At 39.0% G+C, this 46,872-nt stretch carries 42 protein-coding genes, 20 tRNA genes, 1 rRNA gene and 1 riboswitch (1 of these 64 running past the window's edge); of the genes, 44 read left to right on the top strand and 19 right to left on the bottom strand.

What is annotated here, in order from left to right; translation table 11 throughout:
* Positions 1-567 precede the first annotated feature (567 nt).
* From ADM90_RS20305 to nadB, 4 genes are all read right to left on the bottom strand, one after another.
* Positions 568-984: a VOC family protein gene (locus ADM90_RS20305; RefSeq protein ID WP_053996692.1), complete on the bottom strand. Its 417-nt coding sequence runs from the start codon at positions 982-984 to the stop codon at positions 568-570.
* Between the two features lie 134 nt (positions 985-1,118).
* Positions 1,119-2,222 (bottom strand): quinolinate synthase NadA, encoded by a 1,104-nt coding sequence (nadA, locus tag ADM90_RS20300; RefSeq protein WP_053996691.1) that lies wholly within the window; start codon positions 2,220-2,222, stop codon positions 1,119-1,121.
* Positions 2,209-3,069 (bottom strand): carboxylating nicotinate-nucleotide diphosphorylase, encoded by an 861-nt coding sequence (gene nadC, locus ADM90_RS20295; RefSeq protein ID WP_053996690.1) that lies wholly within the window; start codon positions 3,067-3,069, stop codon positions 2,209-2,211. The genes nadA and nadC overlap by 14 nt, the downstream gene beginning before the upstream one ends.
* The gene (gene nadB / locus ADM90_RS20290; protein ID WP_053996689.1) at positions 3,026-4,612 is read right to left on the bottom strand and encodes an L-aspartate oxidase; all 1,587 of its coding nucleotides are present in this window, start codon (positions 4,610-4,612) and stop codon (positions 3,026-3,028) included. Before nadB ends, nadC begins: the two co-directional genes overlap by 44 nt.
* 91 nt (positions 4,613-4,703) lie before the next feature.
* Between nadB and ADM90_RS20285 the strand changes: the two genes are divergently transcribed.
* From ADM90_RS20285 to ADM90_RS20175, 23 genes are all read left to right on the top strand, one after another.
* Positions 4,704-5,783, top strand: coding sequence for a cysteine desulfurase family protein (locus ADM90_RS20285; protein ID WP_235473733.1), 1,080 nt, complete (start codon positions 4,704-4,706; stop codon positions 5,781-5,783).
* 763 nt (positions 5,784-6,546) lie between these two features.
* The gene (locus ADM90_RS20280) at positions 6,547-7,674 is read left to right on the top strand and encodes an IS4 family transposase (RefSeq protein WP_053996687.1); all 1,128 of its coding nucleotides are present in this window, start codon (positions 6,547-6,549) and stop codon (positions 7,672-7,674) included.
* Positions 7,675-7,909: 235 nt separating this feature from the next.
* Positions 7,910-8,025: ribosomal RNA gene (rrf, locus tag ADM90_RS20275) — 5S ribosomal RNA — on the top strand.
* A 10-nt stretch (positions 8,026-8,035) separates the two neighbouring features.
* Positions 8,036-8,111 (top strand) — tRNA-Val (locus tag ADM90_RS20270).
* A gap of 3 nt (positions 8,112-8,114) precedes the next feature.
* A tRNA-Thr gene (locus ADM90_RS20265) sits at positions 8,115-8,190 on the top strand.
* A gap of 6 nt (positions 8,191-8,196) precedes the next feature.
* Positions 8,197-8,272 (top strand) — tRNA-Lys (locus ADM90_RS20260).
* Positions 8,273-8,289: 17 nt separating this feature from the next.
* Positions 8,290-8,374, top strand: a tRNA-Leu gene (locus ADM90_RS20255).
* A gap of 36 nt (positions 8,375-8,410) precedes the next feature.
* A tRNA-Gly gene (locus tag ADM90_RS20250) sits at positions 8,411-8,485 on the top strand.
* Between the two features lie 5 nt (positions 8,486-8,490).
* Positions 8,491-8,579, top strand: a tRNA-Leu gene (locus tag ADM90_RS20245).
* An 8-nt stretch (positions 8,580-8,587) separates the two neighbouring features.
* Positions 8,588-8,664 (top strand) — tRNA-Arg (locus ADM90_RS20240).
* Positions 8,665-8,673: 9 nt separating this feature from the next.
* Positions 8,674-8,750, top strand: a tRNA-Pro gene (locus ADM90_RS20235).
* 15 nt (positions 8,751-8,765) lie between these two features.
* Positions 8,766-8,841: transfer RNA gene (locus ADM90_RS20230), tRNA-Ala, on the top strand.
* 28 nt (positions 8,842-8,869) lie between these two features.
* Positions 8,870-8,943, top strand: a tRNA-Met gene (locus ADM90_RS20225).
* Between the two features lie 7 nt (positions 8,944-8,950).
* Positions 8,951-9,027: transfer RNA gene (locus tag ADM90_RS20220), tRNA-Ile, on the top strand.
* Positions 9,028-9,042: 15 nt separating this feature from the next.
* Positions 9,043-9,135 (top strand) — tRNA-Ser (locus ADM90_RS20215).
* Positions 9,136-9,188: 53 nt separating this feature from the next.
* Positions 9,189-9,263 (top strand) — tRNA-Met (locus tag ADM90_RS20210).
* A 110-nt stretch (positions 9,264-9,373) separates the two neighbouring features.
* A tRNA-Asp gene (locus ADM90_RS20205) sits at positions 9,374-9,449 on the top strand.
* A gap of 42 nt (positions 9,450-9,491) precedes the next feature.
* Positions 9,492-9,567: transfer RNA gene (locus ADM90_RS20200), tRNA-Phe, on the top strand.
* Positions 9,568-9,572: 5 nt separating this feature from the next.
* Positions 9,573-9,646: transfer RNA gene (locus ADM90_RS20195), tRNA-Gly, on the top strand.
* Between the two features lies 1 nt (position 9,647).
* Positions 9,648-9,724, top strand: a tRNA-Ile gene (locus tag ADM90_RS20190).
* Between the two features lie 4 nt (positions 9,725-9,728).
* Positions 9,729-9,805, top strand: a tRNA-Asn gene (locus ADM90_RS20185).
* A 9-nt stretch (positions 9,806-9,814) separates the two neighbouring features.
* A tRNA-Ser gene (locus tag ADM90_RS20180) sits at positions 9,815-9,905 on the top strand.
* Positions 9,906-9,907: 2 nt separating this feature from the next.
* Positions 9,908-9,979 (top strand) — tRNA-Glu (locus tag ADM90_RS20175).
* A gap of 678 nt (positions 9,980-10,657) precedes the next feature.
* Here ADM90_RS20175 and ADM90_RS20170 read toward each other — a convergent pair.
* The 3 genes from ADM90_RS20170 to ADM90_RS25245 all read right to left on the bottom strand — a co-directional run bounded on the left by ADM90_RS20170 (position 10,658) and on the right by ADM90_RS25245 (position 12,685).
* Positions 10,658-11,176, bottom strand: a complete 519-nt coding sequence (locus tag ADM90_RS20170; protein WP_053996686.1) for a class I SAM-dependent methyltransferase — start codon at positions 11,174-11,176, stop codon at positions 10,658-10,660.
* Positions 11,177-11,770: 594 nt separating this feature from the next.
* Entirely contained in the window at positions 11,771-12,346 is a 576-nt protein-coding gene (locus tag ADM90_RS25250; RefSeq protein ID WP_235473705.1) for a TcaA NTF2-like domain-containing protein, read from the bottom strand.
* Positions 12,347-12,385: 39 nt separating this feature from the next.
* Positions 12,386-12,685: a trypsin-like peptidase domain-containing protein gene (locus ADM90_RS25245; RefSeq protein WP_235473731.1), complete on the bottom strand. Its 300-nt coding sequence runs from the start codon at positions 12,683-12,685 to the stop codon at positions 12,386-12,388.
* A gap of 574 nt (positions 12,686-13,259) precedes the next feature.
* On the opposite strand from ADM90_RS25245, the gene ADM90_RS20160 reads away from it, so the two are divergent.
* The 3 genes from ADM90_RS20160 to ADM90_RS20150 all read left to right on the top strand — a co-directional run bounded on the left by ADM90_RS20160 (position 13,260) and on the right by ADM90_RS20150 (position 15,520).
* Positions 13,260-14,021 carry a MerR family transcriptional regulator gene (locus ADM90_RS20160; protein WP_053996685.1) on the top strand — a complete coding sequence of 254 codons (762 nt, stop codon included), beginning with the start codon at positions 13,260-13,262 and terminating at the stop codon, positions 14,019-14,021.
* Positions 14,022-14,096: 75 nt separating this feature from the next.
* On the top strand, positions 14,097-14,546 hold the full coding sequence (locus tag ADM90_RS20155) for a TraR/DksA C4-type zinc finger protein (protein WP_053996684.1): 450 nt from the start codon (positions 14,097-14,099) through the stop codon (positions 14,544-14,546).
* A gap of 47 nt (positions 14,547-14,593) precedes the next feature.
* The gene (locus ADM90_RS20150) at positions 14,594-15,520 is read left to right on the top strand and encodes a dipeptidase (protein ID WP_053996683.1); all 927 of its coding nucleotides are present in this window, start codon (positions 14,594-14,596) and stop codon (positions 15,518-15,520) included.
* 14 nt (positions 15,521-15,534) lie between these two features.
* On the opposite strand, the gene ADM90_RS20145 is transcribed toward ADM90_RS20150, so the two are convergent.
* Entirely contained in the window at positions 15,535-16,455 is a 921-nt protein-coding gene (locus ADM90_RS20145; protein ID WP_053996682.1) for a 1,4-dihydroxy-2-naphthoate polyprenyltransferase, read from the bottom strand.
* A 226-nt stretch (positions 16,456-16,681) separates the two neighbouring features.
* On the opposite strand from ADM90_RS20145, the gene ADM90_RS20140 reads away from it, so the two are divergent.
* The 6 genes from ADM90_RS20140 to ADM90_RS20115 all read left to right on the top strand — a co-directional run bounded on the left by ADM90_RS20140 (position 16,682) and on the right by ADM90_RS20115 (position 24,352).
* Entirely contained in the window at positions 16,682-18,067 is a 1,386-nt protein-coding gene (locus ADM90_RS20140; RefSeq protein WP_053996681.1) for an isochorismate synthase, read from the top strand.
* Complete coding sequence (gene menD, locus ADM90_RS20135) at positions 18,060-19,775, top strand: 2-succinyl-5-enolpyruvyl-6-hydroxy-3-cyclohexene-1-carboxylic-acid synthase (RefSeq protein WP_053996680.1); 1,716 nt, start codon at positions 18,060-18,062, stop codon at positions 19,773-19,775. Before ADM90_RS20140 ends, menD begins: the two co-directional genes overlap by 8 nt.
* The gene (menH, locus tag ADM90_RS20130; RefSeq protein ID WP_053996679.1) at positions 19,772-20,572 is read left to right on the top strand and encodes a 2-succinyl-6-hydroxy-2,4-cyclohexadiene-1-carboxylate synthase; all 801 of its coding nucleotides are present in this window, start codon (positions 19,772-19,774) and stop codon (positions 20,570-20,572) included. Before menD ends, menH begins: the two co-directional genes overlap by 4 nt.
* A 46-nt stretch (positions 20,573-20,618) precedes the next feature.
* Complete coding sequence (gene menB / locus ADM90_RS20125) at positions 20,619-21,437, top strand: 1,4-dihydroxy-2-naphthoyl-CoA synthase (protein ID WP_053996678.1); 819 nt, start codon at positions 20,619-20,621, stop codon at positions 21,435-21,437.
* A 218-nt stretch (positions 21,438-21,655) separates the two neighbouring features.
* Positions 21,656-23,080, top strand: a complete 1,425-nt coding sequence (locus tag ADM90_RS20120; protein ID WP_053996677.1) for an o-succinylbenzoate--CoA ligase — start codon at positions 21,656-21,658, stop codon at positions 23,078-23,080.
* A 135-nt stretch (positions 23,081-23,215) separates the two neighbouring features.
* A complete protein-coding gene (locus ADM90_RS20115) occupies positions 23,216-24,352 on the top strand; it encodes a transglutaminase domain-containing protein (RefSeq protein WP_053996676.1) in 1,137 nt (378 codons plus the stop codon).
* Here ADM90_RS20115 and ADM90_RS20110 read toward each other — a convergent pair.
* The 5 genes from ADM90_RS20110 to ADM90_RS20100 form a co-directional block, all read right to left on the bottom strand.
* Positions 24,349-25,392 (bottom strand): metal ABC transporter solute-binding protein, Zn/Mn family, encoded by a 1,044-nt coding sequence (locus ADM90_RS20110; protein ID WP_053996675.1) that lies wholly within the window; start codon positions 25,390-25,392, stop codon positions 24,349-24,351. The genes ADM90_RS20115 and ADM90_RS20110 overlap by 4 nt on opposite strands.
* 108 nt (positions 25,393-25,500) lie before the next feature.
* Positions 25,501-25,734 (bottom strand): membrane protein insertion efficiency factor YidD, encoded by a 234-nt coding sequence (gene yidD / locus ADM90_RS20105; protein ID WP_053996674.1) that lies wholly within the window; start codon positions 25,732-25,734, stop codon positions 25,501-25,503.
* Positions 25,731-25,877, bottom strand: a complete 147-nt coding sequence (locus ADM90_RS24750; RefSeq protein WP_162838614.1) for a hypothetical protein — start codon at positions 25,875-25,877, stop codon at positions 25,731-25,733. Before ADM90_RS24750 ends, yidD begins: the two co-directional genes overlap by 4 nt.
* Positions 25,878-25,904: 27 nt before the next feature.
* Positions 25,905-26,051, bottom strand: coding sequence for a YtzI protein (ytzI, locus tag ADM90_RS24375; protein ID WP_152928054.1), 147 nt, complete (start codon positions 26,049-26,051; stop codon positions 25,905-25,907).
* Positions 26,052-26,490: 439 nt separating this feature from the next.
* Complete coding sequence (locus ADM90_RS20100; protein ID WP_053996673.1) at positions 26,491-27,048, bottom strand: hypothetical protein; 558 nt, start codon at positions 27,046-27,048, stop codon at positions 26,491-26,493.
* A 1,010-nt stretch (positions 27,049-28,058) separates the two neighbouring features.
* On the opposite strand from ADM90_RS20100, the gene ADM90_RS20095 reads away from it, so the two are divergent.
* The gene (locus ADM90_RS20095) at positions 28,059-28,376 is read left to right on the top strand and encodes a hypothetical protein (protein ID WP_053996672.1); all 318 of its coding nucleotides are present in this window, start codon (positions 28,059-28,061) and stop codon (positions 28,374-28,376) included.
* Positions 28,377-28,418: 42 nt separating this feature from the next.
* On the opposite strand, the gene ADM90_RS20090 is transcribed toward ADM90_RS20095, so the two are convergent.
* The 4 genes from ADM90_RS20090 to ADM90_RS20075 all read right to left on the bottom strand — a co-directional run bounded on the left by ADM90_RS20090 (position 28,419) and on the right by ADM90_RS20075 (position 32,977).
* Positions 28,419-29,090, bottom strand: coding sequence for an AroM family protein (locus tag ADM90_RS20090; protein ID WP_053996671.1), 672 nt, complete (start codon positions 29,088-29,090; stop codon positions 28,419-28,421).
* A gap of 6 nt (positions 29,091-29,096) precedes the next feature.
* Positions 29,097-30,239: an amidohydrolase gene (locus ADM90_RS20085; protein ID WP_053996670.1), complete on the bottom strand. Its 1,143-nt coding sequence runs from the start codon at positions 30,237-30,239 to the stop codon at positions 29,097-29,099.
* The gene (locus ADM90_RS20080; protein WP_053996669.1) at positions 30,236-31,306 is read right to left on the bottom strand and encodes an amidohydrolase family protein; all 1,071 of its coding nucleotides are present in this window, start codon (positions 31,304-31,306) and stop codon (positions 30,236-30,238) included. Before ADM90_RS20080 ends, ADM90_RS20085 begins: the two co-directional genes overlap by 4 nt.
* A gap of 63 nt (positions 31,307-31,369) precedes the next feature.
* The gene (locus tag ADM90_RS20075; protein WP_053996668.1) at positions 31,370-32,977 is read right to left on the bottom strand and encodes an ABC transporter substrate-binding protein; all 1,608 of its coding nucleotides are present in this window, start codon (positions 32,975-32,977) and stop codon (positions 31,370-31,372) included.
* 217 nt (positions 32,978-33,194) lie between these two features.
* Between ADM90_RS20075 and ADM90_RS20070 the strand changes: the two genes are divergently transcribed.
* The 10 genes from ADM90_RS20070 (at position 33,195) to ADM90_RS20025 (ending at position 42,593) form a co-directional block, all read left to right on the top strand.
* On the top strand, positions 33,195-34,157 hold the full coding sequence (locus ADM90_RS20070) for an ABC transporter permease (RefSeq protein WP_053996667.1): 963 nt from the start codon (positions 33,195-33,197) through the stop codon (positions 34,155-34,157).
* Positions 34,158-34,159: 2 nt separating this feature from the next.
* Complete coding sequence (locus ADM90_RS20065) at positions 34,160-35,026, top strand: ABC transporter permease (protein ID WP_053996666.1); 867 nt, start codon at positions 34,160-34,162, stop codon at positions 35,024-35,026.
* A 17-nt stretch (positions 35,027-35,043) separates the two neighbouring features.
* Positions 35,044-36,066 carry an ABC transporter ATP-binding protein gene (locus tag ADM90_RS20060; protein WP_053996665.1) on the top strand — a complete coding sequence of 341 codons (1,023 nt, stop codon included), beginning with the start codon at positions 35,044-35,046 and terminating at the stop codon, positions 36,064-36,066.
* Entirely contained in the window at positions 36,050-37,057 is a 1,008-nt protein-coding gene (locus ADM90_RS20055) for an ABC transporter ATP-binding protein (protein ID WP_053996664.1), read from the top strand. Before ADM90_RS20060 ends, ADM90_RS20055 begins: the two co-directional genes overlap by 17 nt.
* A 35-nt stretch (positions 37,058-37,092) precedes the next feature.
* Entirely contained in the window at positions 37,093-38,046 is a 954-nt protein-coding gene (locus tag ADM90_RS20050; RefSeq protein WP_053996663.1) for a DUF1177 domain-containing protein, read from the top strand.
* Positions 38,039-39,307, top strand: a complete 1,269-nt coding sequence (locus ADM90_RS20045; RefSeq protein WP_053996662.1) for a M20 family metallopeptidase — start codon at positions 38,039-38,041, stop codon at positions 39,305-39,307. The genes ADM90_RS20050 and ADM90_RS20045 overlap by 8 nt, the downstream gene beginning before the upstream one ends.
* 133 nt (positions 39,308-39,440) lie before the next feature.
* A complete protein-coding gene (locus ADM90_RS20040) occupies positions 39,441-40,202 on the top strand; it encodes an IclR family transcriptional regulator (protein ID WP_053996661.1) in 762 nt (253 codons plus the stop codon).
* A gap of 11 nt (positions 40,203-40,213) precedes the next feature.
* Positions 40,214-41,137, top strand: a complete 924-nt coding sequence (locus ADM90_RS20035; protein ID WP_053996660.1) for an aminopeptidase — start codon at positions 40,214-40,216, stop codon at positions 41,135-41,137.
* A gap of 228 nt (positions 41,138-41,365) precedes the next feature.
* Positions 41,366-41,833 (top strand): NUDIX domain-containing protein, encoded by a 468-nt coding sequence (locus ADM90_RS20030; RefSeq protein ID WP_053996741.1) that lies wholly within the window; start codon positions 41,366-41,368, stop codon positions 41,831-41,833.
* Entirely contained in the window at positions 41,817-42,593 is a 777-nt protein-coding gene (locus tag ADM90_RS20025) for an alpha/beta hydrolase family protein (protein WP_053996659.1), read from the top strand. The genes ADM90_RS20030 and ADM90_RS20025 overlap by 17 nt, the downstream gene beginning before the upstream one ends.
* A 64-nt stretch (positions 42,594-42,657) precedes the next feature.
* On the opposite strand, the gene pckA is transcribed toward ADM90_RS20025, so the two are convergent.
* Positions 42,658-44,244, bottom strand: a complete 1,587-nt coding sequence (gene pckA / locus ADM90_RS20020) for a phosphoenolpyruvate carboxykinase (ATP) (protein WP_053996658.1) — start codon at positions 44,242-44,244, stop codon at positions 42,658-42,660.
* A 444-nt stretch (positions 44,245-44,688) separates the two neighbouring features.
* Positions 44,689-44,807: riboswitch (SAM riboswitch) on the top strand.
* Positions 44,808-45,065: 258 nt separating this feature from the next.
* On the opposite strand from pckA, the gene metK reads away from it, so the two are divergent.
* Entirely contained in the window at positions 45,066-46,262 is a 1,197-nt protein-coding gene (gene metK / locus ADM90_RS20015; RefSeq protein ID WP_053996657.1) for a methionine adenosyltransferase, read from the top strand.
* A gap of 189 nt (positions 46,263-46,451) precedes the next feature.
* Here metK and ADM90_RS20010 read toward each other — a convergent pair whose 3' ends face one another.
* Positions 46,452-46,872, bottom strand: the 3' portion of a protein-coding gene (locus ADM90_RS20010; RefSeq protein ID WP_053996656.1) for a gamma carbonic anhydrase. The gene runs 92 nt beyond the window's last position; the window shows 421 of its 513 coding nt (coding positions 93-513); its start codon lies beyond the right edge, outside the window — the gene reads right to left on this strand; its stop codon occupies positions 46,452-46,454.

Below are 46,872 nucleotides of genomic sequence, written 5' to 3'. Positions count from 1 at the left end.
TGATCAATCGCTGGATAGGTTAGCATGACCAAACTAGTGAGGTTCTATCATGAGCGATCGATGAGTATAAAGGCGATGCAAGTAAGTATTCGCTCAACAGTGTAAATACGCGAGCTGATCCATAATTACCGAATGATAAAAAGTTATGGAGATCAGCATAAGGCAGATGTTAAACTAGTAACCATGGGGTAGGAAGCCAAATTTTAAAATAACTGTTTATCAAGCGCTAGATTGAACTATCATTGCAACAGATTGCGTTCATTTTCGTTGTTCTATCTATTGGGCAATGGATGAAGCGCGCTGACAAATATAATCCCACAAAATAGAAATGTATACGTCATGTATTATGTAAATGTCTATCTGGATGATGACCTCAACAACAGCAGTACTTACAGCGTTATACATAATTCCATTGGCTTCTTAGATGATATTAATAAGAAAACAAAAGTGATGAAACGGAAGGCATAGGGCTTTCGACGTTTTGATCACTTTTGGGTAAATCCCTTATTGTATCTAAAGTATAAAGAAATCGGAGTTTATTTAGGCTAACTTTTTAGTTTAAAACTTTTATTCTTGATTCATTGCATTTTCATCCATATAAACTACTTCCCAAATATGTCCATCTAAGTCATGGAAACCCCAACCGTACATAAATCCATGATCTTGTGGCTCACTATATGATTTACCGCCAGAGGCCAGTGCCTTATTTACTAATTGGTCAACCTGTTCTCGATTTTCAGCAGATAGGCATAAAATTGCTTCTGCAGAAGATGTAGTATCGGTAATTTCTTTCTTAGTAAATTCTTTGAAGTGCTCTTCGACCATTATTAAGGCGAAGATATTTTCACTAATGATCATTGATGCTGTTGTTTCATCGCTGAATTGTTGATTGAACGCAAAACCTAACGTCTGAAAAAATGTGATAGATTTGCCCAGATCTTTTACTGGTAAATTGATGAAAATATTTTTTGATTGAAAAGCCATTTTTTATCACCTCCAACTCGACAGTAGCATAGAAATAAAAGTTATGTCAATTTCACCTGTTTTTATAATTCTAGTAATACTTTCTCACTAAAAAAGCAGAAACATTGATTTCCCAACATTTCTGCTTTTAAAATTTATCTTTTGGCTAGCATTCTTTCTAGGGAGCTAAGCGCTTCAGCTGTCGTCCGCTCATCTACCTGTATACGATTATGTGGCTGTCCTTGTTCAATGCTTTCAAGACACCATAACAAATGTGGAAGGTCAATTCGATTCATTGTTAAGCAAGGGCAGAAGTTTTCATTTAACGAGATAATATGTTTGTCTGGATGCTGTTTAATAATACGGTTGACAAGGTTCATTTCTGTGCCAATTGCCCAGGCAGAGCCGCTTGGGGCTTGATTAATAGTATCAATAATGTATTTCGTTGAGCCTGCATCATCAGCTGCTGCCACAACCTCACGACTGCATTCAGGGTGAACAATAATCCTCATATTTGGATATTCTTTGCGAACGTTTTCTGTATGATAAACTGTAAAACCTTCATGCACAGAACAATGACCTTTCCATAAAATAACTTGAATATCTTCTAAGGGCTGCTTTGTTTCTAGTTCATTTGCATGTGGATTCCACACAGCCATATTTTCGAGAGGAACGCCTAAATCATAAGCGGTATTTCTTCCTAAATGTTGATCAGGCAAAAATAAAATACGTTGTTTTTGTGTAAAAGCCCATTGCACAAGCTCTTTTGCATTGGATGATGTGACACAAGCTCCTCCATGCCTTCCTGTAAAGGCTTTAATGGCAGCAGTTGAGTTCACATAGGTTAAGGGAAGAATAGTATCGCCAAAGAATCCCTGAAGAATTGGCCATGCTTGCTCTGTTTGATAAATATCCGCCATATCCGCCATCGAACAGCCAGCTCGCATATCTGGCAAATAAACATGCTGTTGTTTTGTTGTGAGCATATCTGCAGTTTCTGCCATAAAATGAACACCACAAAATACAATATGCTCAGCTTTCTTGTTGGCTGCTGATAATTGGGCAAGCTGTAGGGAATCACCTGTTGCATCTGCAAATTGAATGACTTCATCCTTTTGATAATGATGACCTGGAATAAATAGCTTATGTCCTAATTTCTTTTTGATTGCTAAAATACGAGATTCCATTTCCTTTACGGATAGTGTCCGATAATGCTCAGGCAGTAATGTCGTTTGTTGTAATAAACTAGTAATGGACAAGGGAACGATCTCCTTTCATTTGTACAAGTGCACTAATATCAAAGGCTTTAACGGAATGGGTTAATGAACCAAGTGAAATCCATTGAATACCTGATTGCGCATAAGCCTGTAAATTTTCAACTGTAATCCCTCCTGACGCTTCTGTTGCAATAGAAGAAGGAACAGTAGGGAGCCATGCGCGTATTTCTTCAGGACTACGATTATCAAACATTATAATATCCGCCCCTGCCGTGACGGCTTCATCCAGTTGTGCCTTTGTTTCAATCTCAACTTCAATTTTAACCGTATGACCAACTTTTGCACGAGCGATTTGAACGGCCTTTGTGATGCTACCGGCAAAAGCAATGTGGTTATCCTTTAACATAATTGCATCATATAGACCATGACGATGATTATAAGCGCCACCGATTCTTACAGCATATTTATCAAGCATACGTAAGCCAGGAATCGTTTTACGTGTATCACATATTTTCGCATGAGTCCCTTTTGTTTTTTGAACAGCTTGATGGGTGGCTGTAGCAATCGCAGACATACGTTGAATAAGGTTTAGAATAACACGCTCACCCATTAATAATTTCTGCAAAGGGCCCTTAATAACAGCAAGCACATCCCCAGCCTCTACTGTATCGCCATCTTGCTTATTCAGCTGGATTTCCATTGAGTGATCAAGTAGAAGAAAGCCATGCTCAATAATGGGTGCTCCACAAAAAATCCCACTTTCTTTAGCATAAAAAGAAAAAGCCCCTTCTTGCTTAGCTGAAAATATAAATTCACTTGATAAATCCCCATCACCTATATCCTCATTAAAAAATTGCTTGAGCATTTCCTCGAGCTTGATGATATTCATACAAAGAGTTCCTCACTTTCATTTGACCTTGTGAAAAAATAATCCAGCGGTTTGCCCATTGTGCCTCTATCTTAGGCTGATCCGTACGAATATGGGCTCCGCGTGTTTCTGTTCTTGTGATGGCAGCATGCACCATTAAAGTTGCGACAATATGCATCATCAGTAATTCCAGCTCTGCCTGCTCCAATCCTTGTAAATGAACGTGGAGCAATAATTGTAATGAAGGCAATTGCTGTGCAAAATGCTGCATGTCTTCATTATTTCGAACAATGCCTAAAAACTGCATCATCTGTTGCTGTAATTGCTCCTTACTCAATAAAGATGGCAATGTGTTAGAACATTTAGAGTGATGAAGTATGAAATTTTTTTGATGGTAGCCTTTTTGAATAATAAACTGCGCCATTTTTTGCCCAAATGTAATACCTTCCAATAGGGAATTGCTAGCTAAACGATTCGCGCCATGCACGCCGGTACAAGCAACCTCACCAACTGCATATAAGTTAGCTAGCGTAGTTCGCCCTTTATCGTCAGCAATGATACCTCCCATTAAAAAATGACTGCCTGGTGCGACAGGGATTAAGCCGTTCTGTAAATCAATTTGATTGTCATCACAGAGCTGTGCAATTGTTGGAAATCTCGTTCTAAAATTATTAATGCCAGCAATATCAATAAACGTTTCCTCACCAGCAGCACGCTTGTGATAAAGGGCAAGGGCAGTAATATGTCTGGGCGCTAAGTCAAGCTGTGCATGTAAGCCTTTCATAATGGAATGACGCTGTGCATCCACAAATATACCACCAGCGCCTCGTACAGCTTCTGAAACTAATCCCTTCGCTTTATTTTCACACCATAGCAAGCTTGGATGAAATTGCATAAATTCCATATCACTAACAGCAGCACCCGCACGAAAGGCTAGAGCAATACCATCGCCAGTATTTGTTGGATAATTTGATGTGCAGGAGTAAAGAGCACCTGCACCCCCTGTCGCTAGAATAATATGATGGGCAAAATAACGTTTGATACCATGTCGTCCCTTTGTCAATACACCTACACAGTCACCATCTGTATTCAGTAAAAGCTCATAAGCCATTTCATAACAATTAATCTTTGTTTTAGGGGATAGTTTATGAAGCAAGTAATCGATAAAAATTTGACCAGTTCGATCACCACCTGCATGTAGGATACGATGATGGCTGTGGGCTCCCTCTAAGCCTAACGCAGGTTTTCCGTTGCTATGTCGATCAATCGGAAGCCCCGATTTTAGATAGTTATTTATTATTTTTGCCCCATCTTGTATTAGTGCTTCTACATGTCCTTTTTCATGATGATATTCTCCCGCCTTCAATGTATCCGCAACATGGTATTCAACATGATCTTCCTCACTTGTAACAGCAGCCACACCGCCTTGTGCACGATAAGAACTACTAACATGCACCGCTGACTTAGTGACAATTTGCACCTGAAAATGTTTTTCAAGCAGTAAGGCAGCTTGAAGTGCAGCAATACCACTGCCAATAATAACGACGTCTGTCATTACATCCATAGTTATACCTTCTTTACAGTTGTCTTGACACATATCTTTACATAAAATAAAAAAGAAAACAAGACCTGATAGATAAGAGAGGAAGAATATGATGATTTATATGGATTATGCAGCAACCTCACCTATGATGAAGAAAGCTCTGAACGTATATACAGAGGTGGCACAGCGCTATTATGGAAATAGTGCAAGTCTTCATGATTTAGGAGGGCAAGCCCATTATTTTGTGCAGCAGTCAAGAGAGGTGGTAGCCAAGGCGCTTGGAGTTCATAGTGATGGGGTGATCTTTACAGGAAGCGGTACAGAAGGCAATTTAATAGCCATTTTATCATTAGCATTTGCCTCTACAAAGGGGAAGCATATTATTTCCTCACAGGCTGAGCATACATCTGTACATGCAGCATTAAACACACTTGAGAAAATGGGTTTTACTGTAACAAAATTACCATTGCAAAAAGATGGTGGTATTGATATACAGCAATTGCGACAAACAATCCGTGAAGATACAGCTTTAATAACTATCCAGCATGTGAATTCTGAAATTGGCGCTATTCAACCTATGGAAGAAATAATAGGAGTGGCAAGAGAAGCAAATATTTTCTGTCATGTTGATTGTGTACAATCCTTTGGCAAAATACAATTACCCAAACAAGTAGATGCTATGACAGTCTCAGCTCATAAAATTGGTGGACCAAAAGGTTGTGGTGCAGTTTACATTAACCCAACAATCCGAGTTTCTGCATTAACGCCAGGTGTAACACATGAGCGGGGATTAAGAGGAGGGACGTTAGATACGCCAGCAATAGCAGCCTTTGCAACAGCGATTGAAAACTACCAGTATGATTTGCAGCAGTATAAGGTGTTAAGGGAAATTTTTATAAAAAACTTACCTAAAACATGCCAGCTAATAGAATGTGGTCAGCAATTACCAAGTATTTGTGGTGTGATGATGGAAAAAGTAGAAGGACAATATGTGTTATTAAAGTTAAACGAGGCAGGCATTTGTATCTCAACAGGAAGTGCGTGTGATATTCATAGTGAATCGGGAACAAAAGCAATTTTATCAATGGGCTATTCAATGGAAGCAGCCCGACAATTTTTTAGAATATCTTTTGGCCCTTCCACAACATTTGAAAAGATTGAAAGATTACAAAAAGCACTTTCTGCAGTTTAAAAAAGTGAGATCTATTGAGGTTGTCAGAGAAGGGAGTTTTCAAGCAAAATTAAAAATATCAAAACATCAATTTAATAGCATTTTGATATTCAAGAGATTTTGTGAAAAGAAGCTTATTTGACAACCCCATATATTTCTAAATATGGTGTATCCTTAAGATATTATCTAAGAGCCAACAGCTACATATATACTTTGATGATTGTGGGGAGAATCAACTATGGAAAGACAATTGTGATAACAGAAAGTATTTCTTTGACACCTGAGTTCCTTTAGTAGAGCATCTGAAATTAAAAATTATTGAATATATATAATACGAAACAGTGCAAGGCAACAAACCAAGTGAGTGTACGCTCAAAAGGTATTGATATGCCTAAAAATAGGAAAATTATAAATAATTACGGCTCGTTACCATAGCTTGTGATTGACTTTACTCTACCAAGGTAATTATCCTAGAGACGTCTGAGGAGCCCATTTACTCGCTCCAGTCAGCTATTAGTCAATTTTAAAATATCAATCATATCTCTGGATTTGTATATTTTTCGATGACCTTCTACAATATGGAATATAATTTGTCTAAGGTAATTATACCTAATTGTTAGGTAAAGAGGTATATTTTATCATTAAATGTTTGAAAGAGAGCTATTAAAATATATATTATCACGTCTGTTGATTAACCAATTTTTACCACCAAAAACTAATAAAAAAGAGAGATTCCATGTAAAATGTAAGTTACCACACCAACATTTACAAGGAGGAATCTCTCATGGTTAAGAATACCGCGATTTTCACACTACTTCAAAACTTTATTTCACAGGAAGAAATCAATGGGATTCTAGCTGAGTTTCAGTTTAAAGATACGGCGCGTAAATGTGATGTACCAACACTTTTAAACTACTTGGTTGGCGCTGCTATATTCGAATGGAAAAGCTTGCGTTACGCTTCAGATGTGGCGACGGAGAAAGGCTTGAAATCAGTAGACTATTCTACGCTGTCCAAACGTTTAGGCGAACTAAATTATCTGATTGTTAAACGAATTTTTGAACGAATTATCGGCCGATTAAATCGATCAGCGAGACGTTCACTTAAGCTTGAAAAAGAACTACTGGCAATTGATTCAACAACGATGACGGTCGGAAAAAATCGTTTACCATGGGCGCTGTATCATGGCGAACGTTCAGGTATTAAATTGCACGTCAGCTTTACAAATAACACAGGGATGCCTCTTCAAATCGTTGAAACAACAGGTTTGAAACACGATGGTCCTGTCGGTGTTGAACTCGAAAATAAGCGATTTATTTTAGTAGCGGATCGGGCCTATTTTTCAGTGGATAAAGTCGATCGGTATGTGAAAACAAAGCAAGGTTTTGTCATCCGTTTAAAGGGTAATATCCAGTTAAACCGCAAAAAATCGTTAAAAAGGGCTACTGTTGAAGGGTCCAATATCGTTGCTGATTTCACATGTACACTTGGCTCGGCGCAAAAACAAACAAAGGAACGTCACCGTGTTATTGAGTTTACGGATTATGAAGGCGCCATTGTACGGGTTGTCACGAATCTTCGTGAGGGAATGGCGGAAGAAATCGCTGGCATGTATAAAGAACGTTGGGCAATTGAATCCTTTTTTCGCTGGATTAAACAGAATTTAAATGTGCCTGTGTTATTTGGTACGACGAAAAATGCGGTATTTAATCAGCTATTTGCGGCTTTAATTGCCTATGTATTATTAAAGTTTTTGCATACAGAAGGACACAAGAAAAATAACTGTAAACGCCTATCTTTCGCTGGTTTTACACGCCAGCTTCTTTGCGCTACTCTGCCAATCGAATGGCGTATTGGCATCAAAGAAATACTCGCATTTCATGGGGAACTGACGCAAATAAATACTGGTTGATTTTGGTTAATCAACACGTGTGATATATTATAAAATAATTGTTTTCTTTTGAATTAACTATTGCTATAATGTGTTGCAGGACAATAATTTCTCTTACTTAGCAAAAATATCTTCAAAAAGTAATAATTTCTTTTTTTAATAAAAAAAGTATTGCACAATGTTAGAAAACGTTATACAATAATTCTTGTCTTGAAGGACAGGAAAACAACTTTCAAAACAATGTACATACAAAAAGTCTAGTGATAATGGCAAAGAGGTCACACCCGTTCCCATCCCGAACACGGAAGTTAAGCTCTTTCGCGCCGATGGTAGTTGGGGGCTTCCCCCTGTGAGAGTAGGACATTGCTAGGCATAATACCCAGGAGGATTAGCTCAGCTGGGAGAGCATCTGCCTTACAAGCAGAGGGTCGGCGGTTCGAGCCCGTCATCCTCCACCATATGCCGGTTTAGCTCAGCAGGTAGAGCAACTGACTTGTAATCAGTAGGTCGTGGGTTCGATTCCTATAGCCGGCACCATTTTTCGAGCCATTAGCTCAGTTGGTAGAGCATCTGACTTTTAATCAGAGGGTCGAAGGTTCGAGTCCTTCATGGCTCACCATTTCGAAATAATAAGAAGCGGGTGTGGCGGAATTGGCAGACGCACTAGACTTAGGATCTAGCGCCGCAAGGCGTGGGGGTTCGACTCCCTTCACCCGCACCATTATTTTCATTGCCAGATAAAAAAACGTATGCACATGCGGAAGTAGTTCAGTGGTAGAACACCACCTTGCCAAGGTGGGGGTCGCGAGTTCGAACCTCGTCTTCCGCTCCAAATGTGCCGGGGTGGCGGAACTGGCAGACGCACAGGACTTAAAATCCTGCGGTAGGTGACTACCGTACCGGTTCGATTCCGGTCCTCGGCACCATTTTAAATGCGCCCGTAGCTCAATTGGATAGAGCGTCTGACTACGGATCAGAAGGTTATGGGTTCGACTCCTGTCGGGCGCGCCAAAAGAACAACGGGAAGTAGCTCAGCTTGGTAGAGCACTTGGTTTGGGACCAAGGGGTCGCAGGTTCGAATCCTGTCTTCCCGACCATTTCCTAAAAATTATGGGGCCTTAGCTCAGCTGGGAGAGCGCCTGCCTTGCACGCAGGAGGTCAGCGGTTCGATCCCGCTAGGCTCCACCATAAGTAAATTAACCAGTATAAAGATCCTGGCGGCGTAGCTCAGCTGGCTAGAGCGTACGGTTCATACCCGTAAGGTCGGGGGTTCGATCCCCTCTGCCGCCATCTTAAAGGACCTTTAGCTCAGTTGGTTAGAGCAGACGGCTCATAACCGTCCGGTCGCAGGTTCGAGTCCTGCAAGGTCCACCATTTATATATTGTAACGGAGGTATACCCAAGTCTGGCTGAAGGGATCGGTCTTGAAAACCGACAGGCGGGTAACACCGCGCGGGGGTTCGAATCCCTCTACCTCCTCCAGTTTTCTGTCTTTATAAATGGTGCTTGAAAAACTCGAAACAACATATGATTATCGCGGGGTGGAGCAGTGGTAGCTCGTCGGGCTCATAACCCGAAGGTCGTTGGTTCAAATCCGGCCCCCGCAACCAATTTTATCTGTGCGAAAGCGAAGCGACAGCAACAAAATGTTTTCTGTGCGAAAGCGAAGCGACAGCAACAAAATGTTTTCTGTGCGAAAGCGAAGCGACAGCAACAAAAAGGTCCCGTGGTGTAGCGGTTAACATGCCTGCCTGTCACGCAGGAGATCGCCGGTTCGATCCCGGTCGGGACCGCCATTTTTTTATAGAATGATAGAAAAAGTAAAGCAAGGAAGAAATGGGTCAGTAGCTCAGTTGGTAGAGCATTAGATTGAAGCTCTAAGTGTCGGCGGTTCGATTCCGTCCTGACCCACCATTTATGCGGGTGTAGTTTAATGGTAAAACCTCAGCCTTCCAAGCTGATGTCGTGGGTTCGATTCCCATCACCCGCTCCAAGGGCCTATAGCTCAGCTGGTTAGAGCGCACGCCTGATAAGCGTGAGGTCGATGGTTCGAGTCCATTTAGGCCCACCATTATTCCGAAGTAGCTCAGTTGGTAGTAGCACCTGACTGTTAATCAGGTTGTCGCAGGTTCGAGTCCTGCCTTCGGAGCCATTTTATTTTGGGGAAGTACTCAAGAGGCTGAAGAGGCGCCCCTGCTAAGGGTGTAGGTCGGGTAACCGGCGCGAGGGTTCAAATCCCTCCTTCTCCGCCATGGGCCCGTTGGTCAAGTGGTTAAGACACCGCCCTTTCACGGCGGTAACACGGGTTCGAATCCCGTACGGGTCATACAAAGTGCAGTAGATGAACAATCATCTATTGCACTTTTTTTCTGTTTAAAAAGAAGAGAGTCGGATAGAAGTACCTATTAGCTGGAACGAAGCGTGAAACTGACGGATAGCCCTGATCAATCGCTGGATAGGTTAGCATGACCAAACTAGTGGGGTTCTATCATAAATATTGGAGTTTCCATACAATTTATAAAAAAGTATATGACGATTGAGAATACGTAAAATTAGGCATCTTTCAATAGGGGACATCCCACACAATTGATGTAGAATGCCCTCGTTAAGTAAGTTTATAGTTATAGAAAGTGTTTGATTATAATAACCAGCCATCTAGCGCTTGATGTACAGATGAGATTCTCCTATACTTTATTATAGAATCACGACTATGCATTCCTAAAAGAATATATAGTACTATATTTGTACAAAAAAGATTATTTAGCTTGGATATTAGAGCCTTCTCAATTTACAAATTTGATTAACTAGGTAAAATATTATGCTTGCTTAACTCCACCAAATACAGCCAATTCCATCCATTTAAAATAACAATCTACATGATTAAAACCTATTTCCTCTAACCAATTTAATTGAACATCGACTCTTTCCAATCGATTATCCATTTTATCTGGGCGGCTATAGTATTCGATAGATGCCGTAGATCTATCTTTATTATTATATGCTGCTATATGGTCAATAAAAAATTCATCATGTAATTTTCTATTTTAGGGGTAGCAGAAGCAACATGTTCAATATTAATGAATATGCCTCCTTGCGCTAATATATCAAATATTTCGCTATATAATATTCTTTTCTGTTCATTAGAAAGGTGGTGTATCGCATAGCCTGAAACGATACAATCTACTGTTCCTCTATCAGCATATTCAGTAAGGCTTTCACTAAAATCTCCATTAATCATTTCACATCTTTCAAGATAATCCTTCATATTTATTCTTGCATTTTCAATCATTGGTTCTGAATGATCTATTAATATAGCTATAGCTTCAGGATAAGATTTAAGTAATATTTCAGCTAAAAAACCATTTCCACATCCTAAATCTATAATTTTTTTTGGGTTTGCATTAAAATAATCTACTATTTGAAGCATTAGTTGTGCTTGTACAGCCCCAAACGGTATAGCCCCCCTTACCTCATCTAAATAATGAATACTAATATCTTTCCTTTGCCAATTTGTATTTGCCATTATAAAATTACCTCCATAAATTATATAGCATGTTAAATTTGGTTAAAATTAAGTGTATTCGAGTATATATACCTAAAAATGGAACTTTTTATTCTGAAAACCTTCATTTCCGATTAGCTTGAATATGATGCTGTTTTGATGGTTAAGGCACCATGACATTTAAAAATAGCACTGAATCTGACATGCTATTGTAATTCTGAAAATGACCCATGTAAAATGGCATGCATGCGACTTCGTAAAAGAATGATTTTTTATCAACTGCCATGTAGGGCAATCATATGTCTTATACAAATATTCTTCTTTTTAGCAATCATAGGGTTTTGGCAATGTCTTACTAATTATCTTTGCATAAACGAAACCGCATAAGGATATGAAATTAGCTGGTTTTTCATCTGGATTCTCCATGATTCCCGCGTTTGGTCGATTTTCCTTTACTTCTACGAATGTGTTGTTCTCTATTAGATTGTTACCTGCGTAATTTATAAACTATATGCTCACCTATTTTAGAGCTAGACGGCTTTACATCATGACGGAGGGACAAATAAATGAGTTTACAATCGATAACAGCTAATCAAAGACAATATAGCATCAAAACTAGTGAATTTTAATATTTGCAATTTTATAAGCACCATAATCATCTATAATCACCGTATAGGTCTTATAGCGATCATAGAATTGATAGTTGCTTTGTGCATCATAGAAATCAAACGTTTCATTCATGTCGACATAGTATTGACCGTTTGAATATTGGACATCTAGCACTTCATTGCCTGTAAAATAGAAATAATGTCCTTGATACGCAATTTCATCCATATATTTCTCTAATTCTTGATAGGCGGAACTTCCGGGTGCAAGCATATCGGTAATCCAGTAAAAATCACCTTCATTGAGTGCCATTTCGTAATAGAGTCGAAATGCTTGCACAAATTGTCCTGCTAATTGGGCATCTGTTTCGTTCGTTGTTTCTTGTTCAATAGGGGCTTCTTGGCTACTTACATATACATTTGCAACAGAGCGAATCTCGTTTGCAGACAGGGGCTTAGTAATCCATCCATCAAATTGGTCAAGCATGCTATAAAGAGGGATGGAGAAGGCAAAATTCGTACTTGTTTCAGTTGTGTAAAGTAGCGAATTAATCCCTACTACATTGCTTGTACTGACATCAACCAATGGACCACCACTACTACCTTTATCAATTTGTGCATCGACCTAATAGATATACTTATATATAAAATTTTCAAGTTCCATATCACGTTTATTGCCTGTTATGTAGCCAATAGAAGCCGAATTTTCAAAGCCTTGTGGACTACCAAATGCACTGACCTCTAAGCCTATCGGGGATTCAATGGTTTCAATATCTAGTGGTTCGGTGTCTTGATAGCTAGATACCTGTATTAACACGATGTCATAGCGATCGGATATACCGATGACAGTACCTGGTGATTCTTGGTCCATTGAATTACGAATGATGGCATGTACTTCACCTTCGACAACATGTGCATTTGTAATAACATACCCACCTTTTTTATAGAGAAAGCCAGAGCCTTGCCCGTTGTTAGTTAGGATAGTGAATACCTTTTGCTGGATTTCCTTTATAAGTGTGACACGATCAACTTGCTGTGCATGCGTTTCTTGTTTTTTTGATCAGTTCTTCAGAGGAAACTTGTTGGGCATTTAATTGCTGATGATCATTTGTTTCCGTGTAAGTATTTGAAATATTCTTTTGATCCGTGAAAAAATCCCAATATGCATAGCCAAGCCCACCCATTGCGATAAAACAGACGGATCATACGATAGTTGCCCATACTGGGATACCTTTTTTTGATAATGATGAATACGTGAGTTTACTGCCACAGCCTGAGTAAAATTTACTGTCTGTAAGATTTTTATGATGACAATTTGGACACTTCATCCTTTCACACCCTATGAAATATTTACTAGTTGTATCGGCTTATAAATATGAATTTATAGGTATTTGTGGAATTATATAACTGAAGGGAGAGTTAGGATTAAATTATTTTGTTTTTTTTATTGACTTTAACGTTGCGTTAACGTTTACAGTAGCATTAATGGAGGTGACAAGATGGAATATACCATTCAAGAGCTTGCTAATTTATCGGGGGTTAGTACAAGAACGCTGCGCTATTATGATGAAATCGGGTTATTGAAGCCAGCGAGGACGAATGAGGCAGGCTATCGCTTTTACAGACAGTTTGAAGTCGATATGCTCCAACAGATTTTATTTTACAGGGCATTAGATATGAAGCTATCGACTATTCAAGACATTATTCAGGCGCCTAACTTTCAGCATTTTAAAGCACTGAAAGCACATCAAGCAGCGTTGTTAAAACGCAAGCAGCAGCTTGAGGAAATCTTACAAACAGTAGAAAAAACAATACAATCCATTGAGGAGGAACAACCTATGTCAAATGAAGAAAAATTTAAAGGCTTTAAAGAAAAGCTAATCGCGGATAATGAAAAACAATATGGCCAAGAAATTCGTGAAAAATATGGTGATGAAACAGTGGATGCTTCGAATGCCAAGCTTATGAATATGACAGAGCAGCAGTACCAAGAAATGCAGCAGCTAGAGCAGCAAATGTTTGAGCGTTTAGCTGAAGCAATGGAACTAGGGGATGCCACAAGTGATATCGCAATGGAGGTAGCGGAACTGCATAAACGATGGCTAAGCTTTACATGGAAGGAATATTCGAAGGAAGCACATGCAGGTCTTGCACAAATGTATATAGCAGATGAACGTTTTGCAGCATATTATAATGAGCGTAGTACAGCAGGTGCAGTACAGTTTTTACGTGATGCCATTATAGCTTACACAAGTAAGTAAAAGGAGCTTCCTTATGCTGACATGTTTTAGAAAGCGTAAATTCGGAAAACATGAAAGCATAAGGAGGGGATCTTTGTGGATCAACAAGTAATGCAAAGGTTAAAAAGACAATTGGAGCAAGAATTGCAAGAAATTGAACAGCGATTAGACGAATCTGAACGACCTCAGGCGACAGAGCTATCTAATTATGACAATCATCCAGCAGATAATGCCAGTGATTTAACGGATCAGCTTACTGAAATGGCGATTGATGAGCATCGTGGTGATGATGCGGAGGAAATTAAGGAAGCCCTACAAGCAATGAACGATGGGACATATGGCAAATGTGCTGTTTGTGGTGAAGACATTCCAATCGGGCGTTTAGAAGCTATGCCAAAAGCATTGACCTGTGTGGAACATGCAGAGAAAAAAGAAGAACACTTACGACCAGTGGAAGAGGATTTACTCTCATCAACACCAAAATCAGATGATTTTATAGAACTTGAAGAATTTGGCTCCTCAGATACACCACAAGATAAAATTTAGGAAGCTTTCCCTCATGAAAACAGTATAATAGCTGTAGAGGTGAGAGGATGAAGATTATTGATTTACATTGTGATGCACTGTTAAAATTAACGACACTTGAAACAGCCAACTTTGCAGACGATACCCATATAGATGCGAATCAAAAAAGACTACAATTAGGGCAGGTAGAGGCTCAGGTATTTGCGATCTTTATTAATCCAAACATACCGCAACATCAGCAATTTCTTGAGGTGGTGCGTCAAATTGAAGCATTTCATACCCATGTATTACAAACAGAGGGGATGGTGCATATTACCGATTGGGCGCAGTTAGAGCAATTGGCACCCCATGAAATAGGCGCCATTTTAAGCTTAGAGGGCTGTGGTGCAATTGGTGAGGATTTAACCAAGCTCATCGCCATTTTAGATGCTGGTGTAAAATTAGTAGGATTAACATGGAATGAGGAAAATGCTATAGCTCATGGCGCTGAACAGGATGCAAGTCTTGGGTTGAAGCCATTTGGTGAAGAGGTCATACAATTATTAAATGAGCGCGATATTATTATGGATGTCTCCCATCTAAATGAACAAAGCTTTTGGGATGTCTTGCCGTTAGCGAAGCATATTATTGCAAGTCATAGTAATGCTCGCACACTTTGTGACCATCCACGTAATTTAACAGATGCGCAAGCCAAGGCTCTTGTCAATCATGGGGGACATATCCATGTTGTTTACTATCCACCTTTTATTGGTGAGGAGGCAACATTAGCGCATTTAGTAAACCATGTGGAGCATTTGGCGAACCTCGTAGGTGTTGAGCATATCGGGTTAGGCTCCGATTTTGATGGTATTGATAGGGTTGTCGATGGTTTAGCACATGCAGGAGAGACACAAAATTTAGTAGCGGCATTACGCACACGTTTTTCAGAGGAAGAGGTACTAGGCATTACTAGTCACAATTTTAAACGCTATGTAAAAAAAGCAGCAACCCGTTAAGGCTGCCGCAGCTTTTAAGAAAGAAAATAATGAGCTAATAAACCGATTCCTAATAGGAAGCCGAAAATTGTATTGGTTTGCGCTGTATACTTCATCGCAGGCATTACTTCTTTGGCTTCTTTTTTGTCACGGAAAATTTGAATAGCGCGTAATGGTTTTGGCACACTTACAAATATAATAAGTGCCCAAAATGTAATGCCATCTATGGCAACAAGGGCAATTACCCATAAATAGGACACAATAAAAAAGCCAGATAATACAGAAATGGCATGACCACGCCCTACCAAAATAGCCAAGGTTTTTCGTCCACCCTCTGTATCACCCACAATATCACGTATATTGTTCGATAACATAATGGCACCAACTAGAATCATGCTTGGGACAGAAAGCAACACGGCATCCAGTGTTACTGTAAGCGTTTGAATATAGAAGGCAATTAATACAATGCCCATCCCCATTACTGCGCCAGAGACAATTTCACCAAATGGAGAATAGGCGATTGGGTATGGTCCACCTGTATATAAGAAACCAATCAGCATACAAACAAGTCCGACAGCTGCTAACCACCAAGATGTTGAGGCACATATATAAATGCCAAGAAGCACGGCAATGGCATAAAAGCTTAATGCAATCAACATAATCGTTTTCGGCTGCACTCCATGACGGACAATCGTTCCGCCAATCCCAACAGAATGCTCGTTATCTAAGCCTAATTTGTAATCATAATATTCATTGAACATATTTGTTGCTGCCTGAATCAGCATACTTGCGATGAGCATAGCAAAAAATAGTCCAAAATCAATGGTTTCCTTTTCAATTGCTAGAGCAATTGCTGTTCCTAGGAATACTGGAACAAATGAAGCGGTTAAAGTATGAGGTCGTGTTAAATGCCACCAAACTTTCAAACCCCTATCAGCTTCAATGACTTTGGTCATAAGGTCTTTCTCTCCTTCAAATGTTGTCGACTCTTCTTATTTTAAACGAAGAATGAGAAAATGGGTAGGTTCACAGCTTATTACATACTGTTTAATGACAAAAAGTGATACAATAGAACATGCATTTATGAACTGAAAGTAAAAAATAAGCGATAGGCAACGGTACGAATCATAGAGTTGCCAAGCAATTGTGATAATGTACATTGCAACAACGGAGGTAATTTTCATGCAACAGAAGTGGTACCAAGCCACAGAGGTAGAAGTGGACTCTTTGGGCCAAAACCTTCATTTTTATATGGAAACAATTGAAGTAAGCCGCCTATCTGCATTGGCATTTTATGCAGCAGGCGAAGAGTGTTATAAAGGTGAACGATTTTATTGGCAAAATAGAGAAAAAACAATGACTTTAGTGGGACTTGGACATGCCCATACCATTCAAAACAATGCAAAAGATGAACGTTTTGATGCTGTAGAAAAAGAATGGAAAAAATTAACCGAAAATTGTCCAAAAGGGCAAAGCGAGCTACAGCCTATTTTGTTTGGCGGTTTTACATTTGACCCACAGAATAATGTTGATGGAGAGTGGACGGGCTTTCCAGAAGCTTATTTTGCACTAGCAACCTTTCAGCTTGTCATACGTGATGATAAGGCATACGTCAGCCTTCATCTTTTAACACAGGGTCAGCAGGATGAAGAGCGACTTGAAGCATTACGTAAGGAGCGAGATCATTTAATTCATGCGGCACAGGTTAAAGAAGTGAAAACGTATTCAAAGCCTAAAATTACAAGTTATTTTGAGCCATATAAGGACCCATATTTAGCTTCGATTGACCAAGTAACAGCATTAATTAAACAAAAAAGGGCAGGGAAAGTTGTGATTGCACGGTCGCTTGCATTGCAATTTAAAGAGCCTGTATCTGCGCCACAAGTGCTGTCACAAATTATTCATGAGCAACCTGAAAGCTATTTATTTGGTTTAGAACGTCAGAATTTATTGTTTTTTGGTGCATCGCCTGAGCGTCTTGTAAAAGTGGAGGATGGGCGTGCTTTTTCATCTTGTATAGCTGGCTCGATTAAGCGAGGAAAGACAGCAGAGGAAGATGAAGCCTATGGGCAAAGCTTGTTAAATGACCCTAAAAATGATGGCGAGCATCAATATGTGGTGGATATGATTGCAGATACATTCCGCAAAAATTGTGTAAATATGACGATTCCGGATCGACCACGTTTACTAAAAATACGTGATATTCAACATCTATATACGCCTGTTGAAGGTCAATTGAATCAAGAAGCAACGATATTACAGCTTACAAAATCATTGCATCCAACACCAGCTTTAGGCGGTGTACCACGTAAAGAGGCACTTGCCGCTATTCGTAAATATGAGCCGATGAACCGAGGGCTATATGCGGGACCAATTGGCTGGATGGATGCAGAGGGTAATGGTGAATTTGCAGTGGCTATACGCTCAGCTGCACTATTAAAAGATAGTGCATATTTATATGCGGGTGGTGGTATCGTAGCAGATTCAGAGCCACAATCTGAATACGAAGAGACGTTAGTGAAATTTCGTCCAATGCTTCGTGCGCTAGGAGGACAATTACATGAATGAACGTAAAATTTTAAGCGATTATGTATATACAATGGTTGCATCATTAGTCCAGGCTGGTATAAAAAATGTTGTCATTAGTCCAGGCTCGCGCTCAACACCGCTTGCTTATGCATTTGCCTCAACAAAGCAACTAACGATGTATCGACAGGTAGATGAACGTTCTGCGGCTTTCTTTGCTTTAGGGCTAGCCAAGGCTACTGCAAAGCCTGTTGTTTTATTATGTACATCTGGTACAGCCGCAGCAAACTATTTTCCAGCGATTGTGGAGGCAAGCTATGCACGTGTGCCACTTATAATAGTGACGGCTGATCGTCCACATGAATTAAGGGAAGTAGGCGCACCACAGGCCATCAATCAGCCCAATTTATATGGTGCACATGTAAAATGGAGTGTGGATTTCCCATTAGCAGATGGTGCTGCTCCGACATTGCCTTTTATTGAACGCCATCTTGCGCGTGCAGTAGCCATTGCAACAAGTGCCCCTTTTGGTCCAGTGCATGTAAATGTCCCGTTCCGTGAGCCATTATTAATTGATTTTTCTAATGAATTGCCAACAACAACGTTTAAACATAGCGATATGGGCCAATTAATTCCAACCGATGATGCACAACAGGAGCTTTCTGCTATTTTACAGGCGACTAAAAAGGGCTTTATTGTGATTGGGGAATTAGCACTTGGTACGGATTTAGCCGTTGTCTGGGAATTTGTCCGCCAGTTAAAATGGCCAACTATTGTTGAGAGTCTCTCCAATATGCGTGCTTCTATACCAGAGGATTGTTTACCATATATTATAACAACCTATGATGCCATAATGAAAAGCGAGGACTTTAAAACACTTGTGCAACCTGAGACAGTCTTGCGCTTAGGAGCGCAGCCTATCTCAAAATTCATCATGCAATTTATTTCAAAATCACAGCCAAATGCCTATATCATTATTGATGAAGACGCCATGTTTAGAGATGCTACGGGTGTATCTACACATTTTATTCATGCCAATATTGGGCAATGGCTTACACAATTAGAAATAACAAACGTAGCACTTGAAAAGACCTACTTAGCTGAATGGCAAAAAGCGAATGAACTGGCAGCTATGCATATTGAACAGCATGCAGAAGTGGCTAAGGATGAAGGTGCAATCGTTAGTCGTTTGTTGAAATTAATCCCTAATGGTAGTGATATTTTTGTGAGCAGTAGTATGCCAGTGCGTGATATCGATACATTTTTACTCGCAACACCAAAGGATCTACGCGTTTTTGCCAATCGTGGAGCAAATGGTATTGACGGAGTGGTATCAACAGCGTTGGGCTTAAGTCAAGGAAATCAACGAGAGACCTATTTATTGATTGGAGATTTAGCCTTTTTACACGATGTGAATGGTTTAATTGCCTCGAGATATCAGCAATGTAACTTAACTATTATTGTGTTGAATAATGATGGTGGTGGTATTTTCTCCTATTTACCGCAGTCAACAGTCGAGGCGCATTATGAAGATTTATTTGGTACACCAACGGCATTAACATTCCAGGATGTTGCCAAGATGTATGATATGGATTATATACGTGTGGATACGATAGACGAGCTATCAGAAAAGTTTGCAACAATGAAAAAGCAACCTTTACGTTTAATCGAAATCTTTACGGATCGAGCAGAAAATGTAAAAGCACACAGAAAGCTATGGCAGCGTATTAGTACGGAGCTAAAAGCATGATGATTCGAGGGCTGGAAACGCATATTGATATTTGGAATAAGGATGCCTCTTATACATTGGTGGCTTTGCATGGCTTTACAGGAAGTACAGCGACATGGCGTTATTTAGCACAAGCGTTGCCAAATGTGCGAGTGGTGGCAATTGATTTAATTGGGCATGGACGAACAGCTATACCAGTGCATGTGCAGCGTTTTTCAATGGAGGAGCAAGTCCAGGATTTAGAAGAAATATGCTGTCAGCTTCAGTTAGAGACATTTACGCTATTAGGCTATTCAATGGGTGGAAGAATTGCTTTATCCTATGCTATCTCCTATCCGAAGCGTATTGATAAGCTTATTTTAGAAAGTGCTTCACCAGGCTTACGTACGGTAGCAGAACGAGCTGAGCGTTGTCAGCAAGATGAGGCACTTGCGCAAAAAATTATGGCGAATGGCTTAGTAGCATTTGTGAATGCATGGGAGAATATCCCGCTTTTTGCAACACAGTTTCGTTTACCTAAAAATGTACGAGAAGCCATTCGAGCAGAAAGGCTTTCACAGACGGAAGAGGGACTGGCAGGAAGCTTAAGAGGTAGTGGAACAGGCGTCCAGCCGTCAAATTGGGAGCGTCTGGAGCAGCTAGCCTTTCCTGTCCTTCTTTTAACAGGAGCATTGGACAAGAAATTTTGTAAAACCGCACAAGAAATGAAAGCGTTATTAAAGAATGGAACACATATTACTGTAAATAATGTGGGACATGCAATTCATGTGGAAAATCCTGCTGAGTTTGCTACAATAGTAGAGGAGTATTTAACGTAGTATTCCTCGCTTTATAACGAATTTTTTAATAATAGGAGGCAATTCAATGACACGTCAATGGACTACATTACATACTTACGAAGATATTAAGTATGAATTCTATAACGGTATCGCCAAAATTACGATTAACCGTCCAGAAGTACGCAATGCATTCCGTCCCAAAACGGTGATGGAAATGATTGATGCATTTTCACGCGCACGCGATGACAAAAATGTCGGTGTGATTATTTTAACGGGTGAGGGTGAACATGCCTTCTGCTCAGGCGGAGACCAAAAAGTTCGCGGTCACGGTGGCTATGTTGGAGAAGATGAAATCCCACGTCTAAACGTTCTGGATTTACAACGTTTAATCCGTGTGATTCCAAAACCTGTAGTGGCAATGGTGGCAGGCTATGCGATTGGTGGAGGACATGTTTTACATGTTGTCTGTGACTTAACAATTGCTGCTGACAATGCTCGCTTTGGACAAACTGGACCAAAAGTAGGTTCATTTGATGCAGGCTATGGCTCAGGCTATCTTGCGCGTATTATCGGTCATAAAAAGGCACGTGAAATTTGGTACCTTTGCCGTCAATACGATGCACAGCAAGCACTTGATATGGGCTTAGTCAATACAGTTGTGCCTTATGCACAATTGGAAGATGAAACAGTACAATGGTGTGAAGAAATGCTTCAAATGTCACCAACTGCGCTACGCTTCTTAAAAGCAGCGATGAATGCAGATACAGACGGCTTAGCAGGTCTTCAACAAATGGCTGGAGACGCAACACTTCTTTACTACACAACTGATGAAGCAAAAGAAGGTCGCGATGCCTTCAAAGAAAAACGTCAACCTGACTTCGGTCAGTTCCCAAGGTTCCCTTGATGAAAGGGAAGCATCAAACGGCTCGTATCTTTTGAGAGATACGGGCTTTTTTATCTGTTTGGACGAGAAGTAGAGGTAGATAGAAGCATCAAAGTACTGGGTAGCCATATCAAAATAATGGATAGAGCTTCCAAAATAGTAGCTAGTCACCCTTAAACTGATGGATGGACAAGGAATAGAGGAAAACGATAAGATATAGGATGATTGGAGTGACAAATATGTATCCAAATTGGATTTTACAGCGAGCCTATTTAACGCCGCTTCGCAAGGCATTAGCATATAAAGGGCAAAGTTGGACGTTTCAAGAATTAAATAATTTATCGATCAAGCGCGCTCGTCAATTATCGGCACTTGGCATTCAACAAGGAGATCGTATCGCTATAATGGGACCGAGTAACCCAGATCTTGTCGTGATGCTGTATGCTTGTATGCATTTACAATGTGAGATGGTGATGCTCAACCGTAGACTATCACAGGAAGAAGTGGCTTATCAGCTAGAGGATGCTGAAGCAGTTACGGTGTTTGTTGCGGATGAGGATGTCCTAAAATTACCTCCTAAAACAGCACACCATTTATTTTCAACAATTGCAAAGGGCACCGAAGATACACTAGACATTGACAAAGAATGGCCTCTCCATCAAACAACAACGATTATGTATACATCAGGTACAACGGGTTTTCCAAAAGGGGTTCGTCAAACAGTTGGCAATCATCAAGCTAGTGCAACCGCCTCTGTTTTCAATATAGGGCTACAGCCAGAAGATGTTTGGCTATGTGCAGTGCCGTTATTCCATATTAGCGGTTTTTCGATATTAGTGCGCTCACTGTTATATGGCAATCAAGTGTATTTATATGATCAATTTGATGTAGAGACCATTACCCAAAATATTATAGATGGTGAAGTCACACATATGTCAGTTGTGGCTGTAACATTGGAAAGAATTCTACATACGTTAGAGCAGCTCGCAATGAAAGCTTCACCACGATTTAAGCTCATGTTAGCTGGAGGAGGGCCTGTACCTGTTGATTATTTGACAAGAGCACATGCCTTAAACTTAGCAGTCGCACAAACATATGGTATGACCGAAACTTCCTCACAAACAGCTACATTGGCAAGTGAGGATGCCATAAGAAAAATAGGCTCTGCTGGAAAGCCGTTGTTTTTTAATCAAATTAAAATTGCTGAACCAAATGACGATGGTGAAGGGGAGATTTGTATTCGTGGTCCGCATGTCACACCAGGCTATATTGGGCGTTTTGCACAGAAAAGCGCAACAATAGATGGTTGGCTGCATACGGGAGATATCGGGTATATAGATGAGGAGGGCTACCTATTTGTTATTGACCGCAGAGCAGATTTAATTATTTCAGGAGGAGAAAATATTTATCCTGCTGAAATTGAAAATGTCCTGCTTACACACCCTGCTGTTCAGGAAGCGGGTGTTTGCGGTAAGCATGATAGCCGATGGGGACAAGTACCTATAGCATTTGTAGTGTTAAAGGAGCAAGTATCTATAGAACAATTACAAGCTTTTTGTAGCCAGAAGCTTGCTAAATATAAAGTTCCGAAAGAAATTATACTAACAGACACCCTCCCCCGTAACGGAGCGAATAAGTTAGTAAGACGAAAATTATTGCAATAGTTGAAAGAAGCCTTCATAAATGGAGGCTTCTTTGGTTTGCTACGAAAACATTTATACCTTTAGTATGAAATTCATTTTTCCATAACATAATAAAAAAAGAGAGGCATAAACTATTAGTAAAGGAGAATGACTCATATGAGGAAATATATATATAATGTTGTCATTATATTATTTGTTCTACAAATGAGTCATGTGCAAGTATTGGCAAATTATAAAAAAGATCCTATAGCAACTGCCCATTCCATTGAAACACTACAATCTCTTATTTTCCAAGAAGTTATGCAGTTCTCTACCAAATTTTCTATTCATTATACAGGTGATCTAGCTGATATAAAAGATGAACTCACTGAAATCACGAAAAATGCCATTCAAAACGATTATCTTTATGCGAATATTTCTAGCTTCAAATGGAATTATAATGGAACTAATAATCATCTTGTCATTGACTTTACTTTTACGTATCATCTTTCACAAGCAGAGGAAGCATTTGTAGCACAAACATTGGCAACTATTACTGCACCCATGCATGGATTCAGCGATATACAAAAATTACAGGCTGCACATGATTTTATTGTTTTATCCACGGAATACTCCAAGGAAACAGAAGGAAGTCAATATTCCCCTTATACATTATTAAAAGAGAATAAGGGAGTCTGTCAGGCATATGCTTTAGTGCTTTATCGAATGTTAGAAATGTTGGGCTTTGAGGTGCGCTATGTACCTGGCAACGCAGGTGAACAGCTACATGCTTGGGTATTAGTAAAGCTTGAGCAGGACTGGTATCATATTGATGTTACTTGGGATGACCCTTTACCCGATCGCAAGGGAGAGGTGCGTTATCAATATTTTTTGCTGTCAGATCGTCAGCTAGCACAAGACCACACATGGGATTATGCGCGTTTTCCCGCTGCTACCAGTGAAATGTTTACAGAAATGCAGCAACTCACAAAAACACAAAGTGAAGCGGCTCCTTTCCAAGATCACACATTGATGATGGATAAAAATAAGCTAGCCATGCAGCAACCAAAAAAACCTGTAACCTCAAAACAAAGTGAGCCAAATGAATTCGATATGAGTAAATGGACACAAATAAATATAGAAAGTTTAGTAGCCTTTATAGCGACACATCCAATCTATACTGCACCAAAAACAAGCTGGTTAACGTCTATTGGTCGAGTAGAAAAACGTATGCCCCAAGAAAAATACGTCATACGAAAGGAGGTATCCCATCTAATGTTTGGGACACCTCCTTTCTCATACTATTACTATTAATGTGTGTTCAATGCTTTCTCTAATGTTTGAATATTCTCCTGCATTAATGTAAAGTATGTTTCTTTGTTTTTTTCATCATCAGCTGTTAAGACACTTAGATTATGCAAGACCAGTGATTCAGCCCCAACTTCTTTTTGAATAATCTCTGCTAATTTAGAAGAAACATTTTGTTCAAATAAAATATAGTGAATATGCAATTCATTCGCTTTATCAACAATTTTTGTTAATTCTTTTTGAGACGGCTCATCCTGAGAATTTAAGCCTGCAACTGGCACTTGTGTTAAGCCATATTGACCTGCAATATAACCAAATGCAGCATGAGAGACAAAGAATGTTTTCTCCTGTGCTTGGTCAGCCATTGTTTTAAAGTCATTATCTAAATCCTGTAATTCTTTCACTAATGCTTCATAATTTGCGTTAAATGTAGCTTCTTGTGCAGGCATTTTTTCAACTAGTGTATTTTTAATAGCAAGTGCTAAATCCTGACTAATTGTAGGAGATAGCCAAACATGGGGGTCAATATCGCCATGCTCATGGTCGTGATGATCATCTGCTTCTGCATCGTGGTCATGATCAGCGTGCTCATCATGAGCTTCTGCATCATGGTCGTGTCCTTCCTCATCTTCTGGATGAACATGACCAGTACTGATCGCTAATTTTTCATCTGTTACTTGATCAGCTGTAGCTACCATTGCGACACCCTCATTTGCTAATGTCTTTTTCGCATTTTCCACAAAGCCTTCAAGTCCTAAACCAATATAGAAAAAGATATCCGCATCTGCTAATTTCATCATATCTTTTTGGGTTGGCTCAAATGTATGTTCATTTGCTCCAGCAGGATAAATCGAAGACACATCAACAAAATCACCACCAATACGCTCTGCAAAATAGCTTAAAGGATAGACCGTTGTACGAATGACTAACTGATCCTTGTTCTTATCCTTATCATCAGCTTGCTGGGAAGTGGAAGCTTTATCGCCACAGGCAGCGGTAAATATAGCAAGTACTACAACTAGAAATACTAAATATACTTTTTTCATCTAATTAAATATCTCCTTTAAATAGTAATCATTACGGTTTGTTTTTCAGAACAGTTACTATAATAACGCACAACTTTAAAAAGTACAAGAAAAAATGACCTTCGAAAGCTAATTTTTTTTCGAAGGCCATTTTTCTGGCACAGGATCAAAGCCACCAGCATGAAAAGGCTGGCATTTTGATATACGTATAGTTGTTAATAAAAAGCCCTTTAATGCACCATGCTTTTGAAATGCCTCAAGCCCATAGGAGGAGCAGGTAGGGTGGAAGCGACAAGTAGGCGGAGTCATTGGTGAGATGAACTTTCTGTAAAATTGGATAAGCCAAATAAAAGGATACTTCATAGTTGCCCATCCTTTTGCTTAGGTTTTGCATCAACGGTTTGTCTAAAGGTATGTTTATTTTTTTGATAAATAATAATTGCTGCAACGGCAAACATTAGCATCATCATGACAATCATTATAATAATTGGTAATGGAACACCCATTGTTTTCACTCCAAATTCAATAAATAATTAGTTTTCATCTTGATAATAGCTGTGTTGCGGTTTTTTATCAATGGTATGTTGAAAAGCATATGCACGGTTGACACTAATAATCGTGACAATCGTAATCAAAATAACAATAATAACGGCGACAATTAAAAGCATTATTAAACTCATGGCATTCACTCCATTCATTGTTCATGCTTTCTATTATAAATGATTCGTTAATTGTAATTGTGAAGGAAGTTTGACATTCCAGCGAATAAAATCAAAGGACATAGGGTGGAACCGCTTGTCGTCATAAAATTTTCATTTAGGGAATTTTTTAGAGCGAATAGGGCAGTCGGTGTACAAGGTATTGAAGAAAATAACTAACAAGGGGGGAGGGAATAGATATGTGGAAGTATACAGCCGCTTCAGGATTTGTTGGTTAAAGAGGAGCCCAATTTCCTCATAGAAAAACCTGTTTTTTACTATTTTTTATAAGTGACTTAATAAACACGAAGTCTTTCATAGCTATTGAAAATATGTTGGAAAAAAATGAATTAGCTATTAAATAAGGAAAAACAGGGCTGTCCGTAAACAGCCTTGTTTTCAGTTATTTATTCATTATTGTTTAAAATAACTCAGAAAAGAAGTTTTTCGTTGAATTAGTAATTGAATTGAACGCAGAAGAAATGAACTTAACAGCTTCATTAATTGCTTTTTTTACAGCGTCTACTACACCAATAAAAACATTTGCAACTTCCTTTATAATATCTTGTATAAAAGCTCCAACCGCATCAGCAACAGTAATGATTGCTAATTGCGATGAAGGATGTTTTATTCCATAATCTGTTAATTTATCATAGAGATTATTAATCGTGTCTTCAGCCTTTTTTAATGCTTCTTCTTTTCTCTTACGCATTTTCTCCATAAACTCTGCTTGATTCATCTCCTTATTTTCTAATTGTTTAACATTTTCTTTTAAGGAAGTCTCTTCTTGTTCATAAAAATTATTCACATCCTGCTCATATTCTTGTGTTATTTTTTTCACTTCATCAGGTATATTGGATGTAGAAGGAGCTTGAAGTCCGATATGCTCTATTAAAGAAAATTCAGTAGTAGATTCTCCTACATAAGCATCTCTAATTTGATCCATAATACTGCTAAAATTTTTTACTGCAACTGTCATCATAATTCCTCCCTGGTAATTTATTATAAAAAATGCAATTATCTAACTTTGCAAATACTGTTATGCTCTATCTATAAAATACACCTATTCCTTTTTATTGCAAAAGCATCTTCTATATATTGTATATTAAGGTATAAAAATATATTAGTCAAGAGTAGTTTAATAAAAAATGTATTTACCTAACTTTATAAATCCTTTTTACATTATACCTATAAAATACATTATTTACATTTTAATGTAATTTAGTTGATATATTTCAGCTTAAAGTATAAAAATATATTAGTAAATATTTTTTCCATTTTTAAATGTTAAGTATTTTTAACATAATTAAGCTTTTAATATGAAAGTCTACATATCTCCTACACAAAAAGGACATAGACAACATTCAAGTTCTATCTCTCAATCGTCTGTGAATAATAGTTTCTAAAACCATGAGCATTCACACAATTTCTCGATTGTTCCTTTCAATATCTTTTACATGTAATTCTTTCTTTTTGGTGGCAAATTTCAGTTCATCTATTTTCATACGACATCGATACACATAAAAAGAATCCACTCCAGAAGAGTAGATGTCTTTTATGTGATTATACTTATTCTACATGCATTGTTGTTATATCTGATGCGGTTTATTCCTAAGACTATGCCAATACGTGAAATCACGCTTTAGTGCTTATTGACATGTTCTGTAAGGTCTTGGTGTGTTAATCCCAGTGTCTTTTATTTATTAATGATATTGTGTGCGATTTGATATTGTAATGCTGTTTCTTGCGTTTTCTTTGTTAAGATAAAGCGATCATGCTGATCATGAAAATATAGAATACGATGAATATTAGAAGCTACCTTTGTTCGTCATTCATTCATGTTATCACCGATACAATCAAAACGGAGTAGCTCATTACGAAATTCCTCTAATAACTAAATAGTACGCAATACCTTTGCTTATCACACATTTCAATGAATAAAATAATCATTCTTCCTCCATACTATGGAAAAAGGAGTGAAGCATCAAGATGGAGCGTCAGCGTATATATTTTTCACTTGCTAATAGAACCTTTTATACAAATCCATATGCAGGGCCTTGGAATTTCGAGCTTAATATTGACCGACAAGCATTAAATGTTTTTGAAAAGATTTTTCAGCAAATGCAGCTATTAGAAATCTCCAATGCATGGCGTGCACAGCTACCCTATATCCAATATCACTTAGATAAAGAAAATGATGAGATTGACCGAAGATTGATGAAGATTTATGCATTAGTCCATGAATATGGGGATGATGATACAAAAGCATTTGTTGAGCAACTTCCTTATTTTAATAAGCGCGTCTAACTAAGAAAAAGGTCACTAAACGAGCAGTGACCTTTTTTCCTCCTAACAAATAGCTTTTAGGATGGTAAAAACAGCTTCTCTAGGAACGATTATTGGTATATTGAGTTTATCCTTGATCGTATTTTTCATCGTTGTGGAGTAACCCATACAATCCAGAATAAGCAAATCTGCTCCATGATCTTCTAATTGCTGGGCCTTTGTCAATAAATCCTGTGCATTGAAGTGATAAGGGGAGCTTGCCGAAAAGCTCACAGCAAATTGAGCTTTTTGCCATTTCTCTGCAACAGTTGTTTGTTGATCAGGCTCAGGTCCAATTAAGCCGAGCACAAGTTCTGTCTGTAAACCTTTTACTAAGTTAATCATCATACGATCCGGTAGTAAAAGATTTTTAAAGGGTAATTTATTTGTAAAATCTCCTGTACACATAAGTAATACCCAAGTGAATTCATGAAGATTGCTAATGCATGTCTGAATATAGGGCATGAGCTTTTGCTTACTGAGCTTTACTTGTTGACCATTTGTAAGGAGCGTCACTAAAATATCTGTATCTACACTTGACGGTGCAAGTGTAGCAATTTCAGAAGGAGAAAGTAAGTCAAGGACACCAACTTCCTGAACTTGCAGACCTGCTTCTCGTAATTGCTGAATATCCTCCGCCATATCTTTGCGAGGGGCTTGACCAATTGTGACAATGGCAATTTTTGAATGTCTCATTAGTGCTCACTCCGCTTCGTAATATTTTTGTCCATTTACATAAGTTTGTAAAACCTTTGCTTCTGTTTCAAAAATAGGGTGCGACCAAACAACAAAATCAGCATCCTTGCCCTCCTCAAGGCTACCAATGCGATGATCTAGCTGTACGAGCTTAGCAGCATTGATCGTAATACTTTTTAAAGCTGTTTCCTTATCTAAACCATAACGAATGGCTTCAGTGGCACAATATTTTAAGTATTGAATTGGTACAAATGGATGATCTGTCATGATGGCAAATGGAATATTATGCTCTTTAAAAATGGCTGCAATTGCTGGTGTGGAATGACGCGTTTCATATTTAGATGGCGTTAACATATAGGGACCAAGCGTTGCATGAAAGCCACTATTTTTAACAGTCTCGACAATGAGATAGCCTTCTGTGCAATGCTCTAAATGAAGCTTCACATTAAATTCTTTGGCAATCCTAATAGCTGTCATAATGTCATCTGCTCTGTGACAATGAAGGCGAAGGGGCATGTCGCCTCGAAGCACCTCAATAAATGGACGTAACTCTCCATTTTGCTTAATTTGTTCTGCTCGTTGTTGTTCATTGAGTTGACTGGCACGTTGGAACCCATCCCGTAAAAGCTGGGCAATAGCCATGCGCGTCATAGGCTTACGTTTATATTGATTGCCAAAGACATTCTTTGGATTTTCGCCTAAAGCTCCCTTTAAACCGCTGCGCTCTACTAAAACACGAGAGGCAAGGGTAGGTCCTGCTGTTTTAAGGATGCTCCAAATACCGCCAATAACATTGGCACTGCCTGGCCCAGTTTGCACAGTCGTCACGCCGCCTTCAAGGGCATGTTGAAAGGAAAAATGGCGAATATCTACACTATCTAAAGCATGCATCAGCGGTGTAAAGGGTTCACTATATTCGTTGGCATCATTAATATCTTCCGTTACCTCAGCCCATGTGCCAACATGGGCATGAATATCAATTAACCCTGGTGTAACATAAGCCCCTTGTAGATCAACTAATTCAGCATTGGGAGGAACCTCTTTAGCAGGACCTATATAGACAATACGTCCCTCCTTGACCCACAACTGTTCACAAGTATCGTTTTGTTCATTGACTGTCAGAAACTTTGCATGATGATAAATAATCATTGTGTCAACCCTTCTTCCCGTGCATAAACTTTTGTCCCTTTAATAAAAGTTGCCACAACCTGTGCATCTAAATCTAATGGATGCTTATCCCAAATCACAAAATCCGCAAGAAGACCCTCACAAATAGCACCAGTTTGGTGGGCGATACCAAGGAAATTTGCAGCGCCTGTTGTCAGAGCATACAGCACATCCTGGCGTGTCATACCTTCTCTTATAGCTAAGCAGCCTTCTAATATTAGGTGAGAGGTGCTACTAACAGGGTGGTCTGTACAAAAAACAAATGGTATATTGTGCTTGGACAGCTGGTGATACAGTTTTGGTGATAGGGCCATCATCTCGTTATGCTCGATATATCGAAATGTTGGGCCAGCAATCATCGTATTGAAGGATGTCTCCTGAAGTAGCGGAGCCTCAGTACCATGAATAACATGAAAATCGAAAATCGAGCTAAATTCTTGTTGAAGACGGCTCACCAATTCAAGATCGACGGCTTTATGTGCTCGTATAACAATTTTTTTAATTAGCGGCTCTTGCTGCTGAATTTGCTGTAATGTTTCTCTTAAAATTTTGGCGATCCCCATGCGAGTTAGCGGCTTTTTCTTTTCAGTAAAAAATGTGCTTTTTGCCTGATGTCCGATAGAAAAGGAATACGCCACATCCTTTGAAATAATCATTTCATCAACTGTTGTATGTGCATGATGAATGATAGCCGTTTTTGCACCAATCAAGCTTTTAGGAGAGGGAACGATATGAGATGCTGTTACTCCATGGGAGACAGCTTTTTGAAATGCTGCATCGAATGGATAAATGCCATCGACTACAGAATATTGTAGGTGTGAGTCGAATTCATAGCTATCATCGCCCTCCCAACGAATCCCAATTTCGGCTAGACCGATTTGTGAACAGCTATCGATAAAGCCCGGTGTAATATAGTAGCCGTCTAAATCTAATTCTGTTTTGGTTGTGCTAGTAGCTGGTTCGAAGTATTGCCCTTGTACTTGAAACGATTGTTTAGTAAAGTTGCGAGTCTCAGAATTAAAAACAAGTCCATTTATATAGCGAGTCATCGGATCAGATCTCTCCTTATGAAGAGAAAAGCGGAGACGAGCATCTCCACTTTTCCAGTTTAATTATTTAGAAATAGATACGTTCGTACCATTTGGATGTACAATTTGTACGGAGTTATCAGCAGAAACCTCAAAGCCCTGTACTTTTTTGTTTACACCTGCAACCGTTTGTGTTGCCTCTAATTCAATACGTGGAACATCAGCTAAAATCAGCTTTAATGCTTCTTGGTATAATGTTGCACGTTCTTCTTGTACCACTGTTTCTGATACGGCACGCTCTAATAATTTATCCACCTCTGGGTTGCTGTAGCCTTTACCATTACCTAACGCACCAATTTGGTTTGTGTGGAACAGTTGATATAGGAAGAAGTATGGATCTGGATACCAAGTCCAGCCACCAATATTCATTGGGGCATTTCCTTTTGCGACAGTATCACTGTAAGTACCCCATTCAAGCACTTTAATTTCAACATCAATATTTAAGTTTTCTTTTAATTGGCTTTGGAAAATTGTTGCATAAGGAACACGTGCTTCAGATACAAAAATTTCTGTTTTAAAGCCATTAGCATAGCCAGCTTCTGCTAATAATTTTTTTGCTTCTTCAGGGTTATATTTTGGTACTAAATCCACTAATGCCTCATCATAACCCCATGAACCTGGTGGTAATGGTAAATAAGAAACATCACCGCCACCCCATTGGTTAACGCCAGAAATAATTTCCTCAACATTTGTGGCCATATAAATAGCTTCACGAACACGTTTGTCAGCAGTCGGACCTACCTTATTATTCAAATCAAGATAAACAATGGATAAACCTGGATTTGTTAAAAGCTCAAGATTGCTATCTTGGTTGATAATTTCACGGTTTTGCCCTTTAACATCCATCGCGATATCAATATCGCCAGAGCGTAATGCGTTTGTCATCATATTTTGATCAGAAATAAATTTCATTGTTACATGATCAACGTGAGGTTTATCGCCCCAGTAAGTATCATTGCGAACAAGTTTTACTTCTTGATCTTTCTTCCAATCTGTTAATTGGAATGGACCAGTACCCACGAAATGCTCAGAGAAATTATCGCCCCAGCCTTCAACCTCTTCTTTTGGAATAATGATATTCCCTGCATCTGTTAACATAGCAAGTAGGGCAGCATTCGGTGTAGCTAGATGAATTTCGACTTCATAATCCGATAACACTTTTACCTCTGTTACACCACTTAAACGATTCATAGCGGATTCTTTTGCAGAGCGCTCTAAAGAATATTTCACATCCTCAGCCGTCATCTCACGACCGTCTTGGTACTCACCCTTTTGGAATTTTACACCTTCACGTAGCTTAAATGTATAAACTAACATATCATCTGAAACATTCCACTCAGTTGCTAATGAAGGAATAATATCAGATAGGTCTTTGTTATACACCACTAATGTATCACCCATTTGGCGCATGACCTGTGATTCGTAAACGCCTGTATATTTGATCGGGTCAAATGTTTTGGCATTTGCTGAAAGACCAATATTTAATGTGCCGCCCTCACTAGCAGCTGTTTCTCCGCCTTTTTCATCTGATGAACTATCTTTCTCTGTATTACCACCACAAGCAGCTAAAACACCAAGCATTAAAGTTAAAAACAATAGAAGTAAGGATTTTTTTACGTTTATTTTCTTCATACATACTTGCCTCCTTAGTTTGTGTTTCACAATATGAACCGTTGATTCAAAAATGATAGGTTCGAAATAAAAGTAGCACATTTGTAAATAGAAAGTAAATAAAAAATTATAAAAATTCAGAAAAAATATATTTACAAACAATTAGTGTGGGGTGTAGTATGTAGTTATTCACAATATGAATCACTGATTCTAATAATGAAAAGGAGGTCTTGCTAAGATGGGCTCATTTATTTTAAAAAGGTTAGTAAATCTAATCCCCACACTGCTAGTAGTCGGAATCATCGTTTTTATTATTACGCGGATGATTCCTGGTGATCCAGCTTCAGTCATGCTTGGACCACAGGCAAGTGTGGAAGATGTAGAGAATTTAAGAGAAGAGTTAGGGTTAAATAAGTCAATGCCTTCGCAATTTATTTCATATGTAGGAGACTTAGCACAATTAAATTTAGGATATTCCTATTCTTATAGTGAGTCTGTCATTGGGCTTATCCTTGAGAGGTTTCCTAACACAGTTGTACTAGCATTGGCAGCGTTATTAATAGCGGTCGTGGTAGGTATCCCAGCAGGAATATTAGCAGCTAGGAAACAAAATACCATTATTGATTATATTGTTATGCTTGTGTCATTAGTGGGCGTATCCATGCCGATTTTCTGGTTGGGAATTATGCTCGTTCTGTTCTTTAGCGTTAATCTTGGTTGGTTCCCTGCTACGGGCATGGGGAATTTAAGCGATGGTTTATGGAGCTATTTAAAGCATTTAATTTTGCCAGCATTTGCTTTAGCAACGATTCCAATGGCGACATTTGCACGTATTACACGGTCAAGCATGCTAGAGGTAATTTCGCAAGATTATATTAAAACAGCTCGCTCTAAAGGAATTAAAGAATATTTAGTGATTGGCAAGCATGCCTTTAAAAATGCGCTAACGCCCATTTTGACAGTATTAGGTATGCAGATTTCTAATTTACTGGGTGGTGCTGTTTTAACAGAAACCATTTTTAGTTGGCCTGGAATGGGGCGACTAATTGTAGATGCAATTGATAAACGTGATTTTGTGGTGGTACAGGGAACTGTTATTTTCATTGCGTTCATCTTTGTACTGATTAATTTAGTAGTCGATGTGCTTTATAAGGTCGTCAATCCTAAGGTCAATCTTGAATCGGATGGGGGGAAAAAATAACAATGACTCAAGCAATCGTTAATGAAACGAGGAGAAAAAATACGTTATTGCGCAAGTTGCTAAAAAATAAATTAGCATCAATTGGGCTACTCATTGTAACCTTGATGGGCATTGTAGCTATTTTTGCGCCGTTGATTGCTACCCACCCACCGAATGAAATGATTGTTGGCAAATCATTTTTACCCATGAATACGGACGGACACTTACTTGGCACGGATAACTATGGTCGTGATCTGTTTAGCCGTTTAGTTTATGGTACACGGATATCAATGATTGTCGGGATTGCAGCGGTGCTCTTTGGTGCTGTGTTTGGAACATTACTTGGCTTAGTGGCAGGATATTTTGGTGGTCGCATTGATTCTATTATCATGCGTACAATGGATGGACTGTTCGCCTTTCCATTTATTTTATTAGCCATTACATTAATGACGGTATTAGGGCAAGGACTTGTCAATGTTATTGTTGCTATTGGCATTGCTAATATCCCAGGGTTCGCAAGGCTTGTTCGTGGACAGGTTTTAAGCGTAAAAGAGGAAGAATTTATCGAAGTAACACATTCTTTAGGTGCTACACATACAAGAATTATTTTTAGTCATATTTTACCGAACTGCTTAGCTCCCTTAATTGTCTACGGCACGATGAGTACAGCAGGCGCTATTATTTCAGAGGCTGCCCTTAGCTTTTTAGGATTAGGGGTTCAACCTCCAACAGCTTCATGGGGCAGTATTTTAAAGGATGGGAAAGACTTTTTAGTATTAAACCCCCAAATGGCGACATTTTCAGGTATTTGTATTTTATTAACAGTGCTTGGTATTAACCTGTTAGGGGATGGCTTGCGTGATGCATTAGATCCGAAGATGAAAGTTTAATGGAAGGAGGTGGAGTCATGACTGAACGTTTACTAGATGTAGAAAACTTGACAGTAGAATTTAAAAGTGGCGGCTCTACAATGAAAGCTGTTAATGGAGTAAATTTACAATTAAATAAGAAGGAAACACTAGGAATTGTTGGGGAGTCAGGTTCTGGAAAAAGTGTGACAGCCACGGCTCTTATGCGTTTAATTCCATCTCCGCCCGGAAAAATAACAAATGGGAAAATTCACTTTAATGGACGCGATTTATTAGCCATTTCGGAAAAGGACATGCGCAATGTACGAGGCAATGACATGTCCATGATTTTCCAAGATCCTATTACAAGTTTGAATCCAGTTCTCACAGTGGGCAATCAAATTATCGAAGTAATTCAAGCGCATGAAACGATTTCAAAGAAAGATGCGGCTGCAAAAGCGGTTGAGATGTTAAAAATGGTGGGTATTCCTGAGCCAGAAAAGCGTTTAAAAATGTATCCACATGAATTTTCAGGAGGGATGCGTCAGCGTGTTATGATTGCCATTGCCCTTGCCTGTAATCCAAAGTTACTGATTGCCGATGAGCCAACAACGGCACTGGATGTAACTGTACAGGCTCAAATTCTTGATTTGATGAAAAAATTGCAGCAGGAGCATGACACAGCCATTATTATGATTACCCATGATTTAGGTGTCGTTTGGGAGCTATGTGACAAAGTCAATGTGATGTATGCAGGGCGAACAGTAGAGTCCACAACAACTCGACAGCTCTATGAAAAACCGCTACATCCATATACATGGGGCTTGCTAGAATCTCAAATTACAATGGGCACACAGGAGCAGCAGAGATTGCCAGCTATTCCAGGTAGCCCACCAGATTTAACAATGCCACATAGCGGTTGTCATTTTTCTTCTCGCTGTCCATTGGCAACAGATATTTGCCGTAGTAAAGCACCTGACCTAGTAGAAGTACAAGATAATCATTTTGTTGCTTGCCACTTACAATCAAAAGAACAAATTGTCGCACGGAAGGAGGGAATTTTTAATGCAACAGCACAATGACCCTATTTTAAAGGTAAGTAATTTAAAAAAGCATTTTCCCATTAAAAGTTCCATTCCTTTTAAAAAATCAACACAATTTGTCAAGGCGGTAGATGGGGTAAGCTTTGACTTATATAAGGGAGAAACACTTGGTATTGTAGGTGAATCAGGCTGTGGTAAATCAACGGTTGCCCGTTTAATTAACCAATTAATATCACCTACAGAGGGAGTCGTGGAGTTTAAGGGAACGGATTTAGCAAGCTTAAATACAAAGGATATTCGCTCTGCTCGAAAATCCATTCAAATGGTATTCCAAAATCCTTATGCGTCACTCGATCCTCGTAAAACAATTGAATACTTAGTTGCTGAGCCACTCGTTATTCATGGTATTGGTGATGAAGCATCACGGAAAAAGCGTGTCATTGAATTGCTTGAAACAGTAGGCTTAAGTGCTTACCATGCAAAGCGCCATCCACATGAGTTTTCAGGAGGACAAAGACAGCGTATTAATATTGCACGTGCCCTTGCGCTTAATCCAGATATTGTTGTTTGTGATGAGCCTGTTTCAGCACTAGATGTATCTGTGCAAGCACAAGTTATTAATTTATTAAAAGATTTACAGAAAGAATTTGGCTTAACCTATATTTTTATTTCACATGATTTGAATGTTGTAAATTATATGTGTGATCGAATTGCTGTTATGTATTTAGGGAAAATTGTGGAAATTGGCACATACAAGGAGATATATGAAAATCCGCAACATCCATATACACAAGCCTTATTATCAGCTATTCCAAAGGAAAATCCTTTTGATGCAAAGGAACGCATTATTTTATCTGGTGATGTACCAAGTCCAGTAAATCCACCAAGCGGCTGTGCATTCCATAAACGTTGTCGTTTTGCTATGGAGAAATGTGCAACCATGCAACCAACGCTTGATACAGTGACAGCTACACATCAAGTTTCCTGTCATTTATTTGAAGCAATACAGCAAGAAGTACCAACACCTTAACAAATTATTGAAGCAGAAAAAGGAGCGAACTAATTATGTCATTGAAGCATGTTATGGAATTATACGAGTTAATGGATAGTATCTATGTGAACGGTGAGGCTATCAAGGAGTATTTACACAATATTGATCCGGCAGCAAATATAGAGGTAAAAACGATTCAAGGTGAAAGTGGCTCAACGGATTTTGTCCGCGTGCTTCTAAAAGGAAAAAACGGGAAATCTTCAGGGGGCAATGCGCCAACATTAGGGATTATTGGTCGCTTAGGCGGTATTGGAGCGCGCCCTGAAATGACAGGCTTTGTATCGGATGGTGATGGTGCATTAGCATGTATGGCTGGCGCTGCAAAAGCACTTGATATGGCATTAAAAGGCGATCAATTAGAGGGCGATGTTATTTTTACGACACATATTTGTCCAACAGCACCGACCTTACCACATGAGCCAGTGCCATTTATGAACTCGCCTGTAGACATTAGTGTGATGAATGAAAATGAAGTAGATGAAACAATGGATGCTATTCTTTCGATTGATACAACGAAGGGCAATCAAGTATGTAACCATAAAGGATTTGCCATTACACCAACTGTTAAAGAGGGTTACATATTAAAAGTTAGTGATGATTTACTGCATGTTTATACGCAATCAGCTGGAATTTCTCCTGTTGTGATGCCCATTACAATGCAAGATATTACACCATATGGGAACGGTTTATTCCATATTAATAGTATTTTACAACCAGCTGTTGCTACAACAAGTCCTGTTGTTGGTGTTGCCATTACAACAGAATCGGTAGTGGCGGGCTGTGCAACAGGTGCAACACATATTACAGATGTAGAAGGTGTTGTTCGATTTATCCTAGAAGTAGCTAAAACTTATGGTGCTCATAAATGCTCATTCTTTGATGAACAGCAATTTACACATATGAAAAAATTATATGGTAGCATGAGTCATTTACAAACAAAAGGAAATGAGGTACAGGCACATGAATGATTTGCAAGCACTGAAAGAGCAATTAATCGACGCAGTTGAACAACATCAAGATGAATTAATTGAATTTTGTTCAAGGTTAATTCAAATTCCAAGTGTTAATCCTCCAGGGGATACAACTGAAATTACAGCTTTTATTGAAAACTATTTAAGCGAAGTAGGCATCACGTATGAAAAATATGAAGCTGCGGATAAAATGTTTAATTTAGTAGCTTCTATTGGTAATGATGCTGGTAAAGAACTTGTTTATTGTGGACATACAGATGTTGTGCCTGTTGGAGATTTAGCAAAATGGGATTTTGACCCATTCTCTGGCGAGGTGAAGGATGGCTGGATGCTTGGACGTGGTGCGAGTGATATGAAGGCTGGCTTAGCAGGGATTATTTTTGCTACAAAGCTGCTAAAGAAATTAAATATTGAATTACCAGGAAAATTAACTTTAGCCATTGTACCTGATGAAGAAACAGGTGGCGAATTTGGTGTTCCTTGGCTATTAGAGCGAAAGCTAGTAAAGGGTGATGGTTGCCTAATCGCAGAGCCTTCTTCCCCATTAAATCCAACAATTGGACAAAAGGGATCATATTGGTTTGAACTAGAGGTACGTGGGGAACCAGGACATGGAAGCCTGTCCCCATTGGCTGGACGTAATGCTATTGTCGATGCTATTCGTGCTATTCAAGAAATTCGTACACTATGGGATATGGAAATTACGATTCCAGAAGAGGTACAGCCACTTATCGAGGTATCAAAAAAATACATGCGTGAAGTAGAAAAAGATCGCTTGAAATATCAAGAAGTTTTAGAGAAAATTACTGTAAATATTGGTACAATTGAGGGAGGTACGAAGTCCAACGTTATCCCAGATTATTGTAAGGTGCAGGTCGATTGTCGCTTACCATTTGGTGTTACACAAGAGGAAGTAACAGACATCTTGAAAAATAAATTAGATGCCTTGGAAATTGATTATTCGATCCAACGTTTTGGCTTTAAAAGTGTAGCTAATTTTACGCCTGCTGACAACCCTGTATGCCAATCGATAGTGGAAAATATTTCATTTGTAACAGGACAAGAGGCATATGGCGTGATGCAATGGGCAAGCAGTGATGCTCGGCACTTTAGACAATATGATATTCCTGTCTTACAATATGGTCCTGCTTATTTACCAAGTATTCATGGTTATAACGAAAAAGTGCGTGTTGAGGATATCATACGCTGTGCAAAAGTATATATTACTGCTGCTATTGATTTCCTATATCAAAAGTAAGAGATAGCTACTCTCTTACTTTTGATAAAGTGATATCAGGTGCTGACGGCTGCTAAATCTGTCGATTATTTCCCCCTTAAAAGAGAGATTTGCAGCCGTTTGTACAGATAAATAGATCAAAAGGATGAGAGATATGCTAAAGACGCTAAATTTATCAATTGCAGTTTTAAAAATGTTTACAAAGGAAAAGCCTATATGGGGTGGACGAGAGCTAGCGATGGCAATGAACATGAATCATACAAATTTATATCGCATTCTGGAAACCTTTGAAAATAATGGGTTTATTACAAAGGACCCTGTTACAAAAAAATATTCACTCGGTATTGCTTTGTGGGAAATTGGTATGAATATGTATGATTCCTTAAATATCGATCAGCTATGTATGCCTGCTCTTGAAAAGCTAAAAGATACAACTGGCGAAACGGCTATTTTAACCGTTTTGAATGGACTGGAAGCGCTAACGTTATTAAAAGCAGAGCCTGTCAATAAAGTGAAATTCACTGTTTCAAGAGGAAGTCGTTCTCCCCTTTATGTAGGAGCTTCCTATCGTTCGATGCTTGCTTTTTTAAGTGACGAGCAAATCTCAAAGGTCATTGATAAGCCTTTAACTGCTTATACAAATAATACGATGACAGACGCGACGGAAATACGTGCTGAGCTTGAAAAAATTCGTAATTGTGGCTATGCACTTAGTAATAGTGAATATTCAGTTGATGTGTTAGCCCTGGCGATGCCGATATTTAATAGTGAAGAACAAGTTGTGGCCTCTATTACTGTGTCTGGACCTATCTATCGTTTTACAGAACAACGTGTACCAGAGGTTTTAGGGTCATTAACGGAAGCTAGAAATGAAATAGAAGGAATTATCCGTAGATATCATTTGAATTTTAATTAAGGAGTCCTATTATGCAGCATTTACATGACATTGCACTCAATATTTTAAAAGGCAATTTAAATGTTCAAGCGTCAGAGTCACTCTTGATTCTGACAGATCGTCACAAACAAGACATTGCGAAAATCTTTTATGGAGCTGGGCTGTCAATAACAGCAAATACAATGTTGATGGTGATGCCCTTGTTAGAGAAATCTGGACAGGAGCCAATTCATGCAGTGTCTGAGCTTATGGCGAATGCCGATGTTACACTTTGTATTACCTCCCACTCCTTAACACATACACTGGCTCGTAAAAATGCCTGTGAAAAGGGCGGACGTGTCGCAACAATGCCAGGTGTGACCATGGAAATGCTGGAGCAAGGTGCTCTTCATGCAGATGCACAGGAGATTGAAGCAATGGTAGAAAAATATGTCCATTTACTTGACACGGCAAAAGATATTCGCATTGTCAAGGATGGGTATGAGTTAACGTTTAGTGTAGAGAATCGTTTAGGAATTCGTTCAACAGGTGTCATACGTCAAGCTGGTGAGTACGGTAATATTCCTTCTGGAGAATCTTACGTTGCCCCTATAGAAACATCTGCAAATGGAGAGATTTTAGTAGATGGTTCAATCGCCAATATCGGTGTTTTGAAGGAGCCGCTACTGTTAAAAATACGTAACGGTCGCCTAGAAGAGGCAATTGGTTCTGATGGTCCACAATTACTGGCATTGCTTGGTGAAGAGAATGGCAGAATCGTTGCAGAATTTGGCATCGGAGCCAATAAAAGTGCTATCCTATGCGGTAACGTACTAGAGGATGAGAAAGTATATGGGACAATCCATATAGCATTTGGCAGTAATGTACCTTTTGGTGGAGCGAATGCAGCGGATGTTCATATTGATTGTGTTGTGAAAAGCCCACTTGTTTATTTTGATGGTCAGCAAGTACTGTAAGTAAAAGCGTGTCTTCAGATGAAGCACGCTTTTTTGTTTTACCTGACTGTAGTTTAAAGTTGCTTATCTCTGTAAAATTACACTATAGTTAACTAGAGAAAGGTAAACGATTTGCCTCTAGTGTTCCATCCAAATAGGAATCAAAACTAGATATTGCCCATAAAATAGAAGCAATTAATAAGAGTGTTACTGCTGTTATGTAACATGAAAGAATGTGAGGTAAAAGATATGCTAACATTTACTGATTTACATGGTTTACAAGTAGATTTGAGTTTTACGAGAGGTGAATTTGAAGTAGAGCCCAAACATGTTCTCGTTTTTTTAAAGCGTGACAATAAATGGCTCTGTACTATTCATAAGCATCGTGGTATAGAAGTGCCTGGGGGAAAATTAGAGGAAGGGGAAACATTAGAGGAGGCGGCTATTCGAGAAGTGTTTGAAGAGACAGGTGTCCATGTAAAAAATCTTCAGTGGTTTGCAGAATATGCTGTTCATGATAAGGTATTATTTTGTAAAACGGTTTTTATGGCACAATTTGCAGGACAAGAGCAGATTGAATTTGATTTAGAAACATCGGGTATGCTTTGGCTAGCCGATGAGGAGTTTGTGAATCATCCGAACTTAAGCTTTCATATGAAAGATGAAGGCATGAAAAGAATGCTGGAGGAGTTGAAACGTCGTGACAAACAATGGTGAAATCATTGCCAAGCGTGCCTATCCCTCACCAAATCCAGCCATACGTTTATTTGAAATTACATATTTGTCACAGGGTTTGCGTATCAAAGGCTTATTAGCTGAGCCAAAGGCAGAAGGTACATATGATGGCTTTTTATATTTAAGAGGAGGCATGCAAAGTATTGGCATGGTAAGAGCTTCCCGTATTGCCCAATTTGCAGCACAGGGGTTTGTTGTTTTTGCCCCATACTACCGTGGTAATCGAGGTGGGGAAGGTCGAGATGAATTTGCAGGCGCGGACCGTTATGATGCGGTTTATGCAGTAGATGTTTTAAAGCAATTTTGTAATGATCATATCCACGTTTTTGGCTTTTCGCGTGGAGGCATTATGGCACTTTGGACAGCTATTTTACGAAAAGATATTACCTCTGTGGTAACATGGGCTGGTGTTTCGGATGCGACGGCTACTTATTGGGAGCGTACAGATATGCGTCGTATGATGAAGCGCGTTATTGGAGGGACACCTAATCGTGTACCAGAAGCCTATGATGCCAGAACACCATTATTTGAGGTAGAGCATATTACAGCTCCCGTTTTGATTATTCATGGCTATCGTGATGAAAATGTAGATATCGAGCATGCTAGACAGCTTGCATTTTTCTTAGAGGATGCCAATAAAACTTACGAAACATGGTATGAACAGGATTATGCCCATCAATATCCACCTGCCAAAAACCGAGAAACGGTTCGTGCTCTATGCCAATGGATGAAGCAACAATAGCAATGGCTGTAAAAAAGAAAAGACAAAGAGAACGATTCGCTCTCTTTGTCTTTTTCGTTAGCTGTTATTGTAAGGGGCCACCAAGTTTAGTGATGGCTTCAGAAACGTCTGAGAATTTCTTGAAGTTTTCGTTGAATAGACCTGCAAGTTCAGCAGCTTTTTCATCATATGCAGCTTTATCTGCCCAAGCTTCACGTGGATTTAATACTTCTGATGGTACACCTTCAACAGCTGTTGGAATATGTAAACCAAATACAGTATCTTGTGTTGTTTCAACATTTGCTAATTTACCATCAATAGCAGCGCGTACCATAGTACGTGTATAAGAAAGCTTCATACGGCTACCTGTACCATATTCGCCGCCCGTCCAGCCAGTATTCACTAGGAATACTTGTGCGCCGTGCTCGTCAATTTTTTGTCCTAACATTTCTGCATATACTGTTGCAGGAAGTGGAAGGAATGGCGAACCGAAGCAAGTAGAGAATACTGGTTCTGGCTCAGTAACACCACGTTCAGTTCCAGCAAGTTTAGAAGTGAAACCGCTTAGGAAGTGATACATTGCTTGCTCTTTTGTTAATTTACTAATTGGAGGTAACACGCCAAAAGCATCAGCTGTTAAGAAGATAATTGTTTTTGGATGACCTGCAACAGAAGGATCAACGATATTTTCGATGTATTGGATTGGATAAGCTACACGTGTATTTTCTGTTAGTGAACCATCATCATAGTCACAAATACGAGTTTCTGGATCAACAGCTACGTTTTCTAATACAGAGCCGAAGCGAATGGCATTGTAGATTTCTGGTTCTTTTTCAGCAGAAAGATTGATTGTTTTTGCATAACAACCACCTTCAATATTGAAGACACCATTATCAGACCAGCCATGCTCATCATCACCGATTAATTTGCGTTCTGGATCAGCAGATAATGTTGTTTTACCAGTACCAGATAGACCGAAGAATAATGCTACATCGCCAGTTTCCCCAACGTTTGCTGAGCAATGCATAGAAAGAATACCTTGTTGTGGTAATAAGTAGTTCATAATACCGAAAATAGATTTTTTCATCTCACCAGCATATTCAGTACCACCGATTAAGATGACTTTCTTTTCAAGTGATACGATGATGAATGTTTCAGAAGCTGTACCATCAACCGCAGGGTCTGCTTTAAAGCTAGGTGCTGAGATAACAGTAAACTCTGCGACATGAGAAGCTAACTCCTCTTCAGTTGGACGGATAAATAATTGATGAGCGAAAAGATTGTGCCAAGCGTATTCATTGATGACTTGAATACTTAATTGTGAATCTTTGTCAGCGCCTGCAAAGCCTTTGAATACAAATAATTCGTCACGTTCTTTTAAATACTTGATGACTTTCACATATAAATTATCGAACACCTCAGAAGAAATTGGTTGGTTGACTTTTCCCCAGTCAATTTTATCTTTTGTACTTTCTTCTTCTACCGTATATTTATCTTTAGGTGAACGACCAGTGTATTTGCCAGTTTCTGCACGAACTGCACCATCTACTGTTAACATTGCTTCACCACGAGATGTAGCTTTTTCTGCTAATTGTGGTACTGAAAGTTGAACTTGAACATTTCCGCCGTTTAATAATTCCTTCAGTTCATTTGCAATTTCTACTGAATTCATCGATTAAATACCATCCTTTTTTATAATATTCCCTTGACTCTGAGGGATTTTTTCTTAATTTCAAAAATAGTATAACACAATTACTTAAATAATCTATACTAATTAAGAAATTATTTTCGAGTTTTTATTATTTTTCAATAAACTGACAAAAAATAATGTTTTTCGAGTAGAATTCATTCAATCCTACTGAAATTTATTTTGAAAACAGGGTCACACATATGTTAACACAATAAGTAAGGAAGTTTGTAGGGTTGAATTTGTTTTTATTTCCATCATCATCCAAATTTAAGGGGTTTTATGATAATAATATTCTTTTTATATCAAAAACATTACATATAGGAGTGTGTAGCCATATAACAGTGGAAAATAATAAACAATAGGCATGTATTAGAAAATATTTGACAATAGTCGACCTTTTCAGTAACATGAGTTATTGAACGGATACTCTTATCCCGAGCTGGTGGAGGGTCAGGCCCTGTGAAACCCGGCAACCTGCATGAACTATTTCACGACATGCGTTGGTGCCAACCTGATGCAAGGGGCATTCCCTTGAACGATAAGAGTGAAAGGTTGCGTAGTCATTAGTCCTTTCCTCATGTAAAACAACGTGAGAAAAGGATTTTTTTTATTGTTAAGAATCAATGTAAAGGGCTGCCTCTATAGTTCTTTCCTTATTATAATGACGGATCTTTCGAAACCCTCGTGTTAAAAGCAGCAGTAACGGCTTGAGAGTTCAATCCTTCGGAGCGGACTTGACATGGGTAATGAGTACCGTATTCATACACCAATACTTTTGTAAGAGTAAATAGGAGGAAAACTAAATGACAAACCGTCGATTATTTACATCAGAAAGTGTAACAGAGGGCCATCCAGATAAAATTTGTGACCAAATCTCGGATGCTATTTTGGATGCTATTTTAGCAGAAGATCCAAATGCACGTGTAGCGTGTGAAACAACAGTCACAACAGGTTTAGTCTTAGTAGCGGGGGAGATTACTACTTCTACGTATGTCGATATTAAAGGTATCGTTCGTGATACTGTAGCAGAAATTGGCTATACACGTGGTAAATATGGCTTTGATGCGGAAAACTTAGCAGTGCTTGTGGCAATAGGCGAGCAATCACCTGATATTGCACAAGGTGTTGACCAAGCATTAGAGGCACGTGAAGGCTCTATGACAGATGCAGCTATCGAAGCAATTGGTGCGGGTGATCAAGGCTTAATGTTTGGCTATGCATGTAATGAAACACCAGAGCTCATGCCATTACCAATTAGTCTAGCACATAAATTAGCACGCCGTTTAACAGCTGTGCGTAAGTCTGGTGAGCTTGCTTATTTACGTCCTGATGGCAAAACACAAGTAACAGTAGAATACGATGAGCGTAATATACCTGTACGTGTTGATACAATTGTTATTTCAACGCAACATGATGAAGAGGTAACATTGGAGCAAATTCAAGCAGATTTAAAAGAATTTGTTATTGCACCAGTTGTACCAAGTCAGTTATTAGATGCGAACACAAAATATTTCATCAACCCAACTGGTCGTTTCGTGATCGGTGGACCTAAGGGAGATGCTGGCTTAACAGGACGTAAAATCATTGTTGATACATACGGTGGCTATGCACGTCATGGTGGCGGTGCATTCTCTGGTAAGGATGCAACAAAGGTAGACCGTTCAGCAGCGTATGCAGCTCGCTATGTAGCGAAAAATATCGTAGCAGCAGGCTTAGCAGAGCGTGCTGAGGTACAGCTTGCTTATGCAATTGGTGTTGCTCAGCCTGTTTCCATTGCTGTTGATACATTCGGTACAGGAAAAGTAACAGAAAGCGAGATTGTGGAGTGGGTACGTGAGCTATTTGATTTACGTCCAGCAGGTATTATTAAAATGCTTGATCTTCGTCGCCCAATTTATAAGCAAACGGCGGCATATGGTCACTTTGGTCGTACAGATTTACAGGTTCCATGGGAGCAAACAGATAAAGCCGATGCATTACGAGAAAAAGCACGTTTATAAACTATTGAGCTAAAGCGATAAAGTGATTATAAAATTATTGTAAGATATTATAATTTAAAAATAGAGTAGCTTAAAAAAGCGCAAGAAATTCAATGTTATCATTGAATTTCTCGCGCTTTTTAAGAGTTTAACCTACTTTCACCTAATTTTAACCGTTAATACATTTTTTTGATAATTAGTTATACATATTTACTTTTGAAGGGATTTATAGTATTGGCCTTTTTCGGCATATTCACGTACGATGCGTTCCATATCCTCTTTATCTTCAGCATTTAATTCACGTACAACTTTTGCTGGACGACCTAATGCTAAGCTATTTGGGGGAATGACTTTACCAGGAGGCACTAGGCTTCCTGCTCCGATAAATGCACCCTCTCCAATCTCTGCTCCGTCTAATATAATAGAGCCCATGCCAATCAAGGCATTTTTTCGGATTGTACAGCTATGTAAAGTCACTTGATGTCCTACTGTTACTTCATCCTCAATAATTAACGGATATTTTGGACTTTGATGTAAGCAGCATAGGTCTTGGATGCTTACGCGTTTGCCAATAATAGTAGGAGATACATCGCCTCGAATGACTGTATTAAACCAAATGGTTGTGTCAGCA

Origin of the sequence: Lysinibacillus macroides (genome assembly GCF_001281525.1) — a bacterium.
Taxonomy (GTDB): domain Bacteria; phylum Bacillota; class Bacilli; order Bacillales_A; family Planococcaceae; genus Lysinibacillus; species Lysinibacillus macroides.
Note: the sequence above shows the minus strand (reverse complement) of the source record. Positions and strands in the feature narration are given on the sequence as shown.

Coding starts and splice junctions, on each gene's coding strand:
- menD (WP_053996680.1), top strand. CDS start 18,060: ATGAATGAACGTAAAATTTTAAGCGATTATGTATATACAATGGTTGCA.
- ADM90_RS20085 (WP_053996670.1), bottom strand. CDS start 30,239: ATGATTATTTATCATCATGCAAAGTTTCTGACAGTCAATGAACAAAAC.
- ADM90_RS20075 (WP_053996668.1), bottom strand. CDS start 32,977: ATGAAGAAAATAAACGTAAAAAAATCCTTACTTCTATTGTTTTTAACT.
- ADM90_RS20160 (WP_053996685.1), top strand. CDS start 13,260: ATGGAATATACCATTCAAGAGCTTGCTAATTTATCGGGGGTTAGTACA.
- ADM90_RS24750 (WP_162838614.1), bottom strand. CDS start 25,877: ATGGGTGTTCCATTACCAATTATTATAATGATTGTCATGATGATGCTA.
- ADM90_RS20145 (WP_053996682.1), bottom strand. CDS start 16,455: ATGACCAAAGTCATTGAAGCTGATAGGGGTTTGAAAGTTTGGTGGCAT.
- ADM90_RS20070 (WP_053996667.1), top strand. CDS start 33,195: ATGGGCTCATTTATTTTAAAAAGGTTAGTAAATCTAATCCCCACACTG.
- ytzI (WP_152928054.1), bottom strand. CDS start 26,051: ATGAGTTTAATAATGCTTTTAATTGTCGCCGTTATTATTGTTATTTTG.
- ADM90_RS20095 (WP_053996672.1), top strand. CDS start 28,059: ATGGAGCGTCAGCGTATATATTTTTCACTTGCTAATAGAACCTTTTAT.
- ADM90_RS20080 (WP_053996669.1), bottom strand. CDS start 31,306: ATGACTCGCTATATAAATGGACTTGTTTTTAATTCTGAGACTCGCAAC.
- ADM90_RS20140 (WP_053996681.1), top strand. CDS start 16,682: ATGCAACAGAAGTGGTACCAAGCCACAGAGGTAGAAGTGGACTCTTTG.
- ADM90_RS20050 (WP_053996663.1), top strand. CDS start 37,093: ATGTCATTGAAGCATGTTATGGAATTATACGAGTTAATGGATAGTATC.
- ADM90_RS20090 (WP_053996671.1), bottom strand. CDS start 29,090: ATGAGACATTCAAAAATTGCCATTGTCACAATTGGTCAAGCCCCTCGC.
- nadB (WP_053996689.1), bottom strand. CDS start 4,612: ATGGATGTAATGACAGACGTCGTTATTATTGGCAGTGGTATTGCTGCA.
- menB (WP_053996678.1), top strand. CDS start 20,619: ATGACACGTCAATGGACTACATTACATACTTACGAAGATATTAAGTAT.
- ADM90_RS20035 (WP_053996660.1), top strand. CDS start 40,214: ATGCAGCATTTACATGACATTGCACTCAATATTTTAAAAGGCAATTTA.
- ADM90_RS20170 (WP_053996686.1), bottom strand. CDS start 11,176: ATGGCAAATACAAATTGGCAAAGGAAAGATATTAGTATTCATTATTTA.
- pckA (WP_053996658.1), bottom strand. CDS start 44,244: ATGAATTCAGTAGAAATTGCAAATGAACTGAAGGAATTATTAAACGGC.
- ADM90_RS20150 (WP_053996683.1), top strand. CDS start 14,594: ATGAAGATTATTGATTTACATTGTGATGCACTGTTAAAATTAACGACA.
- ADM90_RS20100 (WP_053996673.1), bottom strand. CDS start 27,048: ATGACAGTTGCAGTAAAAAATTTTAGCAGTATTATGGATCAAATTAGA.
- ADM90_RS20115 (WP_053996676.1), top strand. CDS start 23,216: ATGAGGAAATATATATATAATGTTGTCATTATATTATTTGTTCTACAA.
- ADM90_RS20030 (WP_053996741.1), top strand. CDS start 41,366: ATGCTAACATTTACTGATTTACATGGTTTACAAGTAGATTTGAGTTTT.
- ADM90_RS20280 (WP_053996687.1), top strand. CDS start 6,547: ATGGTTAAGAATACCGCGATTTTCACACTACTTCAAAACTTTATTTCA.
- ADM90_RS20040 (WP_053996661.1), top strand. CDS start 39,441: ATGCTAAAGACGCTAAATTTATCAATTGCAGTTTTAAAAATGTTTACA.
- ADM90_RS20060 (WP_053996665.1), top strand. CDS start 35,044: ATGACTGAACGTTTACTAGATGTAGAAAACTTGACAGTAGAATTTAAA.
- ADM90_RS20285 (WP_235473733.1), top strand. CDS start 4,704: ATGATTTATATGGATTATGCAGCAACCTCACCTATGATGAAGAAAGCT.
- ADM90_RS20305 (WP_053996692.1), bottom strand. CDS start 984: ATGGCTTTTCAATCAAAAAATATTTTCATCAATTTACCAGTAAAAGAT.
- ADM90_RS20065 (WP_053996666.1), top strand. CDS start 34,160: ATGACTCAAGCAATCGTTAATGAAACGAGGAGAAAAAATACGTTATTG.
- menH (WP_053996679.1), top strand. CDS start 19,772: ATGATGATTCGAGGGCTGGAAACGCATATTGATATTTGGAATAAGGAT.
- ADM90_RS20045 (WP_053996662.1), top strand. CDS start 38,039: ATGAATGATTTGCAAGCACTGAAAGAGCAATTAATCGACGCAGTTGAA.
- ADM90_RS20055 (WP_053996664.1), top strand. CDS start 36,050: ATGCAACAGCACAATGACCCTATTTTAAAGGTAAGTAATTTAAAAAAG.
- metK (WP_053996657.1), top strand. CDS start 45,066: ATGACAAACCGTCGATTATTTACATCAGAAAGTGTAACAGAGGGCCAT.
- yidD (WP_053996674.1), bottom strand. CDS start 25,734: ATGAAGTATCCTTTTATTTGGCTTATCCAATTTTACAGAAAGTTCATC.
- ADM90_RS20120 (WP_053996677.1), top strand. CDS start 21,656: ATGTATCCAAATTGGATTTTACAGCGAGCCTATTTAACGCCGCTTCGC.
- ADM90_RS20110 (WP_053996675.1), bottom strand. CDS start 25,392: ATGAAAAAAGTATATTTAGTATTTCTAGTTGTAGTACTTGCTATATTT.
- nadC (WP_053996690.1), bottom strand. CDS start 3,069: ATGAATATCATCAAGCTCGAGGAAATGCTCAAGCAATTTTTTAATGAG.